Here is a 57,298-nt window from a genome sequence, read left to right on the forward strand (position 1 = left end):
CCTGCGTTCCGCGTAATTCGGCTGGTCTAGAGGGTCCGATGTGGTGAAGTGCCTGGTCAGCTGGTCCGGTGATGCCACACGGCCTGGAGCTTCCTAGAGAAACGCATCCGATCTGAGAGTCATTGACTGCATGGCTCAGGCGTGTATGGTCTAGAGCGATGTATGTGAAGACGACGAGTCGGAAGACCAAGAGCGGTACTGTCCGCTACCTGCACCTGGCCCACAACACCTGGGACGCAGCGGCCGGGCGGTCGGTGCCGAAGCTGCTGTACGGCTTCGGCCGTGAGGATCAGCTGGACACCGACGCGGTGCGCCGCCTGGTCGGCTCGCTGTCCAAGCTCCTCGATCCGGCTGCCGCGCTGGCGGCCACCGCCGAGGCGAACACGGAGCTGGACTTCGTCGAGTCCCGTCCCTTCGGCGGCGCGTATCTCCTGGACCAGCTGTGGCACCGGCTGGAACTCCCGGGCATCGTGGCCGCGTTGGGCACCCGTGGCCGGGGCCGTCCACGCAACGTCAAGGCCACCGAACGTGCCCTGTTCGCGCTGGTCGCCAACCGCGCGCTGGCCCCGTCCTCGAAGCTGGCGGCCGCCGAGTGGGTCAACCACGACGTGCACATCGACAGCCTGGACCGCATCGACGACGACGCCTGCTACCGGGCGATGGACTGGCTTCACCAGATACGCGAGAAGCTGGAACGGCAGGTCTTCGACTCCGCCGCCCACCTGCTCAACCTCGAAGTCGACCTGCTGTTCTTCGACACCACCAGCACCTACTTCGAACTCGAGGACGCCGACCTGCCCGTCGCCCGCGACGAACACGGCGTCCCCCTCCCCGAAACCGGCGACGGCGACGGCGACGGCGACGGCGACGGCGCGAGCATGCGCGGGTTTCGGACCTGGGGGAAGTCGAAGGACTCCCGCGACGACCTGCCGCAGATCGTGATCGGGATGGCGGTGACCCGTGACGGGATCCCGGTGCGGGTGTGGTGCTGGCCGGGCAACACCGGCGACTCCGCGTTGATCCGCCAGGTCAAGGACGAGATGCGGGACTGGACCCTGTCCAAGATCGTGTGGGTCGCCGACCGGGGCTTCGCCTCCGCGGCCAACCGCCGCTACCTCCGCTCCGGCGACCACCACTACATCATCGGCGAGAAACTCCGCTCCAACTCACCCGAGATCAAGGCCGCACTCTCGCGGCAGGGCCGCTACCAGGACATCGCGCACAACATGCGTGTCAAGGAGGTGAAGGTCTCCGAGTCCGAACGCTTCGTGATCTGCCACAACCCCGAAGGCGCCACCCGGGACGCGGCGATCCGCACCCAGCTGATCGCGCAGCTGAGCGAACTGATCGAAGACAGCGACGCCCTGTCGGACTACAAACGCGGCGAACTGCGCGGGAAGATCACCGCCAAACCCGGCCTGAACCGCTACCTGCGGACCACCCCGGCCGGCAAGCTCCGCATCGACGCCACCAAGGCCAAGGCCGAGGCGAACCTCGACGGCAAGTACCTCCTGCGCTGCAGCGACCCGAAACTCTCGGCCGAGGACATCGCGCTGGGCTACAAGCAACTCCTCGAAGTCGAGCGCGGCTGGCGGGACATGAAGCAGATCCTCGACCTCCGCCCGGTCTACCACCGCCTCGAAGAACGCATCCGCGCCCACGTCATCCTGTGCTGGCTCGCCCTGCTGCTGATCCGCATCGCCGAGACCACCACCGGGACGACCTGGCCCACCATCCGCCGCGAACTCGACCGGCTCCACCTGGGCACCTTCACCGGCCCCGCCGGCACCTTCCGCCAGCTCACCGAGCTCACCCGCACCCAGCGCGACCTGCTGGGCAAGCTCGACATCCCCGCACCCAAGAAGATCGTCGAACTCACCCCCGAAACCCGCTGACCAGCCACAACCCCCACGCCTAGAGACACGCCCCCACGGCGTATCCAGCCGCATTTCCCCAGGCCACAGCACGAATCAATGCTCTAGGCGCCGCGAATTATGCGGAACGCAGGAGTGGCAGCGCCCGGCACGGGAATGCTGAACTGGTATGGCAACGGGTCGCCTGGGCCGGAGGTTTGGTCTCGACAGCCGCGCTCCTACCAAGAGGCCCGTTCCTCTACGCCCACCGACCGGCCGGCGCGACCCGTTCGAGATTTCCTCAGAGAACTGATCTCTCGGAGCAGTCTGTCGCGGTGGACACCATCACACCCCTGGCGGGATGGCGAACGGGTCGTACTCCTCGGGCATGAAGCAGCCGTAGTCCTGGAGTGGCTGCGGATCGTTCAGCACGATGTGCTTGCGCTCGCCGGCAGGTGAGAGTCCGTCTGGGCGGTCCAGAATCCGTTGGCCGGGGAGTCCGGTGGACGCTGGTGCGTCGGCTGCGAGTCGACCGAAGCGGTCCAGCAGGGCCCACACAGCATCGTAGACATCGCGGATGTCCTCGGCCGCTCTCTCCTCGGTGATTTCAGGGGAGGCTTCGCGGTACGCCGCACGGGCCGAAGCGACGAAACGCTCCGGATCGACGATCACTACGTCCTGACGCATCCGAACGCTGATCGTCATACCCGCCGTCGGGACTGGCATCTCATCCACCGGCCCACGGTACTGCGTTGGAAGCGCGACCGACCGGGGCACTCACAACCCGACCCCACCGAACACCACCCGGTCACCACCACGCTCTCAACCAGATCGCCCCTGCTAACAGATGACTCGGCCCTCCCTGCCGGCGTTCTCGCCCTTCCCTCCAAGATCATTCACGGAGTCCGGGCAGAGCCTTGAATACGGTTCTGGCCGCACTTCCGTGAATGATCTTCAGGTAGGCCGCGAGGGCTGTGGTCAGCTCGTTCGGGCGCTCTTGTGCAGCGCGGCGCTCGCGCGGAAGCGGATACGGCCGCAGCGGTCCTTCACCTCCTCGGTCGCGTCATTCGGGCAGCAGCAGTGCCGGGCCGGCCAGGCCAGATCGCCAGGATCCAGCCAGAGTGCCACGCGCCCACGGTGACTGCGGCGTCGGGCAGGTGGTGGCCGGTGCGCTCGGCTGCAGCCAGCCAGTTCAGGAACTCGCCCCATCGCGGCCAGTCCGCCGCCGGCAGCGCAGGCAGCAGCTCGGCGTCGACCTCGGCCTCAGGCGGCGGGAGTCTCCTACGCCTCGTCGTCCTGCTGCTCGGCCTCGTGCCGGGCGTCGATGTAGTCGAGCATCTGCCAGCGGGCGGTGTCGTAGCCGGGCTCCTGGTGCCAGGGCAGCACGGTCTGCGCGACCACGTTCCAGGCGTTGAACAGGTCGCGCTCGCACTGCTGGCGCTCCCGGGCGTCGGCGAACTGGTCCCGGGCCAGCTCCTTCAGGCGTAGGCGGGCGCAGCGGGCAGCCCACACCACCAGCCGCCCCAGTGAGACCGCCATCCGGAACCGGGCGGAGCCGGCTTCGTAGCCCTCGTGGGTCTGCGCCTCCAGATGGGGAGCGATGAACAGGAGGGCCGCATCGACGTCGGCGAGCGTGATGTCGACGGCGTACCGTGGCTCGGCGGACGTGCGGGCCTCGGTCACAGGTTCCCCTCAGGTCGGGCGGCCGGTCGGACGGGTCGTCATGTCTGTTTCTTCGCACGGGATATCGGGATCTTATCCGATGATTCCGTGAACGATTATGGCCTGGTGAGGATTCGAGTCCGTAGCAGCCGGAAGCCGGCTCGGCCGTATATGGCCCTCTTGATCGTTTTCACGCGATTGACATGGCCTTCGACCTTGCCGGAGCTCCATTCGTGGGTGAGCCTGGCGGTGACGGCGTCGAAGTCCTGGCGGAGGAATGCGGCGAACTTGGCGACCGGGAGGACGTCGGACTGTTCGGCTCGACGGATCCAGGCGGGCAATAGTTGGCCTCGGCGGTTGCGGACGAGGTCCGTGAAGGCTCGGGCGAGGTCGCAGGCTCGGGCGATGTCCGGGCAGGCAAGGCGGGCCCGGTCGAGGTGCTCGACCTCTTGGTTGCTGAGGTGCTCGCGGTTGCGCATGATCCAGGAGGTGATTTTGCGTGGGCTCGGGATTTCCGCTGGTGCGGCTGGGGCTGTGCCAGCTTTCAGGGTTCGGAGGTAGGGGGTGAGCGTCGAGTAGCCGCCGCGGAATCCGCGTTCGCTGATCTGCTGAAACAGCGTGCGGCCGTTGGTGATGCCTGCGGCGTACTGCTGCTGCAGGAATGGCTTGAAGATATCCAACTTCTCGGGGCGGTCGCGGGCACTGTCGAGGAGGTGGTCGAGGCTGGTGTCGCGGTAGCGGCGGACCGTCTTGCGGTCGAGGCCGAGGCGGCGGGCGATGTCACTGAGCGGGTGGCCAGCCGCGACCATGCGCGTGACCTCGGCGTGGTGCTGGAGAACGCGCTGCACGATGCGTGTGGGCGGCAGCGCGTCCACCAGCGGCATCTGGATCGGGCGGTCGCCTCCCCGTTCGGCGTGCTTCTTCAGGCATGCGCGGTGCTGGTGGCAGGTCTTCTCGACCGCGCGGGAGAGGTTCTGGAGCAGGTGCCAGCGGTCCGCGATCTCCATGGCGTCCGGCGCGGCTTCCTTGATCGCCTTCGTGTAGGCGCTGGCTCGGTCGCGGCAGATGATCTACGCTCCGGGGTGCGCGGTGAGCCAGGCCGCGAAGGTCTCCGAGGTGCGGTCGGGCAGGACGTCGACGACCCGCCCTGCCTCGATGTCGACCAGGATGGTCCCGTACCGGCGCCCGCGGCGGAAGGCGAACTCGTCCACGCCCAGCACCCGAGGGGCCCGCTCCGGCACGACCGGCGCCTCCAGCAGTTTCAGCAGACGGGTCCGGCCCGCCGTCAGGCTCAGCTTGCGGCACGGCCGCTCGCCGGCCCGACCGCCGAGCTCGACGGCCACCGTCGTCAGCCACTCCTTCAGCCCGAGGCTGGAACGTCGGTAATGCTCCGTCAGTCGGCCGACCTGCTCGACGAACGTCTTGCGAACGCACGATTTCCGATCGCAGAAGAAGCGCCGGACCCGCAGGCGTACGACCAACTTCAGCCCGCCCAAGGGTCGTTCGGATAGGTTGCGGCGGTAGGTCGAGTGCACTCTTCGTCCCCGCCATCGGCAGCTCGGACAAGACGGTGGTCGTCCGCAGGCCGCAGCGTCGACGAACAGCATCGCGGCGGTGACGCTTACGCCCTCCATCCGCACATCGATCCCGGGAAAAAGCACGTCTTCGATCGAGGAGGCCCCCATGATCGATTGCTGCCCCGAGTGAACATTCCTGCATTCACCCCCCCTGACCTGCGTCTTTCACGGAATCGCGGTCAGAACCTTGAATGGCTCTGGCGCGAGTTCCGTGAAAGGCCAGGGTCGGCCCCGCGAGGGCGCTGGCTGGCCGAACCGGCCTCTGTAGGAGCGTGACTGCGCTAGAACGCGACAGCCGACAGGTCGGTAGCGACTTCGACGGCCTGGTAGCCGTAGGTATCCGCCGCGTCGACGCGCAGCATGAGACAGAATCGATCGAGGGACTCGACCTCCCTGGCGAGGCGCTTGTAGTCGCGCTTGAGCAGGTGCACCGCCGCGCGGTTGGCGATCGCCGACTGCCCCATGATCATGAGGACCGGCTGTGCCGACTGGGGAGGGGTGAATTTCGCGACCAGTGCATGGTCCGTTCGTCCCTGCTTGTGGAGGAAGCGCTGACCATCGGCCGTGAAGTCGCCACGCTGGTTGACCTTCACACCAGGCAGGTGCCTCGCCAAGTACTCGACGTTGCGTCGGTTCGAACCCAGGCCACCGATGCTGAGCTCGGTGCGATCCCCGTTCAGCTCAGGTGCTTCTGCCGCAACGAGGGAGAATCCGCACCCTGACTCCTCGGCGAGCATCGCAAGTTCGATGATCGCGTAGACGTCACCGTGCTCGGTGACGGTGGGCATCTGCCAGTGGCTGTTCAGGATGATGACGCACGGTACTCCGGGCCGCAGGCCGAGCAGCGCCTGCTTCCGGTGCAGGATGCGAGCGGTGCTCACACGCTTCCAGGCCCATACGGACCCGCCGCTGACGACGCTCGTGATCAGCCCGATCACGACATTCAGCACTGCATCCGACACGGAGCCCCCGCCCTCGCCGTGGCAACACGATCTGATGGTCGGTGAGCCAGCCTACTGATCAACGCCCCGTGGGGCGTAGTGATTCGGCGGCTCTCGCCGGGGAATGTCAACGAGGCCTATCAGTGGCGGTCGGCCGACGGATCGCGTCCGAGTATGAGAGAGCCGCCAGTGGAGATCATCAGGACGCGAGGAGTATGCGCTTGCGCAGGAGGTCGAGCTTGGCGCGTCCGAACATCTGCCTCTCGAGCATCTTGATCCGGTTGACGTGATCCTCGACCGGACCTGAGTTCCAGCGCAGCGTGAGGCCGGCCATGACCGCGTCGCAGTCCTTGCGCAAGCCGGTGGCGAAGCCTCGCAGCTCGGGCATGGTGCTCGCCTGAGCGTCTGCGGTCCACTGTTCGAGTTCTTCCTGGCCGCGCCGGTTCACGAGGTTCGAGGCGAACCGGGAGACGAGGTCACACGCGTCGCCCAACTCCACGCAGTGGAGACGTAGTTCCTTCAGGAGGACCTGCTGTTCCTCGGACCGGTGGTCGGGGTGGGTGAGGATCAGCCCGGTCACCTCGCGGACTTTGGAGACCGGCGGGCGGGTGGTCGGCTTGGCGTTCTCGCGCAGCCTGTGCACGAAGCGTCCTATCGTGCGCTCGCTGACGGCCAGGCCGCGCTCGGTGAGTTCACGATGGAGCCGAAGTGCGCTGTGGCAGCCCTAGTTGAACCGGGCGATCAGGTAGGCGGTGTGGCCCTGCAAACTGGTCTGCCGCCCGCCCGAGGGCCCCGCGCCGATCAGCTCCTCCGCAGTGGCGGCCCCCATGGACTTCCGTACCGTCTTCGGGTCCAGGTGCAGTTTGGCGACGATCTGGCTGTGCCCCATGCCCCTGTCCATCAGCGCGTGGACGGCGGCTCACCCGTGTGGAGGCCACCAGCCGACCATGACGTGGTCCGCCTCAGTAGAGGTGGCGGCGGCCCGTAGGCCGGCGATCGCGGGGTCTTGTACGACCAGCTTCATCGTGGTGTCGGTAGTGAGCCGGCGGACCAGGTCCGGCCATGTGGTGTCGGTCAAGATCGCGGACTGCGGCACCCGCGCCTCGAACGTCAACGGCTGCGTGGCCGAGACTACGAGCGGTGCGCCCGGCTCCGGTGCGGTGACCTCGGCGCCGAAGGCCACCGCGAGCAGGCCTTCCGGGCCGGTGAACTCCAGCACGGGGCCCTGCGGCCCGAGCGGAGGCGCCAGTCGGATGGGCGCCGCCGTACTGCTGCCCAGCGCGACAGACGCCCTGACCACGAGGTCCCCGCCGGATTGTCCGTTCACGCCCAGCACCGTGAGCTGCGGGCCCTCGGGCCGCGGCAGGCTCTCGGGCGCCGACGGCCGAATGTTGGCCTCGTGCGCCAACGCCCAGCTGGGGCGCGTCCCGGTCAGGTTCCGTTCCTCCCACTCCTCGTTCGCCTCAAGGTGGAGCGGTCCCAGGTACTCCCAGGGGTCCAGTCCCTGATCGCGCATCGCACGCTCGGCGCGCCAGTGGATGAACCGCGAGTGCGGGGCGCCGAAGACCATCCGCTGATCGAACTCGATGTCGGCGGACTCGGCCAGCCACTTCACCAGGAGGCCGGTGATACTCAGCTCGAACTCGACGAAGGGGCGGTACCGCTGCCACACGACCACCGGCCACTGCTCGGGGACAGGCCCTGTCGTGCGCCAGTAGACCGCTCCTGTCAGGTCTCCGTTGATGTCCACCATGCGTAGGCCGCACAGCAGGGCACCGGGCGCGGGCCAGAGGGGATAGTCGGACTTCGTGTGTTCGAGACAGGCGGTCTTTTCGGGGGTCGGGGTCATCTGGCCCACGGAGGGGATCCCGGAATCGTGTTCGGCGCCGGTCGGCGGGAGAACCATCAGGCACTCGTCGATGGTGCCGACCCCGTAGTTGGCGATGAGGTCACGGAAGTCAGCCGGCAGCCGACAGCCCAGGTCCTGCTCGACGGCTTGCCAGTCGACCCGGTCCCCGTCCTCTGGCCCGGGCGGCATGAGCGCCTTGAGGCGCTCCACGTCAGGGTGCACAGTCGTTGTCCTCCACAGCCACGCGAGCATGAGCCGCTCACCCTACGACCCCGCACTCGGCCGCGCAGTGGTCCGCGACCAGAAGCCGCTGCAACGTCTTGACCTCCTCGCACCCGGCACCACACTGCAGGAGTTCCTCGACCTCCTCAACGGCCGGGTCTTCTTCTGGCTCACCCGCACCCGCCTCGATACGCTGCTCGGCGCCAAAGCCGACTGGGACCACCCCCAGGCCGACCGCCGACCTCCGCGGTTGCCACCGCGTTCACCATCTTCCGGTGACCGGCGAGGAACCCGCCGAGCTGCCTGCCGGTGGGCCAGGCCCCAGACCCCCCAGCGTTCCGTCATCACTGCAACTGACCACGACCGGGCGCTCGTTCACCACCGCGGCGGCCACGTCCGTCACGAAGCGCTCACGATCGGCGTACAGCTGCGCAACCCGCGTCCAGGACCTGCCGCAGCCGGTGGTCGAGATGGGCGCCGGTCGCCCGACAGCTGGTCGGACTTCGCTGAGAACGATCAAGCGTCGTTGAGGCTGCTCAAGGTCCACAGGTGCAGTGCGTCCCCCGCTTCGGAGACTGTGTACCAGGTGCCGTCGCCGATTGCCTCGGGGCTGCCGGATATCGGGAACGGGCCGGTGATCCGGGCTGTCACCCGCATCCGCGCCACGTCCACCAGCCAGTGCAGCTCGATGCCCTCGTTCGCGTCGGTCGTCCCGGTGATGACGGTCTGCGCATCGAGGAAGCTGCCGGTGTAGTCCCACCACACATCCTCCGGGTCCTCGTAGGACGGAGCGATGGTCTCGGCCGTCAGCTCGGCCGCGACCGAGCCGTCCGAGACCCGGTACAGAACGAGTGCGTCCTGTTCGTCGGTGACCGCCAGGATCCGGTCACCGGACGGGCTCACCGCGAGCAGGACCCGGTCGCACCTCCCGATTTCCTCGAAGGTCAGTTCTTCCCCGTTCCAGCGGCCCCACAGCAGCGGCTGACCGTCCTGGCCCATGTTCACGCCCAGCCCCATCTGCCCGGGAGACGGGTGCGACCGGTGCCGCGAATCGCTGGCCGTCGTGTGCGTGTCCACCCGTCCCAGCACCCGCCCGTCGGCGGCGTCCACCACGAGCCACTCGTCGGTCAGGTCCACCTCCTCCTCATGCGGCGCGGGGTGTCGTCGGACGTGGGCCCAGACGATCGATCCGTCGGTGGAGAACACCGCGGAGCCGCTGTAGGGGTACCTGTTGTCATGGGAGTTCGCGTACTCGTCGAACGAGGTGTGCAACACGCGGCAGCCGTACTCCCAGCAGCCATGCCCGATCTCCCACCGCACCGCCCCCGTGGGGTCCACCGCCCGCAGGGCGTGGACCCCGGCGAACACGGCGAGGTCCCGCCGCGGTGCCACCGTCGCAGTGCCGAACGGGCGCGGCCAGGGAGCGGGGAAGCGTGTCACCGCCGGCTCGCTCGCGCCGCTGATCAGCTCGTCCAGGTCGTAGGCGACCAGCGCGGTGTCGCCCCGCTGTACCAGCAGCCGCCGGTCCGGCCAGCACAGTATGGACGGGGCATCGGCCTCGGACGGGTTCAATGGCGCGGCCAGCGTGGTGATGAGGCGAGCGACGGCGGTCACGGCGTCTCCGGTGCAGGTGATGTTGCGGGCACCCTACGGCGGATGGCTGACAAAGTGTCACGGAGGGGGTGAACCTGACCGGGCTCGGTACCTGGACCGTGAGCCCGATGTCGTAGGTGTAGCCGCTGTAGCCGAACCGTTGTGCGCTCGGCGTGCGCTCGGCGTGGGCGTTGGCGTGGGCGTGGGCGTCGGTGCCGGGGACGGGGGCGGTGTTGGGCTGCTCGTGCTGGGATCGGGCGCCGCTGTGCTCGGGGGCTGCTGCTCGGGGTGGCAGTGTGGGTGCTGCCACAGCCGGCGACCGCGAGGATGGCAGCTGAAGCCGCCGCTTGCGGCGAAGGCCTTTGCGCTGAGGGCCGTCATGATGGCGCCTCGATCCTGCTGTGACTGACGCCGGCGCCGAGAGTTTCCCATACTGCGGTAGCTGACTGTCGATGTGGCATGTACGCTGCGTTCTGCTGGTGTGGCAACAGCCGGGATCCGAGCCCGCTCCGTGGGGGAGTGTGCCTATCGGACCGGTCCGCCCGGGCAGGGCCCGGCTGAGCTCGTGGGGGAGCGTCAGCCGGGCCGTCTGGGGGCTCCGGTGTCCGCCGCACGTCGGCAGGCGGCCTTCCGTGCGTCCGCGCATGGACCGTGGGGGCGGAACCAGCGGACCTGGCGAGGTGTCAGCTGAACCTGTTCGGGAACTGCTCCATGATGCCGCAGGACAGCATGTCCGCCATGCCGAGGAACTGCAGGTGAACGGCGTCGTGGTCAGCGATGGTGCTCTCCCGGGTGCTGCCGAAGACCGAGGTCGATCCGTACGCGGCAATCCGCCGTGACGCGCGCTCTGGCCCGTCGAATCGCGCTCTGCAGCGGAAGTACGCCGTTGGCCTCCTGACGGTGAAAAAGGCGCTGGATTCCGCGTGGCAGGAGCCGTGCAAGAAGCCGGCGCCCAGGGCGACTTGGATGGATCTGTTCGAGCCTTCGATCGACCGCGCCGGCACCCTGGCGGCGTTCCGCCACGGCCGCTTCGCCGTCGTCGGCCACGACGGGGTGCCCTGGTCGCCTTCCGGGGACCTGGACCACTTCGAGACCGTTGCGCGCCTGGACATCCTCGACCTCATGCCGACAACTCGAAACCGTGTGAGGTCCTGTACGACACGGCGTCCTCAACTGCCCGTTTATTCCGTGCATATCGGCGGGTATCACGATGTTCCCGGCCTCAAGCCCCACCGGTGGATGGAGTACACGTGACCACGGCAGTTCCTTCCGACAACCAAGCGATCCTGAAGTATCGGATCTCCTTCACCACAGGCCCCGACCTCACGGGAACGTTCGAGCGCATGTCGGGCACCAGCGTGGTTGGGGACAGCTACTACTGGGGGAAGCCTGAGCCCAAAGGCCCCCTCGCGGGCGAGTACATGCACGACAAGGACCCGGAGAAGCAGACCATCAACCTCCTGGCCAACGCGGTCTACGCCCGACTGGGATGCCAGGACGACAGCGACTACCTGCTCAAGATCTCGGCCCAGGTCACCGGCGGCAGCATCGAGTTGTACTCCGACAAGGGCCCCTGCCACTCCTGCCGGGCGATCCTCAAGCAGTTCCTGGAGGACTACCCGCTGATCTCCTGCGTGGTGACCTACCGCAAGACGAACGGACGGGGCGGGTCGATCCGGGCCCTCGAACCCGCCGGAGGCAACCTCTACGGCTCCTATGGCTACGAGGACGCCGTGGAGGTCAAGGGCGCCTGGTGCAAGAGCCTGCGCTGAGAAGCGATTCCCAAAGCGGACGTAGCTTCAGGCTTTCGCTGTTCAGACATGTAGTCGTCGCTGGGTAGGCAGGCTCGATCCGCTGTGTTCACGCTCGTCGTGTGCGGAGGTGGCGGATGCCGTCGGTGCTGGGACCGCTGGAGGAACGCGAACGGGCGGCGCTGGCCCGGGTAGAGGAGCTGCGCGCCGAGCTGGAGCGGGTCCAGGCGGGGGTGGCGGAGGCTGAGGAGGCCGCGCGGCGCGCGGTCGTCGCCCGCGAGGAGGTCGTCGATGCCCTGGCCGCCGCGCCGGGCGTGCCGGAGACCGGGGCGGTGGAGGTTGTGGGTGGTGTTGCGGCCAGGGTCGAAGTCCCGCCGTGGCATCAGGGGTTGGATCTTGCGGTACTGCCGGGTGACTGCGCGGCGATCGTGGCGCTGGTCGAGGACGACGCGGCCGGTGGCGGGGGTGGCGTGCGGGCCTGGCGGATGCGCGATCATCTGAGCTGGCAGGCCACTGATGCGCGCGAGCAGGCCGCTCGGTTCCGTGCCAAGCGGCTGGTGGAGCGTGGGTGGTTGAGCGAGGAGGGGTCGGGGCTGTTCAGGCCGCAGCCGGCGCGGACCGGCTGAGGCGGCGGGGTACGGGGGGTGCCTTGGCAGGCCAGTGGACGAGGCGGCGTGCGGCTCGCGGTGGCCCGCCGCACTCACGGGCCCGCCACCGGCAGCGACCGTCAGAGGGTCTTCGCGCTGCAGTCGTTCAGCACGACGCGCGGCTGCTCGTCGCCGACCGGCAGGGTGGCGTTGACGACCTCGGCGATGCGCTCGTAGCAAGTGACCGCCAGTGCCCACGTCTCGACCTTGTCACCGCTGCCCGCGTACACGGTGCGGCGCAGCGCGTTCAGGAGGGCGATGACGCTGCGGCCGGACAGGATGTTGTCGCGGGAGGCCTCCGGCGCGGGCCCGCTGGGCCGGGGCTGGTGGGACTGGGCGGGCTGGTCGAAGTGCTCGGCCTTGTCGACTTGGGTGGTGAGGAAGTCCCAGGTGTGGGGGTGGCATGAGATGGCGAGGGTGTTCACCGCGGCGGCCTTGAGCAGCGTGGAGACGTGGGTGGGCCAGGCGAGCGCTGCGGGGATGAGGTCGGTGACGCCGCCGGCCTCGGCGTCAAGGGCCCCAGTGGAGGTCTGCGCGGCGGTCGGCGACTCCTCGGCAGGAGCGGCGGGGGCGAGCTGGCCGAGCAGAGCGATCAGCTGGTCGGCCTGGTCGATGGTGAGGCTGGCCTGCGCGGGGCGGCGTTCCTCGACGGACGGGTTGTTCTCGGACACGGTGCTTTCCTTCGCGGGCGCAGGGGTGGTGGGTATCGGCTCAGCGACGGTGTCGCCGACCCGCGGCAGGGGGTCGGGCGCCTGCCACGCAACAGGGACGGTCTCGGGGCTGGGTTCACCGTTTGGTGCAGGCCCGGCGGAGTCCACCCCGGAGGCCGTGGTGGCCACGGCCTCGATGGGTCCCGCCTTCGGCTCCGACTGGGCAGCCGCGAGCCGGGCCTGGTGCAGTTCGCTACGGGCTTCGGTGAGCTGGCGCTGCAGCTCACGGTTGTCCCGGTGGGCCAGCTTCGCTTCCTGCTGCTCCCGGGTGAGCGCGGTGATGATCTCGTCGCGGTGTTCGCGCAGGCCGTCGGTGACAGCCTTGAGTAGTTCGGTGCGCAGGTTGTCGCTGCCGGAGCGGAGCTCGGTGAAGCCGTTGCCGACCTCGGTCCGCAGCAGATCGACCTGGCGGGCGGTGCCCATCAACTGCCCTCCCCTTGTGGATACGGCACGGTGGTGACCGTGTCGGGTCAAGGTTGGCGGGCGCCGTACTGGGTTGCGGGCATGTTGGAAGGCGCTGTCCCAATCCGAACGATCACTGTCCGGAATCACATCGTCACATTGTTCGACAGTGCTCCTGGTCCGTTCAGCGGCGGAGCACTTGCCCGTCCCGGTCTGCCCCGGCCCCGCCGGCCCCGCCAGCCCCGCGGATAGCGGCACGCCTGGGACGCGGAACCGCCCGAAAGCTCAGGGCCGGTCGGGTCACGGTCAGCGGATCCGGTCGGGCGGTCACGGCACACTCACGGCGGCCGGTGCGTCGGAGCTCGCCGCAGCTGATGGTGGGACGCCCGAAGAGGTGGTGGTCCTTGTCCTGCGCGGTAGCGCTCAACGCGGCCGTCGTGTCTCCGCCCTCTCCTCGGCCTCCACCGGCTCCGGTAGGTGGTGTTCGGGTCTGGCCGGCTCCGGCAGGGTGCGGACCAGTAGCCAGGCCAGGGCGGGCAGGGCGATCAGCGGAGTCAGTGCGGTCTGCAGGGAGAACGCGTCGGCGAGGCGTCCGATGATCGGACTCGCCAGGCCGCCGATGCTGATGGTCAGGCCGAGGGTGATGCCGCTGGCCGTGCCGACCCGGGTGGGCAGGTAGTCCTGCGCCAGGGTGACCTGCAGGGAGAACGGGATGTAGAGGCCGCCCGAGGCCAGGGCCACGAACAGGTAGACGGCCGGCCCGGGCACGAAAACGACACCTGCCACGGCGGCGATCGTGGCCAGGTAGGAGGCGCGCACCACGGTGACCCGGTTCCAGCGCTCGGCCAGCCTGCCGCCCACGACCGTCCCCACGGCGCCGCCTAGGTAGAACACGAACAGTGCGGCGGTCCCAGCTGCGGAGCTTCCGCCCGCGGCGCTTCCGCCCATCTGTGCCTTGATATGGAACGAGAGGAAGGTGCTCAGTCCGATGAAGACGATGGAGCGGCACACCACGGCCAGGGCCAGCCTGGCGAACGAGGCCCTGTCCTCGGTGGGCGCCATCGGCATGGCGGCGCCGGGGGATCCGCCCGTCGCCTGCCTGCGCTCCATGCGGCGCAGGACGGGCAGGTACAGCAGGCTCCCAGCGAGTGCGGGCGCCACGAGCAGCGGTGAGAAGTGCAACCCGCCTACGCCGACCACGACCCCCACCAGCAGCGGAGCAAGGGCGAAACCGAGGTTCCCGCCGAGCGAGAACCAGCCCATCGCCGAGTGGCTTCCCGCGCTCGCGAGGCGTGCGACACGGGCCGACTCGGGGTGGTAGGCGGCGACACCGACCCCCGATATCGCCACGAACAGCAGGGTCGGGGCGTAGGACCCGCTGAGGCCGCTCAGCGCGATGCCCAGGCCGGCGGTGATCGTGCTGACGGGGAGCAGCCAGGGCATCGCGTACCGGTCCGCGAGGGCCCCGAACAGCGGTTGTGCCACCGAGGACAGGAGCGACGCCGCCAGAACGATGCCGGATGCCGCAGCGTAGGTGTAGGAGCGCTCGGCAACGAAGAACGGGACGAGTGAGGCCACCGCCCCCTGGTAGACGTCGACGCAGACATGCCCCACGGACAGCAGGGTGATCACACTTTTCTTGGACACTCGGCCAGCTTCGCCACTGGCCGGGGTTCGTGCTTCCGATATTCTGCCAAGCAATGAAGGAAATCCGCCACGAGCCCCTCGCGCCGACGCGCACCCAGCGGCTGCCGTCCGGGACAGGCATCGACGCCCACCGTCACGACGATCACCAGATCGTCTATGCCGCCCGCGGGGTACTGGCCATCACCACCGACCACGGCACCTGGATCGCTCCGGCGAATCGCGCCATCTGGGTGCCGGCAGGGACGGTGCACGCGCATCGCGCCCACGGCGCCCTCGACCTGCGCCTGGTGGGCCTGCCGATCACCGACAACCCGCTCGGCCTGGACGCGCCGACGGTGCTCACCGTCGCCCCGCTGCTGCGCGAGCTGATACTCGCCTACACCTGTGCCCCGGGCAGCGACGGCCCCGAACGACTGCGCCTGCGGGCCGTGTTGCTCGACCAGTTGGCGGCTTCGCGACAGCTGCCCCTGCACATCCCCGCGCCCGTCGACCCGCGGCTCGAGCACCTCTGCGGGATCCTGCGCAACGATCCCGCCGATCAGCGCACCCTGTCCGCCCTGGGGCAGGAGGTCGGGGTGAGCGCCCGGACACTGTCCCGGCTCTTCACGTCGGACCTCGGCATGACCTTCCCACAGTGGCGCACCCAACTGCGCCTCTACCGGGCGCTGGTACTCCTGGCGGAAGACGTCCCGGTGACCGCCGTGGCGCACCGGTGCGGCTGGTCTTCTCCCAGTGCCTTCATCGACGTGTACCGCCGTGCCTTCGGGTCCACCCCTGGCGCGCGTCGGTCCGGATGACACGCAAGGGGCGGTCGTGTCCCGGCCGGAGAACACCGGCGTCCCGTACGGTCACATGGCTGGCCCGTTGTGCCGGGCTTGTGCGTGACGTTTGCCCTCGGGATTACGTGACCGTCGACACGCCCCGGCCAACCGGCGAGGTGGGATGGCCTCAGTCGGCAGTTTGCTGTCGGTGGGCGTATGCAGAATGTCTGACCATGAACCAGATGCTCAGCCTTCCCTTGACGGTGCCTACCGTGCTGGCCGACACCCACGGCCTCGACCCGGCCGTCGGAGGTTGGGTCCTCCTCCCGAAGCACGCCGTTGCCGCCCCGGACGGCGGCACCTACACGCTCTCGACCGTGTGGCGCTACTGGCGCGGCATCGGGGACCCGATGTCCGCCGCCCACTGCAACCTCAACTACCAGGCGATCACCCGCCACGCCCCCGACGGCACGCCCCTCGCCACCGCCTTGTACGGGCACCCGCGGCCGGACGGCAGCCCGTCGGTGATACCTCACGCGAACAGTGAAACGCTGGCGCTCCTCCCGGACGGGACGGTCGCCGCCAGCGGGCACCCCGGGAGCACCCACCTGTTCTCGCCCGATCTCAGCCGGGTCCTGGCCACCTGGCAAACACCCCAGGACCGCCAGAAGGAGCAGGACCCCGGTGACCCGTTCGCCTCGTCGATTGCGGTCACCCCCTCCGGCAGGCTGCTCTGCACGACGTCCGAGCACGGCCTGAGCAACTGGGCCGGCGCGCGCCTCAATGTGGTCGCGCTCTCCGAGCCCGGCAGTGCGCTCGTCCCCGGCTCCAAGGCCACGCTGCGGGCACTGGCAGCGTTGGAGACGCGGGCCGACCGGCAGACCGAGGCCGACCGGCACCCACACGTCCTGTTCGCCGGCGCTCCGCTCTGGCGGGACAACCGCCCGTCGCCCTCCCTGGTCGATCTCCTGTCCGACCTGACCGGCACCTGCGGCCCCCTGGGCGGCCACCAGGACGCCACGATGACCCGGCCCTGCGCCCTGGGTGACGACCTGTTCGTCGTCCCGGTGTTCGGCAGGATCTACCGGTCGGGCAATCGCGGCCAGCAGTTCAGCTTCGCGCTCGTCGACGACCAGGGCGAACTGCGGGGTCGGCTCGGGGGCCTCGACCTCAGGGAGGACAGCCCGTTCACCGGCTTCGACTTCACGGTCGTGGCTGATCCGCACCGGGGTCGGGCCTTCCATCTCAACCGCTACGGCTTCTACGCCTGGACGGCCGACGGGAATCTGCGGTCCCGGATCTCCACAGCAGACAAGGCGTTCAAGCCCCTGGTCCACTTCGCGCTGCTGGAGTGCACCCCGGCCGGCGAGGTCCTCCTCGTCCACCGCAAGCAGCACGTCCTGCTCCGCGTCCCAGTGCCGGAGGACCTCGACGCCCTGCCCGCCGCCGTCGCGACCGCACTCAAGGGCTACGGCTCCGGGCGCCTCGCGCTGAAGAAGCAGTACGCCCCGATCGACTGGTACTGGCTCGACACCGCCGCGCAGGTATTCCATCACTGAGCGCACACACCAGGAGTCCCGCCGCCCGGCCCCAGGACGGCGTAGACCGTTCCGCGCGAGCCTGCCACGGGTGAACAGTGCCGGCCAAGGTGCGGCAGCAGGCCGCCGACCCTCCGGACTGGGAACGCGGTCTTCGCGAGGGTGCGCTGCCGCAACGCCTCCACACTGGGGGACACCGGCGTCCACCGGATATCCCCCTGCGCTGTGGCGGGGGATCCCGCACAACGCCTGGGTATCGGGCTCGCTGGCCGTGGGCACGGCGGTCGCTGTGGGTCGGGGACGACGACCTCCTACTCGCCCGGGACAGAGCCATGGGCCGGCCGCGGCTTCGATACAGTCCTCCAGCACGTGCTGCGCGGTGAGCGCCACCGGCAGGAGGTCGCGGCCCTGGCCCAGCAGACCACCGACCTGGCCCACCGCTGTCTCGCCGGCACCGCCGCCCAGCCCCTCTACACCACCCTCGACCGCGCCGGCCTCCACACGCTCACCGGCGACGACCACCAAGCCGTCCGCGACCTCACCCACCACCTCGACCCCACCACGCTGCGCCGGGAGCTAATCGAAGAACTCCGCCTCGACCTGGCCATGCTGCACGACCCGCCGGTGCTCCGCTTCGTCCAGGACCAGCGGACCGAGCGGCCGGGCGAGGTGGAGCCGTTCCGGCGCCGGCACCTGGTCTTCACCGCTCACCTGCCCGATGGCCTGGGCGCGCAGAGCAGGAGCGGAGACGAGATCCCGACAACCTGATGCTGCGCGCCGACGGCGTGAGGTTGTCCGCTGCGCGGGGCCCGGCGGCCCCGCTTTGCGGCGCCACCGGCCGGGGGAGGGGGAGGAGGTCTGGCTGCAGGGGGTGACGCGTCGAAGGTTCAGCAGAGTACGGGGCAGGCCAAGGTTCTGCATCGCCCTGTCGATGGCGGCTCGGGCCAGACGAGGAGGATGGGGCAGGGGGGCGTGGTCTACGACGAAGCGGCTGGCAGGTGCCAGAAATCGCCGGCCGAGCCGGGTGCGGTCGCCGTCTCGGGCGAGGACGAGCAGGTCGGGTCGTAACGGCTTCGACGACGCTACCTCGAACCACCAGGTCCGATTGTGGGAGCTGGATGCGGTGCTGTCGGTCACGAAGTCCTCCCAGCCCGGCTCGGCACCTGTCGACCCGCTCGACTGCCCCTGCTGTCGGAGCGGGCGCGGGACCGGGTGACGGCCCTGTGTCAGCTGCTCGTCAGCTGCTCACTGCCCGGCCCGGGTTCATTGCGCAGCGGCGTGTTCGAGCAGTTCGACGGCGCTTGTCAGTGTGCGGGGTGTAGCGGTGCCGGCCGGTAGCCGGGCGCGGCTCCAGCCTGGTCCCGCGGCCAGTACCACCGGTCGGCCGCGCGAGCCGCGCGGACCCCACACGCTGGCGCTCACCCGGCGCAGCAGCCCTTGGTCCGCAGTGCTCCGGTCCTGGGACCAGAGCATCACGGCACCGGGGCCGACCCGCTGCACCGCGTCGAGCAGGGCACGCGGTGGGACCATCACGCCCAGCATCCGGAACGGCACGCCCCGGTCGGCCAGCGCCGCTGCCGTGGCCTCCAGCGGGAGGCTGTGCTGCTCACCGGGGGTAGCCGCCAGGACCACCGGCGGCAGCAGGGGGTAGGCGGTGCGTTGCAGGGCCGCCATGCGCAGCATGCTCGACACGTGCCAGGAGAGCAGGTGCTCGACCTCGACGTACTGCTCCCCGTCCGCGGCCCACTTGCGGCCGGCTGCCCGCAGCGCCGGCAGCATGACCTCGTCCCAGGCGTCGATGACGCCCAGTGCCTCGACCGCCTGCGTCAGGATCCTGGCCACCTGCGGTGCGTCGAGTCGTACGGCGGCCCGGGCCAGACCTCGGCACTCGGGGCGCACCGCCCCGAGCCCCAGTGCTCGGCTGCCGCCAGGACCGTGGCTCCCGCCTCCGTCCGCATCATCGCCGGCTTCGGCTTCGGCTTCCGGATGGCCGGCGCGGGACGGCCGGGGCGGGAGGTTCTCGCGCTCGGCGAGGGCGACGCGGGCCGCCTCGGCCGGGGCGACGCCGTGTGCCGTCAGGTGGCACATGGCCTCCAGCACCGCGATGTCCTGCCTGCTCCAGCGTCGGTGGTGGCCCTGCTCGCGGTTGGCGGGGCCGATGCCGTAACGGCGCTCCCAGGAGCGGACCGTGGTGGGCGACACCCCCAGGTGCCGTGCGACGTTGCCTGTCGGCAGTCCCGCCTCGCCCGCGATGGGGTCGGCCGCGTCGGACCGGTGGCCGGTGTGTGGCGCCGGATCGTGTTCGTTCGGCGCCGTCACGCGGTCACCAGCCCGCGATGCGGCCCACGGCGAAACCGATGCAACATACGACCATGATGCCGATCACCAGCAGTGGGATCCAGCTGGGCCAGGCGTCGTGCAGTTCCGGCGGCTCCGGTGTGGAGATGCCGCAGGTGGTGGACGACTCGCATTCGGGCGTCTCGGTCGGAGTGCTCAGTGGCACGGGACCGTGTGGCCGGGCGCTGCCGCGAGGCCCGGCGACCTGGTGGTGGAGAGTCATGATGTCCTCCAAGTCTCTTGTCCATCCGAAGCCCCGCCAGGAGCCCCAGCCCACGTCCTGTCTTGTCCCGTCCCGGCCGGTCCTGCCGGCGTCCGCGCACCGGCCTGCCGGGCGCTCACCACTCCCACGTCCGGGCTCCGCCCTTGTATGGGCCGCTGATCCCGGTGGTGATCCAGCCTCCGTAGAAGTCGCCTTCCTGAGGTTGAACCTGCTCGCCGTCCACGGTGCACGCGTCCACCCGCCCCGGATAGAAGGCCACATAGCCGCGCAGTTCCCGATACGCCGCAGGCGGTTCCGGGTAGCTCCATGCGGCATCCGGGGCGTGTCTGCCGGCTGCCTGCAGATCCCAGTAGTGCGCCTGTCCCTTCCACTCGCACACGCTCGTCCTTCCCGAGGCCGTGAGCAGTTCGGCGGCGACGTCCTGGGGCGGCAGGTAGTACACCGGCGGGTGGCTGGTTTCGAGGACCCGCAGCGCCTGGGTGGTCGAGGCCACGAGCCGTCCGCCGAATCGGACCTGCACAAGCCGGCCCGACGCCGACACCACGGCCGGCGGGCGAGGGTAGTCCCACACCGATTCGATCCCGTGCTTGCTGCCGCTCATCGCCTCTCCCCGGATCGCGGCACGGCCTGCGCGGCTCGCGGCACGGCCTGCGCGGCTCGACAGTCGTCCGGACCGCGATGACCGCGCCTCGGTTCCTGGTCAGTGCGCTTCGCGAGCACCGCCCTCAGACGGACCAGGCCGTCGCGGATGCGCGTCTTGACGGTCCCCAGCGGAACCCCCAGCATCGAGCCGATTTCCCGCTGGGTGTACCCGCCGTAGTAGGCGAGGACCAGGCACTCACGCTGCATCCGGCTCAACTGTGCCAGCGCAGACCTCACTTGCTGCCCTTCGAGATCCCGCTCGACCTGTTCGTCCAGTGGGTCACCGTCCGTCGACGCCTCGGCGGCGACCCGGGCCTCGCGGTCGGCCGCGGAGCGTGCCGACCGGACCCGATCCACCGCGCGATGGTGGGTGATCGTGAGGACCCACGTCATCACCGCTCCCCGCGCCGGACTGTAGGCCCCCGCCGTCCGCCACACCTCGAGCAGCACTTCCTGTGCCACCTCCTCGGCGTGGGCCGGACTGCGAAGAACGCGCAGCGCCACCGCGTACACGGGCCCCGACACCGCGCAATAGATCGATTCGAAAGCCTGCCTGTCACCAGAGGCAGTCAGCGCGACGAGGCGGCGCAGCTCCATCGCTTTCCCGTTCACCGTGCTGCTGTTGCTGCGTGGCGACGGTGGCGAGGGTGGCGGGTCCAGCGCTCTCGAGATCACGTGGAAACGGTGCGCCGACCAAGCCGATGGAGCCAATCGCACCGTTTGTGCAGCGTTTTCTCCCCGGGCACCGCCTTCGGCCTACTGCCCGCGTCCGCTCAGCGCAGGTCTGCCAGCACTTCCACGGCAGCCCGTGCCCCCGAGGCCAGCGCGCCCTGGACCGACCCGGTGGCCCGGTGGTCCCCGCACACGTACCGGCCCGGTGCCCAGCGAGTCGAGCGGCTCAGTGCAAGCGGCGCGGGCTGGGCCGGCAGCGCCTCGGCGATGCGGTAGGCCCGCACCAGCCGCCAAGCCGATGTCTCCACGCCGTACAGTTCGCCCGCGCGCAGCCTCGCCGCCGTCTCGTCGGTATCCGCGGCCGGCACCGAGGTCGACACCAGTGCCTGCCCGTCTGGCGAAGACCCTGGCAGCACCTCGGACAGCACCACCGTGTTCAGCACCCGGATCCGGGTGTCGACCACCAGCGTCGGCTCGCGCAACGGGCTGGCCGGAGCGGCGTGGTAGAAGGTTGTCACCGACCGGGTCCGCGGCACCGTCAGCCCCGGCAGCAGGTGGGCCGCCTGCGCCGGACCGGTCGCCACGACCAGCGTGCGGGCCCGCAGCCGCGACCCGTCGGTCAGTTCCACCCCGTCCGCCAGAAGCCGCCGGACCCGTGCGCCGAACACCACGCTCCCGGCCGGCAAGCGCGCCGCCAACTGCCGCGGCACCGCGCCGATGCCCTCCCGGGGCAGGCACAGGCTCCCGCGGATCAGGCTGCGCCACACCAGGTGGAACATCCGGCTCGACGTCTCCAACCGGTCCTCCAGGAACACCCCTGCCAGGAACGGGCCGAGCACCCCCGCCACGGTGGCCCGCGACAACCCGGCCGATCGCAGGGCCAGGCCGGTGCTCGTCTCCGGGAGCCTCTTGATCAGCCAGGCCGGCAGCGCCGCGTCGCACAGCCCCAGCAGTCCCAGCGCGGCCAGGTCCCGCAGCGGCACCGCCCGACCCGTCAACAGGTCACGAAGCTCGCCGGGACGCCGAGTCGGGTCTACCAGGCGTCGCCGCTGGTGCCCGTCACTCAGCACGAAGCCGGGGGTGAACGGACGCAGCCCCAGCTCAGCCAGGTCGATGCGTCGCTGCACCTGGGGATAGGACGTGTTGAAGACCTGGAAGCCGCGGTCGAGTCGGAAACCCTCCACCACGTCCGTGCGCATCCGCCCACCGACGTCATCGCCGGCTTCCAGCACCACGACCGCACGGCCGCCGGCCGCCGGCCGCAGGACCGGCAACCATCGGCGCCCCATCGCACACCGCCACCATTCCCGACGCAGCATCGGGCTCACCGACTTGTTCGACGCCGGTGTCGACAACGGATTGGACGCGGCGGCTCCGCTGAGACTGCAGCCCGTGGGAAACGGATGGCCTTCCGCGGAGGCCATCCGAAAAATCACGTGAGCACAACCGCAGGGGATATCGCGATCGCTGACAGGCGGGTCGCACGGGTAGCGTGGGTGCAATGAAGAGGCCGCGTGAATGGCGTGTCGCGGAGAACCCGGGCCTGATCGTCCAACCGACGTGCGGTCATCTGGACTCCCTCCAGGAGGTTCCCGCGAACGCTACGCTCGCCTGCGAGGACTGCCTGCGCATCGGCAGCACCTGGGTCCACCTGCGCGCCTGTCTGATCTGCGGACACGTCGGTTGTTGTGACAGCTCACCCAAGCAGCACGCCTACCATCACGCCGACGCCAATGACGGACACCACATCGCTCGGTCGATCGAGCCGGGCGAAAGCTGGGCTTGGTGCTACACGGATGAGGTCGTCCTGCGTCCCGCCTGACGGTCCTTCGCCGTGCTGCGGTGCATTCTGCGGCGGGGCGGATGGCAGCGGACACTCGGATGACCATCACCGTCCCGCGCCTCGGAGCCAGCCGACCACGCACCAGACCGGACCACGTGATCGTTGACAAGGGCTACAGCTCCCGCAAGATCCGCACCTACCTGTACCTGCGCAACCGCAAGATCAAGCACACGGTCCCCGAACGCATCGACCAGCCCACCGTCACCATCGCTTCGATCCTGCTCCGGATCTGATCTTCGAAGACTTACCCCCATGGGTCGGATCAGGCGATGAGCTGATCGGCGGGCCGGGTCCGCGTCCCGGCCGTTTCGGGACCGGGTCAGCGGTGGTGGTGCCGGTCGATGAAGTTGTGGCGGCCTTCTGGTCGCCGGAGAGGGCGGCGGCCACCGAGCGGACACGGCACGATCCACGCCAACACCGGACCCGGCGCAGTGCCATCTGGGCGGTCATGGTGACCCGCACGAAGGACAGGGCGGTAGGGGCGGAGTACCGCGGCGCGGTGTGGTGACCATCCTGTCGAGCGCGCGGGCGGCTGGGCAGGCGAAAGCGCAGGCGGCAGAGCAGTCGTCCGACTCACGCCGGAGCGCGGCCGCGGCCCGGCCACGGTGTGGGACAGAAGCCGACGACACCTGAGGAGCACGCATGACTGGGGAGCTTTCGGGCAGGACCGCCGTGGTCACCGGCGCGAGCAAGGGCATCGGCCTGGCCGTCGCCGAGGCGCTGGTCGGGGCGGGCGCCGAGGTGGTCGCGGCCGCACGCACCAGCTCTCCCCGGCTGGAAGTGCTGGTGAAGTCCGGCGCGGCGCGCTGGATCCCGGTGGACCTCACCGCCGCCGGCAGCGCCGAGCAGCTGGTGGCCGCGACGGGGGAGCGGATCGACATCCTGGTCAACAACGTGGGCTCGGCCCCCGCCAGGCCGGGCGGGTTCCTCAGCGTCACGGACGAGCAGTGGCGGCGCACGGTCGACCTGAACCTGTTCGCCGCCGTCTCGGTGACCCGTGCGGTGCTGCCGCGCATGCTGGCGGCCGGTCGCGGCGCGATCGTCACCGTCGGGTCGGTGAACGCCGAACTCCCGGACCCGACGGTCGTCGACTACAGCGCCGCCAAGGCCGCCCTGGTGAACTTCACCAAGGCCCTGTCGAAGGAGTTCGGTCCGCGCGGCATCCGGGTGAACAGCGTCAGCCCCGGGCCGGTGGAGACCGACCTGTGGCTGGGCGGCGGCGGCGTCGCCGAGACCGTCTCCGCCGCCGCCGGGCTGCGCCCGGACGAGGTGATGGCCCAGGCCGCGTCCGCCACGGTGACGGGCCGTTTCTCCCGTCCCGCGGAGATCGCCGACCTGGTGGTGTTCCTGGCGGGCGACCGGGCCGCCAACATCGCCGGCAGCGACCTGCGCATCGACGGCGGTTTCGTGCCGACCTGGTGATCCGGACGGTGCGCTGGAACCGCATCATCCTGCATGCAAGGCGGGCGGCACCCAGACCACGGTCGTGTACAGCATCGATGACGAGGGCTTCGACGCGGTGCTCAACGGCCCGAACGCCGTCACCGCCAAGCGGCGCCACCGGCGGCTGCCCTCCGACCGGAGACCACCAGCGAGCGGGCCCCGGCCGGATGACGGGGCCCGCTGTCGGAGTCGAGCAGCAGGTACTCCTCCTCGACTCCGAAAGCCCGGGGGTTTCCTCGGCTCTCGAAGGCTGGCCTGGGCCGCCCGGAGTGCCCGGGGTGCGAGGAGGTCCGCGCCGCGCAGGGCTTGGGCCCGCTGGCGCTGCCCGCGCCGTCCAAGCGGGAGCTGGTGGCCGTGCTGGTGTCTGTTTCAGAGGATCCGTGGTGGGGGGTGCTCCATGCGAGGCCCTATCCGGCGAAGGCTCGCGAGGTGTGACCTGTTGCCGCGATGGCTGTGAAGGCCGGAGTGAGCGCCGGTGCCCGCCGACCGAACGTCGGCGGGCACCGTGGCCTCCATGGAGGCGGGCACAGCCTGGCGGCGAAGTGGATGATTGCTGAGGCTTCGGCTAGCCGGTGATCATCCACTTCGCCGCTTCCCAGGCACCGGGTCATTTCCCAACCGCGGGTTGCGTCGATCAGCGCAGGGCTGGGTCGATGTAGTTCTCCGGGCAGCTCGCCGGCATCTGGCTGGACCAGAATGCGTACGACTTCGATGAGGTCATCCGCCTGTGCACCCGTCAGGCCGAGGCCGCCACCGCTGCCCGGGACGTCACCGAGAGCGCCGCCCGCCTCTTGGCCGACGAGCGCCTGGTCGTCCTCCCCGTCGAGTACGTCCCCGACGAGCCCACCGCCGCCGGAACGCCCCGCCGCCCGCCCCACGCCCTCGGCCAGAGCGACCACCAGGGCGCGCCTCCTGTGGTCGGGTAACCGGGGGCAGGTCATTGCGATCCGGCTATCCGACCACATCTCGCACGGGCTTCTGTGGGGTGGCACTACAGTTGCCGTGCGCCCCGTCAGAGCAGGACCACACCGCCGCCGATGGTCGAGTCGTTCCCGGACTCGGTGGTCTTGGCGAACACGCCCCAGATCTCCTGGTTGCAGGACAGCTCGAAGCCGTCGTATGGCTGCGAGACGTCGTTCCAGGAGAACAGCGTGAAGCGCGAGCCCTCCGCCCCCGCCTGGTCACCGCATGGCGAGGTCACCTGGAACCAGACTCGCTCGTCTGTGCTGCCCGCCCGGATGACGCTGTAGTGCATCTGCACGTCGTCCGCGTTGACCAGGTTCGCGCACACCTGGATCCGCGCACCGTAGGTGGTGTCGAGCTCTTGGCAGCCCTGCGCCGCGTGCGCCGCACCCGCGCCCAGGACCAGCCCGGCCGACGCCAGGCCCACCGCCGCACCGGTTGCGGCCAGCCGTTTGATGATGCTCACTCTGATTCCCCCTCATTCGTAGATTGGATAGCTCTGGCTCGATGCCGACCCGGTCTCCGTCGTGTAGACCTCGACCGTGTGGATCGGCCCCTGAGCGCAGTCGTAGGCGAATTCATCGGACGGCCGGCTCACGTCGCGCTAAGGAAATTCACGCAGGGCCTGACCGTCGGGGTCCTCACCGACCCGCGTCAGAGCACAGCCGACTGTGGTGGATCACGCTCATCTTGATTCCCCGACTCAGTCAGAAATGCCGTTATCGACGTGATTGCACCACGCCCGCACGCCAGCTCAAAGCTGTTCGTCGGCTGCCGAACGTCGTTGCCGGAGAAGAACGTCGCCCCGCCCTCGTTGCCACACGGCGAGGACACCATGAACCACACGCGCTCGTCTGTGCTCCCCGGGTGGATGACGCTGTAGCTCATCTGGACGTCGTCTGCGTTGATCGGAGGCCGGTGGTCTAAAGTCATCACACGGATATTGAACATGTTCAAAACTGGGGGTCTGGTGGCAACGTCGGAGAGATCGGCGCGGGCGAAGACTGGTGTCGGGCGGCTGAACAGGAGGCCGACGGAGCTGGGCTGTGGCGGGGTACTGCTGGTGTTCATCACTGCGGTTGGCATGTCACCCCTGATTCTGATCGCTGTAAGCAGTGGCCGCTCATCGTTCGTGGAGTCCGGCGAGGCCCTCCCGGGGGCCATTGCTTGGGAGCTCTACTTGTTGGTGGCGGCTCTGTGGGGGATGGCAGTCGGGGCGGCGGGCCTTGTGTTGGCCCTCCGTCCGACCGCTTCGCGGCAGGGTTCACCGGGAGCTCTATTGATCTGCTGCGACATCGGCATGCTGCTCGCGATCCTGTGGCCGGTCGAAGCGATGGTGCTGGCGCTGGGCTATGCGTTTCGTGCCCGGGGGCGTTGCAGATGGCAACGGTCTGTTGTTCTCGCGGCGGGGGTTGTCGTGCTGATCGGAGGTGGCCAATGGGGTCTCAGCAGCCAGGCGGAGCAGGAGCCACGCGGGGTGAGTGCCGATCGGGTGCTCGGGCTCCGGCTCGGCGGCATGTGGCGTGAGGTGGACGGCAAGGGCGTCCTGATATTAGGCACAGATGGGCACTTCACCCTCCACGGCGCTCCCAGTGAGCTGTGGTGGGATCTCCCACCGTCGAGCGTCGATGCAGTCGGCACTTGGACCCTCGCCACGCAGGAGGGCGAACCCACTGTCACGCTGACGATGTCGCGGGAAGCATCGAGCCCCGGGCTGCCTGCCGAGGAGAGCCTCCAGGTCTGGGAGTTCGGCTCGACGCTCGCCCTCTGTTCGGACGGCGATCCGGACGATCTCTGTGACTACGGATTCCTTCGCTGAAGACCCGGTGGACGGGTCCGTTGCTCGCAAGGCTGGTCTAGTGATTGGGATCCTCAGTCATACCCCACGTCTATGCCCTGCGACCAGCGCGTTAAGGGCCACGCCGAGGGCCACCGCCGTCTCGGCATCGCCAGCTCCAAGAAGCGCCTCGCCCACGGCCGCGTCGCGCTTCTTCGCGGCTTGGTCTCACCAGGTGCGGTCGCGCCACTCCAATCGGGCCGACCACAGACCGTGACGGACCATCAGGGGACCTGATCGACTTCACGGAATTCGTGCCTGAACCACCCGAAGCCGATAACGCCAGTTGAGGACCTTCTACAGCAGGTACAGGCCCGAGAAGGGCGACAGGATGCCCGAGAACCTGTCGCGCAATGCCGTGGCGCATCAGCTGTCGTTCGAGCATCTCAACCATGGGCACTCGATCGTGGCCGTCATGCTGCTGACGTCGCTCCTTGTCTCTCTGCACCAGGTGTACCAGGACGCCAGGCTGGATGATGTCGGCGCGACCGCCGGCTGAGGCCTCGGTCAGATGCGGCACGTGGGCCGGGTGCCCGCCCGGTTCTCGTGCCGCGGGGGAGTCCGCGGCGGCAGGGCACACCCCAAGAAGAGCTTGCGATAAAACGGCTGAACAGCAACCATCCTCCTGCCCGCGCGGCGCGGCGCCCTCCTCGCGCGTGCCCACCCACCTCAGCCACCGCGTGGTGGGTGGCTGAGGTGTAGCCGTTTTATCGCAAGCTCGCCTTGGGGAAGATGAGCTTGCACGGGCCTGAACTGCCGAACGTGTGAGCCTTTGTCGTTGAGCCCTTCGCGGAACTTCAGACTTCCACGGACCTGTTGCCGGCCTCCGTTTCGGGCCCCTGGCTGGGGACGATGTGGCCACAGGCAAAGCACAGTGGGGTGTGTGCCCCCGGAGCAGCGGCGGTCCCAGCCGCCAGCACCACGGCGTGTTTGGCGCAGCGTGGGCATGTCGCTATGCAATCCGCGACGTCGCCGGGACCCCACTCCACGCCCAAAACGATCGCAACGTAGAAGTCCGCAAAATACTCTGCATTGTCGTGCTCTTCGTCGCAGAAACCACACTGCAACGGGGCCCTGCCCACGACCATGGCCGGTTGCCCGCAGTCGGGACGGACAGTCCGCTCCGCGTGGGGGCGAGCGTAGGACCAAGGCGGTCCATCCGGGCCTTGATGACGGCTCGCATCCGGATGAGGCTGCGGCGAATGTCGAACGCGCCCGCGAACGCGTCATGGCCCTCAACGCCGCTGAGCCCAGGGATCAGGTGTTCACCGAGGAACAACAAGAGGAAGTCGAGGATGCTTGCAGCGCGCGCTTCCACTGCGCCAGCCGGAGCCACAAGCCCGTAATGCTGGAGGGCGTTTCGCCACTGAGCAAGCTGGTTGATCTCATCGACAACGCTCTTGGAGAGGTCAATGCCAAGGATATTGCGCAGCCGGGTGATCGCTTCGGCAGTGCCGCAGCTCTCGAAGTTCCCGCTTAGATGGTCCCCGGCGAGTCACTTCAGGCACTGACCAGCGAAAAAACCACCCTCAAACATCGCGTCCACCAACTGACCCGCGAGCACCGCACCCTGCAGGAACGACTCGAAGGCGCCCGCTCGAACCTCCGCTTCGCCGAGAAGCGCATCGCCGACCTCGAAGCCCAACTCCTCGAACCACTCGGCCGCCCGGCAGGCTGACCTCCTTGCCGGCCGAGGTGCTCTTCACATGAAGCGATTCGGGGTCCATGCTCGAGGCTCGGGCACGCTTGAGGGGGAACCATGTTCACACGCACCGCCCGCACTCTGGCCGCGGCAGCGCTTGCCACGGCTGGTGTCGGCCTCGGGGCCGTCGGCACCGCGCAAGCGGCTACGGCCAGTTGCGGCTACATCAACATCGGCTCGCCGGGCAACGTCAACCTGCACGGGATGTACGCCGGCCAGGTCGAGCAGGTGTACAACACCTGCAACGGCTACACCTGGGCGCACTTCCAGTGGGCCACGGCCTACCAGCAGGGGCCCTACCGGAGCGACACCGTGTTCGTGAGCATCAATTCGTTGAGCAACGGCGGCCAGGTGACTGGCCCCGTCTCGACGGCCGGCAAAGACGTCGACTCGCCGGGGATGTACATCCACGATGCCAACCCGGACACGTTCATCGCCTACGCGCAGGTCAGCTGCGCCGCCGCGTGGGGCACCTGGCATGCGTACGCGAACGGCGCGAACTGGGGTGGTCCGGCACCGTACTCCTGCTGATCAGCCGCAGGCGACCGAGCCAGGAGGCGGTGACGCCCGCACTGACGGGCCGTCACTTTCGTTCCACGGCTCGTCAGCGTCGGCGCGTTCCACGAGACGCCGATGGGTGGCTTCCGGGGACAGGCCGTCGAACGGCAACCGCGAACCGGCTCCCGAGCGCAGCCACGCCACCGTCTGTACCGCATCGGGGCGGAACTGCGCGACGAACGCCCTGTTGTCAGGTCAGCCATTGCCCAGCAGCCCAAGGTCCACCCGGCGCAGCGAGTGCTCCCACTCACCGGCCTCTGCGGCGAACCTGTTCTTGGGGTTCAGCCAAGATGCCTGCAAAAGGGGCCATGATGTGATCTTGGTGGGGTAATGAGGCCCGGTCGGGGTGCCTCAGTCGGCGGGGTGGCGTGCCGCGGCGGGCCGGGGACGGGGGATCTCTTCTGCGGGGAGGGCGGCGAAGTCGGCGTGAGCCTGCCCGACGGCTTCGGGGTACGCCTGGGCTCGTTCTTGTCCGGCGAGTGCCCGGCAGATGCTGGCCAGGCCGGGGTTCTTGCCCTTGCGCTTGCCGGTGGGGATGATCAGGTCGGGGCGGATCTGCTCGACGGACTCACCCGCTGCCCGGCGGCGGAGCACGGTGTGCGGCATGTCGTCGGTGATGACCGACGGCCGGCCGCCGTGCTTGCCCTTGCGGGCCGCCCCGTTGAGCCCTTCGAGGGTGGCTTCGTGGATGCTCTCGCGCTCGGTCTCGGCCATCGCGGCGAAGAACCCGAACAGCATCCGGCCGGGGCCGGACGGGTCGTAGATGCCAGGTTGTGGCCCGGCGAGCATCTTCAGGACCAGGCCGTGGGCGGTCAAGTGGTCGGCCAGCGCGGTGAGCTTGGCGGCGTCGCGGTCGAGCCGCTTCATCCGATCTCCTGCTCGGCGCCGACGGTCGGCAGCTGACGGCGGCGGTCTCCTGGACCTCTTGCGAGGACCGGCCCCGGCTAATCGTCCACGAAGGGATTCGGGGTGTCACGGTCGCCTTGGCCCGCACCCGGCACGCCGACGCCGATAGCGTCTGCGACGGCTGGCAGGACCGCCTCGTCACCGCCACGCTCCACGCGCCGCTCGGCGGACGCACGGTCAGCGACGCGGTCACCAAGGCCGCCATCACCCCCTTCGACGCCCGCGCCGTGCGCACGGCCCAGAACCTGCCGGCCAGGCCCCGGCCTGGACAAGCACCTACATCCGTGACCCCGACACCGGCGGTGACGCCGGCTCCGTCAGCATCACCCAGAGCGTCGGAGAACAGCCCGCCCCCTCACCCGCACCGGTCACCGTCGGAGATCACCCCGTGGCCCTCACCCTCGGCCCGGGGAACCGCTACACACTCACCTGGTCCGCCGACGGCTCCACGTTCACCCTGCACACGGCCGACCGCCTGATGAATCAGAACGACGTCCTGCACATCGCGGAACAACTGCACACCTGAGGGACCGTCGGGAGCGACCAACGCCGTGGCGGCCTCGCGCCGGCCTTCGGCGCGGGCGGTCGGTGCGGTGCGGTTGCGGTGCCTCGGTGAACTCGCCCGGCAACAGGCCGACCAGGTCGGTCACCACCTGGTCGGCCCCGCCGTCGTGGCTGGCCATGGGCTCAGCCTGGCACCGAGCGCTCTCGGGCGAGAGGGTTAGGCGGCATGCGGGGTTGGGAGCGGGCGTCGGCGTGGGGTCGCGGCAGAATCCGTAGATGAAGTAGGGCTGCCTGCGGGCATTCCCGCCTGTCGCAGCGTCGGCATCATGGCAAGGGATGGCATTCCGCACGCGGATTTGGTGATCAACTTTCCGACCGCCCCTTGTACAGTCAGGTTGGGCTGCGACGACGTGCTGGACGCACTGCTCGGCAGTAAGCGCACGCTCACGGTGCACTGGCAGGACTCAAGCGGCATCTGGCAGAGTAAGACCTACGGAGAGAGCTGACAATGAAGGCCCGCGCCGAAGCGCGATACCGCGTGGAGCACGATGAAGCTCCTGCAATACTTGCTTCGCCCGAGGAGGCCGACGCACTAATTGATGCGCTTCTGACCGGCCCAGTCCATCACAACTTGGCCCAGGTTCATTCCCTGGAGTCGCGCCCAGCCCGTCTATCACATTCAGGGCACATGACGGAGTTTCCAGACCATTCGGAAATCCCGATCGACCTTGTACGTCAGGCCATCAAGGAGTTCCTGACTTCAGGAGGGGAGCGTCCGACATGCGTGCAATGGAAGGCGCTCAATCCCTGATGATTTCCCGATAGACGTCACGCTTACTGCCACCCCACGGGAGGAATCCCAGCGGGGTGGCAGTGGTGTTTCGACAGCTCGAGTTCGGGCGGCTGACCTGAGCCACCGCGATGCAGTGCCGCGTGCTTCGCCGCGTTCCCCACCGAGCGCGATATCGACCGCCCAGCCCCGATCGGACCACCCGTTGGGGGCGCCGCAGCGTCGTTCGGGCCGCAGTGTAGGCCGACCAGGGATAGGTGTCCGGTCTGCTCTGGCCAGGCGGCTGAGCGCCTCGGCCGGCACCTGCTGTCCGGTGAGCAGAACGGGGGGAGAGGCGGTTCAGGCGGGCGGGTCGGGCAGCAGGTCGGTGGCGAATAGGGGTACGCCGACGCGGTGGGCGGCGGCACACAGTGCGTCCGGCAGTGGTATCTCGACCAGGTCCCTGCCTGCCAGAGGCCGATCCGTTGCACCGTGGGAGCGCCCTGCCCGGCCTGGTGCTGTCAGTGAAGGAAGTCGTAGGCGCGAGCCGTGCCGTGGGCGGTGGCGGCGAGGTAGAGGGGCCAGGCGAGGGCCAGGTCCTGCCAGGGCAGGCCGATGGGCGCGTACACGGTCGGCCGGTCGCCCGTGCGGGCGGGACGGGCATCGAGGAGGACGTCGGTCAGGGTCGCGTCGGCGTCGTCGGCGTGGAGCCCGGCGTTGTGCAGGACGCCGGACTGCGCGGCGAGGACGGCGTCGTCCACGACGAGGCGGGCCGCGCGCAGCAGCGCGGGGGAGAGCTCCGCCTTGCCCGGCTCGTCCGAGCCAAGGCTGGTGATGTGCAGGCCGGGGCGAAGGTCACCAGTGTCCAGGAGTGGTGTGCGCGCCCAGGTCGCCATGATGACGATGTCGGCGGCGCGGGCGGCGGCGGCCGCGCTGGGCAGCACCTCCCCGAGTTCGGCGGCGCGTGCCGGTTGCAGGTCGTAGGCGTACACCGTGTCGAGGGGGCGCAGGGTCCGCAGGGCGTGCAGCGTCATGCGGCTTTGGGCGCCTGCACCGATGACGGCGATCGTCCTCGCGTCCTGGGCCGCGAGGAGGTGGGTGCCGAGTGCGGCGGAGAGCCCGGTGCGCCAGGCGGTGAGCGAGGCCGAGTCGATCAGGGCCAGCAGTTGGCCGTCGGTCAGGGAGTGCAGGCAGACGACGCCGCGCAGTGCTGGTGAGGCCGCGGGGAACTTCGCGTTGACCTTCACCGTGTATGCGGGAATGTCCGGCAGCAGGCCGGGCAGCAGGGCGGTGGCTGTTCCGGGTCCCGGCAGGTCGGTGCGCATCCGGTGCCCGGACGGGCTGTCGGCGGTTGTGCGGAAGCCAGTGGTGAGCGCCTGGAGGGCGGTCGGCAGGTCCAGCAGTTCCTGCACGGTGGAGCTGGATAGCAGCAGTGTCACGACGGGCCCTTTCTGGGCGGCGGGTGCGGTGCCTGAGGGGAATCTTGCCGGTCCGGGCCTGCGGGTGTAACGGCGGTGTCGTGAGCGGGTGTTGTGGGGGCGGTGGCCGGTCGTTCGTCCTGGGCGGGCGGGCGGGCGCCGGCCTGGCCAGGTGAGAAAGGTGTGCCGCCGAGTACGTCGCCGAGAAGCGCGGGGGTGCCGCCCTGGTGCCCCCCTTGCGGCTGCGGGCAGCTGAGCAAGAGCCGGGGGCTTGGTGGTGGCCACCCACGATGAGCTTGGCGCTGGGCTGACGATGTTGGCTCCGCCAGTCCAGCCTGCGCATAGCTCGTTCCCCGTTGGGGGAGACCGCAGGTCAGCTGCCATAAGGCTTGTCAGCGGTCATGCAATTCCCCACGGTCTGCATGATCAGCGTCACGGATTTCCCCACCCTGGCGGTCACGATTCCCCATGGGGATGGTGGTGCTCCTCGCCGGTGTCCGGGTGCTCGGATACCTCGGACCGCCCGGACACCGGCCCGCCCGTGGGCCACTCCTGGGCTGCCTGTCAGGCCAGGCCGCGGAGCTTGTCCGGGTTGACCTGGAAGCGCAGGTTCTGGATGCGGCCGTCGGCGATGTCGTAGGTGAGTGCGCCGACCGGGTGGCCGCCCATGGTGAACAGCACGCCCTGCTCGCCGTTGATGGTGGCCGGCTGCCATGCCATGCCCTGCAGTTCGGGCTTGGCGAGGACGCCGAGCATCCAGCGGGCGACGGGGTCGGTGCCGTGCAGGGGGCGGCGGGCCGCGGTGACCTTGCCGCCGCCGTCGGACCAGGCGGTCACGTCCGGGGCGAGCAGTTCCATCATCGAGTTCAGGTCGCCGCCGGTGCAGGCGGCGAGGAAGCGGTCGGTGACGTCACGACGCTGTACCGGGTCGGTGTCGAAGCGCGGGCGCCGGGCCTGGACGTGGCCGCGGGCGCGGTGCGCGGTCTGACGGACCGTAGCCTCGGTGCGGTCGAGGATCGCGGCGATCTCGGCGTACGAGTACCCGAAGGCCTCGCGCAGTACGAAGACGGCCCGCTCGACGGGGCTGAGGCTTTCCAGCACGACGAGCATCGCGGTGGAGACGGTGTCGGCCAACTCCGCCTCCTCGGCGACGTCCGGGCTGGTGATCAGAGGCTCGGGCAGCCACGGCCCGATGTAGGACTCGCGGGTGGCCCGGGCCGAGGTGAGGCGGTTGAGCGAGAGGTTGGTGACCGTGCGCACCAGGTAGGCACGGGGATTGGCCACGCTCTCCCGCTCGGTCCGGGACCACTTGAGCCAGGCGTCCTGCAGTACGTCCTCGGCGTCGGCGACGCTGCCGAGCAGCCGGTAGGCGGTGGCGAACAGGAGCCGGCGGTGCTCGGCGAAGTCGTCCAGGGGCTTGACGGGCGCATTCGTGTTGATCACGGGGGGTCAGGCTGCCACCTCCTGGCCGGCCACGGCAAGGGACTTGAGTCCGTCCACGCTGCTCGGGTGCGTCGGCACCCAGCCGAGCTCGGCTCTGGCCTTGGCGTTGGCCAGCCGCAGGTGGGTCGACATGATGGTGTGTGCCAGCGGTGCCGGGCGCAGCAGCCACAGCGGGATGGTCATCGGGGCGGGGGCGCCGAAGGCGTCGGCGACCGCGCGCACGTGGGCACCGAAGCCGAGCGGGGTGTCGTCGGCGATGTTGTATGCCTGGCCGGCCCGGCCGGCCCCGACTGCGGCGGCCACGGCGCGGGCGGCATCGTCCGCGTCCACCCAGGACAGGGCGCGGCCCTGGTCCGCGACGACGGGCAGGGCGCGCTTGCGCAGCATCGGCAGCACCGTGGTCTCGGTGACGCCCGCGCCGTAGAACAGGCCGAAGCGAAGGCTGACCGCCTCCAGGCCGTCGGCGGTGAACGCCAGCTCCTCCTTGGCGCTCATCGCACCGACGTGCCGCTCCAGCCACGGGTTCTGCTGGGCCGGGCCGAAGGCGTCCTGGTCCTCGGTGAGCGGGCCGGTGCCGTGGTCGCCGTAGCCGTACCCGAACATCATCGACTCCACGACGATGCGGCGGGCCCCGGTCTCCCGGGCGGCGGCGATCAGGTTCGTGGTCCCGTCGGTGCGCAGCAGGTTGGTGGCGGCCATGTCCTGGTGGCGCATCATCGACTTGCCCTGCAGGGCGGTCGCCGCGTGCACGACCACGTCAAAGCAGAGCCCGTCCACCGCACGCAGCACGGCCTGACGGTCCAGCAGGTCCGCCCGGACGGTGTTGCCCTCCCCGCGGCCGAGCCCGGCGACCTCGTGTCCCTTCGCGCGCAGCTCCCGGGTGATCTTCTGACCCAGCAGACCGCTCGCCCCCGCCAGCAGCACCTTCATGACACTCTCGCTTCCCTGTAGTCGTGTTCGGCTCCGTACGGAGTCGCCCATGGGACAGGCAGGCGGCAGCGAACGTGACAACAGGACGAGTGATCTGGATCACTGCAGTCGGTCGAGGCGACACGAGCGGGTGGGGAGTTGCGTGACGTCTGCCCTGGGGAATCACGTGACCGTCGACACCCCTGACAGAATGACGTCAGGCAACCTGGTTGTGCTTGAAGATCCGTTTCAGCACCATGAGCGCCGCGCGGGAGCTGCGCCAGGAGACCGCCGACGATACGAGCGACGGCCCGTCACTGCCGAACGCAGATCGCCGTGAGGACTACATCGACGCACTCTGGGACGCCGATCTGCCCCAGAACGTCAAGGTGTTGCTGTACGAGCCGGCGTCCCGCCTCGATGTGAACGCTTCCGAGCGCACGGTCCCGGGCCTCGGACTCGCGGAGCACGAGCCCGGTCACAGCCGGGGTTGAGGTGGCTGGACCGGCTGGCCCTTGTACAGGGGATCCGAAGGATCATTGATGATCATGGTGACCCGGTCCGACGCGGCTTCGATGCTGATGCCCGCGTTCAGGAGCTCGATCATGGCCCTCTTGAAGGCTTCGGTGTTCCCGTCGGTGATCGCCCGAAGGCAGTCCTGACCCCCTTGGTAGGCGCCCACGGCGTACCGGTACCAGGAGGATTCCGCAGCCGGGTCGGGGACTTGGAAGTAGTAGGGCTCCCAGCTGGCGATGTTCCACACCCCCTGACACAGCGGCCGGATCCGGGCCATCAGGGCAGCGGTGACCTGTACCTTGTCGTCGCGCGTCGCCGAACGCAGCAGCGACGCGATCGAGTTGGTGTCACTGACCCCGTAGGAGAGGAGATAGCGACCGCCGAGCGCGTACCATGCGCGAACCTGCTGCCGGCGCATGCTCGCCGGAACCGGTAGGACCGGCAAGCCGGAATTTTGCCGGAAGTTGGCCTCCGCGGCAGCGGTCGTCAGCCGCGCCTGCGTGGCGAGTTGCGTTCCGGCGTCGCCCGCGATCAGCACCGCCGCCGTCGCGAAGGCGGCCGCGGGTACGCCGATCGCCGACAAGACCGCGCTCACGGAGGGTGCGAAGCGTGCGCTGGTGCCGGTGTGTGAGGTCGGCGGCACCGGCAGGGGCTCCGGCACGTGGCCCTTCGCCCTGATCGCCCGCCGGGCACAGCCGACCAGCACGGCCAGGGCCGTGACCACCGCCGCGGTAACCGGGGCCATGAACAGCGTGCTGTGCGCCACCAGGGCGAAGGTGTTGCCGGCCCGCAACTGGTTCCAGGCGGGTCGCCAACCGCAGCTCGTGTCGAGAACGGCCAGTGGCTGGACGCAGCCATCGGCGGACATCAGCACGGTGGCGGCCCCCAGGCCCAGCAGCGCGCTGATCCCCGCGGCCACCAGCGCCGCGACCAGCCGGAACCGGGCCGCGGCCACTGCGACCGCACTGGCCGCGGCGGTGCCGGCGACAATCGCCCACAGCGACCAGATCGCGTAGCTGAAGGCGTACATGCCGCCGCGGTGCCCCGCTCCGGCGTGCAGGCTGTGCAGCCAGGCCTGAACGCCGGCGACGCCCAGGGTCGCGACCACCGTGCCGATCAGCGCTGCCACGACCGTGCGCCGCAACGCGGGAAGCAGCCACCAGGGAGGAACCGCGTGCTCTCCCGGCTCGCCCTCCTGGCCGGCGGTGTCGGGTGCGCGCCGGAGCCGGCCGCGCCCACGCCCTTTGGCGCCCCCGGCCCACAGCGTGAGGGGCATGGCCCACGCCGCGACCGTGGCGGCCGGGGTCAACGGCTGCCACGCCGCATAGCGCAGCACCGGGACCACCTGGGCCATGACGTCGATCGCGTCCGGATGGACGGTGCCCACGCCGGGGAACCAGTGCGTGATGCTCAGGCGTATGCCCGCCTGGGCATACCAGAACCCGTTGGCGTACATCACCCCGTAGAAGTCCCACCAGACGAACCAGGCCGCCAGGATCAGCCACCCCGCGATCAGGCAGAGCGTCAGCGGCCAGCGCAGCGACCGGGCCGGCCAGGAGGCGGCGGCCAACCGGGCGCACTGCGTGCTCCAGCACGCGAACGCGACCGCGGCCGCGACGACCAGCAGCAGCGCCCACCATCGGCTGGGAAGCCACAGGTCCCCGGTGCTCTCGCCGTTGATCAGCGATCCGGCGATCAGCCCAAGGCCCAGCCACAGTCCGGCGCGCACGCCGGTGGGAGCCGGCCGGCCCAGCACCGCGGCACGGACCACCGCCCGCCACAGCACCACGGTAGCGGCCGCGGTGACGACGGCGGCCGGGACGGCGGCGAGGCCCTGCTCGACCCAGGCGCTCAGCTCGGCCATGTGCGGCTCGAAGTACTGCATCAGTTGGTAGTTCATCAAGGTGGCGATGGTGCCGGTCAAGAACATCAGCAGCGCGCTGGTCGCGAACAGCGGCGAGGGATCGTCGAGGGCATCCCGGCGGATCTCCCACCGCGGGTGGGTGCGCAGCTGGTCCAGCAGGCCGCTCGCCCACTGGTACCGGCGCCCACGCTCGGACTGTGGGGGCATCATGGCCCAGACGTGCGCCAGTGGCGCGCCCCATCGGTTGGCCGTCAGGTCGGCGTACAGCTCGCGGCTGCGCAGGACGTCGGCGCGGACGACATACATCACGACGGCGGTGACTGCGGGCAGGGCTATGAAGCGCGCGCTCACGGCGGTGGTCACGGGGCCGTTCCCGATCACGGCGTCGAACAACCACCAGATCACGTAGGGGATGCCGACCAGCACGATGAACGTCCGCCACAGGGCGACGGTGGCGTAGGTGACCGTCAGGTCCCGGTTGGCGATGTGGCCGAGTTCGTGCAGGACGACGGCGTCGAACGTCTGCGGGTCGGTGGTGCGGCAGGCGACGAGTCCGCCGTTCAGGAGCAGCCTGGGGCGGCCGTTGGTGCCGAACACGGAGGCGCTCTTGGTGCTCGCGGCCGGCGAGACGAACAGTTCGGGCATCCGGGCGACGCGGCCCGCTGCCAGCTCCTCGATGCGCGCGGCGACCTCGGGGCCGCCGGTGACGAGGTTCAGGCGGACGCAGCGGCCCCGGCGTTGCTTCCACAGCGGCAGCAGGGCCGTGGCCGCTGCCGCGACGGCCACGACGACCGAGGGCCCGACCAGGATCTGCCACCACGGCGGGGCGATGGTGTACCGGGCCACGCACGGCAGGTACGCCAGCACCTGTCCGGTCGTGCGCAGCGCCGACGGCACCTCGGAGGCATGGTTGAGATCAACGCCGGCGGCAAGCTCACACCAGGTGATGTTGCCGGGGTACAGGGCGGACAGCACCGACAGCAACATGGAACCACTGGCCGACACCAGCAGGAACAGGAGCAGGGCGAACCGGGCGTTCGTTCCCGCACCGAGGACCCGCTCGTCGAGTCCGGTGCCGCGCGGGGCGACGGCGGTCACGGCAGTTCGCTCACACCGCAGTCACCGACTGGCTCGGTCGTCGTCCTCGGCTCGGCCAGCGCCAGTCCGGCGACGACGCCGTCAGCGATCCGCTTGGCCTTCTGCGTCGACAACCCGGCCTCCGCGGCCGCGTCGAGGACCATCTGCTTGACCATCGCCTGCTGCTCGCGGGTGAGGGCGGGAATGACGTCGGGCTTCGACTTCCGCCGCAGGAGGCGCCGCCAGAGCGACGCCGAGCCGCGCGCAGCCCCGTCCACGAGCGCGTCGGCCAGCTTCTTGCGGGCACCATCCAGCGTCAACCACAGCAGTGGGGCGACCAGCGGAGCGACCTCGGCGATACCGAAGCCGAGCGGGTCGCGTCCCTGCCTGCGCCGGCGCAGCCGGGCCAGCACCTCGGCATCGCTGTAGCGCAGCAACCCCTCGACCACGACCGTCTCCTCAGGCGCGCAGTCGGCCACCACCCGGCGTACCACGTCACGTACCTGAACCCCGGCAGCCGACTCGGGCTGTTCAGTCAATTTCCCGCCCCTCATGTGGAGTTAGCCACCCCAGGAGGGGCACGTCACCATGGGCTTATGGTGCCCCACGCCGGCTGGGGCTACTCCGCACGATGTTCCTGCCGGCAGGCTCGGCCTGGTGGCCTTCCTGTGTGGTCTTTGGTGGCAGGACACACACGGGATCCAAGCGTCTGCGTTTCTTCCCCATGGTGGGTGGAACGTAGCCGCCCGTAGCACGGTTCCACCCGCAGCCGGCCACGTGCCGGGGCTGCGTCCTGGCGGGTGCCGCGCCGCATGGAGGGCTGTCGGGGTTGACACCCGCCTGCTGGGCAGCGGGGCTGCCGGGCCGCCTGACTCCTTGCCGGCCGACCCCGGCTGCCCTTGTGGCCTGTCGCTGCTCCTGTCGCGTCCGGCGCCGTCCGGGCCGGGTCGCCGTCCGGCCCGCCCTGGCGGCTCGGAGTGGTGTTCGGTTTGGTGTGGTCGTCCTGGTGATTGCTCCGAGGGCGTCTCGCTGCATCACGGGTGTTCGGGAACAGCGGGTTTGGTGTCGGCGGCGACGGCCGTAGGCCCCTTTTCGGCGTGCGTGAATTCGGTTTTCAGCTGCTGCGCCTCGAAAGGCTTTCGACTTCTCCGCCGCACTGCTGCGGGTTCGCACGTGACCTGACCTGACCGGACCACCCGCCCTGGCCGCACGACGTTGCGACTAGTCTTCTCCTGACGCAACGTCAACACTCGTGTCCGGCCAGGGCCGGGCCGGTACGGGACGGCCCAGAACGTCCCGACCCGGCGAAGAGGGGTACGCGGATGACTGGCAACGTGATCGAGCAACTCGTCCGCCTGGGCGAGTCGGTCAAGTCCGCCGGCAGTGAGCCGGAGATCACCGACCACGTGCGAAGTCTGGTCGGAGCCGATCCCCGGCTGCTCGACGAACAGCTTCTGCGGGACGCGGCCGCCCCGGGCAGGCAGGAGGCCCTCGACGCGGCGCTCGCCGTCCTGCGGGAGCTGCGCCGACAGCTGCTGCGTGATCCGCTGGACTATCCGCTGGGGGCCGGCCCGCTTGAGCGGCTCTGGGAGTCCGTGTGGAGCGGCGAGACGAGCATCGAATACGCTCTCGTGCTCGCGCCCGAGTGGTCGGGCGATCTGCTGACGGACCTGTACGCCTTGGCGGTGTCGGCCTACGCTTCCTCGGTCGCCCTGGCCGGCGCGTGGGGCCGGGCAATGCAGATCGAACAGCTGCTGCTCGCGGCAGCCTCCCAGGAGCCGTCGACCGACACCCGGGCCCGCCTCGCGTCGGCTCGGCTGGTGGCGGAGCGGGAGTGGTTGGAGGTCGCCCGCTCGATCGTCAGTCGCCTGCCGCACCCCGAGGTCTACCGCGATGCGGTGGAGCGGGGCGAACGTCTGCTGTCGGACCCGGCCGTCCCCCCGCTGGCCGGGGACGACCGCGGGCTGGTGCTGCTTCGCCTCGGAACCCTGCACCTGGACCCGTACACGGCAGACAAGTCGAGTGGCAGCTACGAGCACGGCATCCGGGCGTGGAGCCGCAGTCTCGCCGAAGAACTCGGGTCCGAGGAAGCGGCTCGGCTACTGGACAGGTACGGCCCGCTCCCGACCCCGCTGGAGGCGTTCGGCCGGGCGGCGGGCTACCTGCGTCGCGCCCTTGAGCTGCTCACCGGACCCGATCGCGGGCTGTGCGCCAGGGCCCTGTGCCAGGCGCTCCACTGGACTGCTCTGCTCGGTGGCCCGGTCGATGGACCGGAGCTCGTCGCGGTCGGCAGGGTGGCGCTCGCGGAGCTACCCGGACCCGACTTCGCCCATCTGCGGGCGTCGGTGCTGGCGATCATCGTCGACTACGACTTCGAGCTCGAAGAGCAGGTCCTGGACGACCTGCTCCCCACCTCTTTGGAGGAAGTGGTCCGCCGGAGCGGGCCGATGGCGGCGCTGGACCTGCTCATCCAGCTCATGGACCTACTGTGGCGGATTGATCCGAGCCGGGCCCTCGACCTCGCGCGGAGCGGGCAGAGCCTGGTGCGGGTCTGGGCGGACGAGGGCAGACGGCAGGAGCACTGGGTCGAGGAGATCCGGCTCATGGTCGAGGTGCACGCGGCGGACCTTCCGGACGCGAGCACCGGAGCGCTCGGCGAGCGCGCCGGCCTCCTGCGGGAACGGGCCCGCCGCGAGGGGTGGGATGTGCGGGCTCTGAGCGCGTCGCTGCTCGGTCTCGCCGCGTCGGCCGCGGACAGCAACGAGGAGCTCCTCGCACTCGAGCTGGTCCGCGAAGCCGTCGACGTGGCTCCGCTCTGGACGGCGGACTTCAGTGAGGCGATCTCCTTCTTCCGGGGCGAGCTCGCGGTGGGCGCCGGAGTCGTGGCCCGCCTCACCGGTCAGGCTGACCTGGAGGCGGCCATGCTCGGGCTGGCCCTGGCCGACTACTGCGCTCTCGACCAGGCCGAGCCGGTGGGCGACTGCCTGGACCGGCTTCTGGAACTGGTCGAGATGGGCTATCAGGACGACCGGGGGATCGTGGTGGCTCGCCTCGGCGAGTTGGCGCTCGACGCGGAGCGCCTGCTGGGTGAGTCCGGCACACATCGTCTGCAGAGCATCTACGCGGCTTCGGCCGACGCGCTGGCCGACCAGCCACCGAGTGCGCGACGCGCTGACGATCTGCTGGCCCTGGCCCAGCTCGCGAACGGGTGGCGGCTGGCCTCGGTGCTGGGCCGCGGCGGCCGGGCGCTTCCAGCGGAGGAGGACGAGGAGGGCAAGGCGCTGCTCTCAAGGATCCGGGAGGCCGAGGCCGAGGCCGAGACCCGGGCCGGTGCAGACCCGGACCCCGCGGTGCCCGACTGGGAGGTCGACGAGGAGATCCTGCTCAGCACGTACGTCCGTCCGGGGCCGGTGCACCCTGGCCAGACCGCCGCCGAGCGCTTGGTCAACCTGCGAAGCGCGTACGACGCCCAGCTCGATGGCCGACTGCTTCCCGGCGAGAGCCGGGCCCCGGCCACACTGCTGAGCGGTGTGGATCTCCGTCGGCTCGTGGATGACCGGACCGTGCTGGTCATGATCACCATCGGCGCGGACCTCGCGGCCGGTACCCGTGTCCACCTGATCGCGGCGACGGACCAGGAAGTCACGACCGCGCACGGCACCTGCTCCGTTCCTCCCGACGAGGACGGCGAGGTCGAGGACGCCTCCGCCCTCTCCTGGCTCGTCACCGAGACGCGATACGCCCTCCTTGACGACCCGGGGGCCAGGTGGGTGACCCGTCGCGGCGAACGGTTGCTCGATTGGATGGGTACTCAGCTGTTGGGCGCGATCGAGGGCGAGCTCGCCCGCTGGCGGGCCGAGGGGCGAACGAACCTCATCGTCGTGCCTCACGGTCCGCTGCAGTACCTCCCATGCCACCTGCTCCACCTGGGCGGTACGCCGCTGGCCGAGGCCTGGACAGTCAGCTACCTGCCCAATCCGGCTCTGCTGGGGGCGCTTCCGGCCCGTTCCGGGCTTCTTGGCCGGCGCATCAGCCTGGTCGGACTGGGGTTCGCCGGTACGCGTGACGCGCTCGAGAACGCCGTCGCCGAATGCGAGAAGCTCGCAGAACTGACCGGCGGTCGCGCCCTGCTCGACGCGGAGGCGACGTCGGAGCGGCTGCTCGATGCGTTCGCCTCCTCCGGCTGCGTCCATCTCGCCACACACGGTCGGCACACCGTGACTGCTCCCGCCTTCCAGTACCTGCGCACGGCCGACGGGCGCATCCATGCCCACGACGTGATCCGCCGCGACCTGCGTGGACTGGACCTGCTCACCTTGGGGGCCTGCGAGACGGGACTCGGACGGGTCGACTCGGCCGGCAACATCCGCGGACTTCCCGCCTCGTTCCTGATCGCCGGAGTGTCGACCCTGGTGGTCGCCCTCTGGCCGGTCGAGACGCACGCCAGCGGCCGGTTCTTCACCGAGTTCTACGCCCGGCTGGTGGCCGGCTCGGATCGTGCGGAGGCATTCCGGTGCGCCCAGTCGACCACCCGAACCGCCTTCCCGGACTACCGCGACTGGGGCGCCTTCGCCCTGCTCGGCAGCTACCGCTGACGTCCCACCACTCAACACTCCCAGGAGTCGTGTCCGTGATCGACCTTGACCTGCCCGAACTGGCATCGACTCCGGTCGACCTCCGGCTCGACGAACGCAGCACTCGTGCCGGTGGCCGGCAGGCGGGAACCACACCCGCACCCGTCCTCTCAGGACGGGTGGCACTGGGCGGCCCGGTCGTGGCCCCGGTGTCACCAGCCATTGTGGATGCAGACCGTGAGCTCGCGGCGTTCGTGGAGTCCGAGTCGGCGAGGGGCCGATTCCTGCTTCTGCACTCGGCGGTGACGTTCATGTCGAGCGATGACGACCCACCACTCGACCAGGCCTCAGTGGAGTTCACCATGAGCGGCGGGCCGGACCCGGCCGCCGCCCCGATCGCCTGGTCGATGGCTCCCCTGACGGTCAGTGACCCCTCCCAGGTCTCGAAGACGGTCAAGATCGGCCCTCAGTTGAAGCTCCTCGGTGTCGAGGCGGGCGGCCTGAGCATCGAGCAGAACCGGAGCCGTCAGGTCTCCGACGTGTTCCTCGAAGCGCTGCGGGAGCTGCGCCCCGATCCCGCCTGGCAGTTCAACCGCACCCGCTCGATGCCGCTGCGAGGGTCCCACCGGCTCGTCATGATCGTTCATGCGCCGGCCGGCGCTTCGGCGCAGTTGGACGTACTCGTCCGCGCGAGCGTCCGGCGGCGACGGGCACTCTCCTCCTACCGCGCCGCGCTGCCGGATCCGATCGGACTCTCCTTCGACTTTTGACGCCGTGACAGGTTTGCAGGTTGCGGAGCTGCGCCGGCGGCGTCGCGGCCGGAATCGCCGTCAGCAGCCGGACCGGATCGGCGAGTGCCTGGAGCACCGCGTGACGGCGTCCATCAGCGTGCGGCGAGGGCGTCCTGGTCGGGTCGGCGCCACCGTCCTGACCAACCCCGAAGGCAACCGCTGGGGGCGCTGACGGACGATCAAGGACCCGGACTCCCGCCCAGGAGAATCAAACCGGCACCGACGGCGGCGCCGATACCGTCCGCCGCTCCCGCCGGTATGCCCCAGGCGGGGCGCCGAAGTGCCGTTTGAAGGCCTTCGCGAACGCGAACTGCGAGGTGTAGCCGGCGTTCTCGGCCACGGCGCTCAGCGGGTCGGCCGTCTCGCGCAGCATCCGCGCGGCGATGGCCATCCGCCACGTCGTCAGATAGCTGAGCGGCGACTCGCCGACCACCGTGGTGAACCGCCGGGCGAACGCCGCGCGCGACAGCCCGGCCCGGTTCCCCAGCGATTCGATGGTCCACGGATGCGCCGGGTCGTCGTGGATCGCCTTCAGCGCCGGGGCGATCAACGGGTCGTTCAGTGCCGAGGCCCAGCCCTGCGTCTGCTCCCTGGGCAACTCGGCGTACCAGGACCGCAGGATGTAGAGAAGCAGCAGATCGACGAGCGTGGTGACCACTGAGTCCGAACCCGGCTGAGGCTGGTGGATCTCGGCGCAGAGCTGGTCGACCGCCGAGCGCAGCGCCGGATGGCGACCGGGGCTGGCCGGGAGGTGGATGACCGCCGGGAGGTCGCCGAGCAGCGGATGCGGCCGGTCGACGTCGAGGTGGTAGGCCCCGCACACCAGCACGCTGCGGGCGCCCTCGCCCTCGACGGTGAAACGCCCGATCGGCGAGGAGGTGTCGACGCGGTCGGGCTCGAAGGCGACCGGCTCGCTGGTGACCGTGTCGCAGATGGCGTGATCGGTGCCGCGCCGCAGGAACACGACGTCGCCGGGGCCCAGGGCTATCGGATCGCCGCCGACGGGGAGGAGAAAGCAGTGTCCTTCGACGACGACGTGGAATCCGGCTCCCGCGATGGGCTGGAAGCGCACACCCCACGGCGCCTGCGCGTCGGTACGGACAACGGACGGACGCCCGGTGCGCAGGGTCGCGAGCGTGTCGCTGAGTATGTCCATACGCTCAGCATAGCGGGATGATAGCGAGACGATCAGACAAAGAATCGAGACTTATGGCCATTCATTGCCTCGGTCGTGACGCGTAGCGTTCTCGCTATGGATAACACAGCAAACACCCAGCGTGTCGTCGTCATCGGTGGCACCTCCGGCATCGGATTCGCGGTCGCCCAGGCCGCAGCGACTCAGGGCTCGAACGTGGTCGTGGCCTCCAGCAACCAGGATCGGGTCGACCTGGCGGTGAAGAAGCTCGGCGGCCAGGCCGAAGGCATCGTGCTGGACGTCGCCGACGAGGCCGCACTCGCCGCCTTCTTCGAGCGGATCGGCGAGTTCGACCACCTCGTCTACACAGCGGGCGAGTCCCTGCTGCTGAAGACGCTCGCCGACCTCACCGCCGAGGAGTCCCGAGCCTTCTTCGAGCGCCGCTTCTGGGGCGCCCTGCTCGCCGCGAAGCACGCGACGCCGAAGCTGCGTCCCGGCGGCTCGATCACCTTCACCTCCGGCACTTTCGCCACCCGGCCCGCCCCCGGAGCCTCGCTCGGCGCAAGCATCACAGCCGCCGTCGAAGGCCTGACGCGATCCCTGGCCCTGGAACTCGCCCCACTGCGGGTCAACGCGGTGCGTCCCGGCGCGATCCGCACCGAGCTCTGGGACAGCACCGTGCCCGAGCCGGACGCCTTCCTCCAAGCGCAAGGCAGCGTCCTTCCCGTGCAGCGCGTCGGCAGCCCCGAGGAGGCTGCGGCGGCCTACCTCTACCTCCTGAACAACGGCTACGCGACCGGCACGGTGCTCACCCTCGACGGCGGAGCCGCACTGGCCTGACCTCGGCTGCTGTCGGGCCGACAGGGCCGGTCCGACAGCAGTCGGCGCCACCCTTGGCGTGTTCCGCCGGAGAACGGGAGCTGCACGGACAGGGGCAGAGCGGAATTCGCGAAGCCGCCCGCCAAACGATCCACACGCCAGACTGCCGCCCACCATCCGGGAACGGAGGCTCGCGGCAGCCCCATCTACGGAGAGGTCACGGCCTGACGGGGCGTCTGGGGCCAGTGCGCACAGCGTGCCGCCGGCGCCCACCCGGCGTGGGGGTTCAATACCGAGGGGGACACAGACCGTGAGCCGACGACGGTCGGGGGTAGTGGGCGAACTGGGCCTGGATAGGCCCTGACGGTCATCGACTGAGGACCACGATTCTGTGCATCAGGATGTCAGCGGGGGCAAGCGAGCCCTCCGACCGGCACCCGTCGCTCGGCCGAGCTTGCCGACGCGGAGTGGGACCGGGCCCGCTGGGACGAGCTGCGGTGCCCTGCCAGCAAGAGGGGGCCGACTGGAAACGGACCCGGCGGGGACGGGCCGAGCCTGCTGCGACGTGGCCGTCGTCCCGCGGTCACGGCGGGTTCGCAGGCGCGCTGCCTTGCCCGCGGTCGGCCAGTTCGGCCAGTTCGGCGCGGCCGGTCGCGCCCAGGGTGCGGGCTGCCCGGCCGATCAGTACGGTCACGTCCTGCGGGGTGAGCAGCAGGGCCTGGGCGATCTGCCGGTCGCTGTGGCCGGCAGCGACCAGCTCCAGCACGCGGTGCTCGGTCATCGACAGGTTGGGGGCAGGCGGTGGCACCGGGCCGGGGCGCACGCCCAGCTCGGTCAACGCGCGACGCGCCCGATCGGCGAGCAGGACGCTGTCGCATGTCTGTGCGAGGTCCAGCGCCCGGGCGAGGCTGCGCCGGGCCCGATCGGCCTCGCCGGTGCGCGCCAGGGCGGCCCCCAGCTCGTACCGGGCCCGGGCCAGTTCGAGGTGGGCCGGGGACCGCTCCAGCACGGCAACGGCTTCGCGCAGGAGGCCAGCGCCCTCGGCCCCGCCCGTCACGACGCCGAGGCAGCGCGACGCCACCCCGATGGAGCGCGCGGTGCCCCAGCGGTGCGCCAGCTCCAACTCCTCAGCGGCGAGCCGCAATGCTTCCTCCCGCCGGCCCAGCGCATGGTGCGCGAGGGCCGCCTGCGACCGCCAGGGCGCCAGAGCGAGGTTGGTGACCTGAGCCCACCGCTCCTGCGCGCCGTACTCCAGCAGCACCGCGAGCGCGACGGCCGGATTGCCCCGCTCGGCGTGCACCCGGCTGCGGACGAGGACCATCGGGCCCTGCCACGCCCAGCCCACCCGGTCGCTGTCGGCGTCCGGGGTCAGTACCCGCTCCGCCCCGGCGAGGTCGCCGCGCTCGATCAGCGACTCGCCCACCTGGGTCATCATGGCCGTCCGGACCCGCAGTTCCATGCCCTCGTCGGTCATGGCCGGGTGCCCGAAGTCCGAGGTGAGCGCGAGCTGTCGGCCCCGGTGGCGGCTGATCGACACCTGCCAGGTCAGCGCCGCCGACACCATGCGGAAGGAACCCCAGCGCCCGGCCACGTCGGCGATCTGGTCGAACCGGGCCGCCGCGTCGTCGAGCCGGTCCGTGGCCACGAAGGCCAACCCGGCCAGGCTCAGCAGCAGCTGCGATTGGTCCGCGCCCGCCAACCCGCCGCGCAGCGCCCGGTCGACGAGGTCATCGACGACGGCGGCGCCGGCATCGCCGCTGAGGGCGGAGACGGACAGCGCGGCGAGCACCGCGCACTCCCCGAGGGTGTCACCGGCAAGATCGTGCTCCCGCAGTCGCCGGGCCCGCAGTCGGGCGGCGGGGAGGGTGGACAGCTGGTCGTAGCCGATCAGCAGCATCTGGGCCTGCAGGTACCACGACACCTCGCGGGCGAGCCCGCTGCCGTCCTCCGCCTCCCGCAGGTCCTCCACCGCGCGGGCGAGCACGTCGACGGCGTCCTCGTGCTGCTGCTCCAGGAACAGTGCCTGGGCGAGCAGGTGGGCCGCGTGGGCCCGGGCGTACGGGTCGGTCAGCGCGTCCGCGGCCCGCGCCAGACGGTGCCGGGCCGCACCGAGGTCGACCTGCATCTCGTCCGCGCCCAACTCCAGTAGCAGCGGGCCGCGTTCCTTGACCGACATCGGTTCGCGCAGGGCTCGGCGCAGATAGGTCACGGTGACCTCCGGCGCCCCCCGGCCGCGGCTTGCCCTCGCCGCCTCCCGCAGGACCTCCACCCGCCAGGCCTCGCCGTTCGGTTCGGCCAGCAGCAGATGGGCCGCCACCTCGGCTTCGGGCGCCCCCTCGCGCCGGAGCAGTTCGGCCGCCTGGGCGTGCCCGTCGGCCGACTCCACCGGCCCGAAGAGGGCTTCGGCGATCGCGGCGCGGACCAGGGGATGGTCGAACCGCGCCACCTCGCCGGGGGCCAGCACGCCGATCCGCTGCAACCGGCGGCCGAGCTCCCTGGCCCTCGCCTCGCCCAACCCCGCCAGCTCGGCGGCGACCTGCCAGGTGGCGCCGTCCCCCAGCACCACCAGGGCGCGGACCACCGTGCGGACGGGCTCCGGCTCGCCCGCCAGGCGCTTGACCACGGTGCCCGCCAGGATCCGGCCCCGGAACTCCTCCACCACGCACGCCTGATCGCCGGCCGGTCTGACCCCGTTGTCGGCCAGTGTGCGCAGCAGCTCGCGCAGCAGCAGCGGATTGCCCCGGGTCGCCTCGGCGCAGGCGGCGGCGAACCGTGGATCGGCGTCCCCGCCCAGCCGTGTTCGCACCAGCGAGGCCACGCTGTCGGTGGCGAGGGCCGGCAGCTCGACGGGCCGGCAGTGCGGCTGGGCGGCGATCTGCTCCAGCAGCGGCTCGACCTGCGTCCCGCTGTCCGGGCGCGCGGCCAGCACCAGCAGCAGCGGCAGACCGCGCACCCGCCGGGCCAGGTACTCCAGCCACCGCACCGACGGCGCGTCCGCCCAGTGCGCGTCGTCGACCACCAGCGCGAGCGGCCCGTCGTCGACGACGTGCACCATCAGCCAGTACAGGCTGTGCAGAACACCCAGCGACGCCTCCGGCGACAGCGCCTCCCCGTCGGTACCGACCACCCGCAAGGCGTACGAGGCCAACTGCGCCGGGCCCGACAGCATGCGTTCCCGCCCGGCAGGATCGGCCCGGGCCAGCAGTGGTTCGATCAGCTGCCGCAGCACCGAGAAGGCGAAGTCCTGCTCCAGCTCGCCGGCGTCGGCCCGCTCCACCCGCATCCCGCGGGCCTGTTCGGCGGACACCCAGGCGTTCAGCAGCGAGGTCTTGCCCATCCCCGCGCCTGCCCGCACCAGCACCACCGCACCCCGGCCCGCCCGTGCCTGCGCGGCCGCGCGCTCCACCGCGGCGAGCTGTTCGGTCCGGTCGAGCAGCACGGTCCCGTCCCGGCCCCGGTCGACCGGTGGCTCCACCGGTGGCCCGCCGCGTCCGGCCGCCACCAGGGCGGCGGCGCCGGTCCCCACCAGACCCAGTGCCGACACCAGTTGCTCCACCGTGCGGCGCTGCGGGCGCCCGCGTCGGCCGCGCTCCAGTTCCCTGACCGACCGGGCAGACAGGCCGGCCGCCTCGGCGAGCTCCTCCTGGGTCAGCCCGGCCGCCCGGCGGCACTCCCGCAGCATCTCGCCGAACTCCCTCAACGATCCACCGCCGGACTCGTCCGGAGCGGACTCCGTTGTTCGACCAACACACCCTCCCCTGGTGTCCGGACACCACAACAAGTCCCGCGCCCGGAGGGGCAGGAGTGTTGAGCCCCCGAACCCTACCGCTCAGTAGGGCGGTGGGCGACCCGACAGCTGAGGCGGCGTCAACTCCGGGTTCGTCCGGTCGGACGACCGGGTTCGTCCGGTGGTTCGTCCCGTCCTTCTTCCTGGTGCCCCGACCAGCCCGATGATCTGCTCTTCATCAGCCGAACCGGCCGGACGCGAAGGTCTGTCAACGAGGGCGAGGTCTCCCCCCGCGCACTCCGACTCGCCGCCCGCCCGGCGTACCCGACACCGACAAAGGAGTCCCTGTGTCAGCCACTCGAATGCGAAAACTCCTCGGCGCGCTCGCCGCCACGGCCCTCGCCCTGACCGCCGCCGCCGGTCTGACCACCACCGCCGCGGCAGCCACAGCGACCGCGGCTACCGCGCCCCACGCCGCCGTCACGACCGGTTCGGCCCCGGCCAAGGCCCAGGCGCTCGCTGCCCCCGTCCTGAACGGCACTCACACCCTGCTCGCCGGCGGCATGGCCCTCGACGACCCCAACGGCACCAACGTTGACGGCACCCAGCTGATCACCTGGGGCGTGAACGGCGGCACCAACCAGAACTGGGAGTTCCTCCCGCAGTCCGACGGCTCCTACGTTCTCGCCAACGACGCTTCGAAGTTGTGCGTCGAGGTCAACCAAGGGTCCCTCGACGCGGGCGCCGTGGTGGACCAGCGGGGTTGTGCCCCCAGTGCCAACACGCACTGGCTCCTCACGCCGCTGTCGAACGGCTCCTACCTCATCACCTCGATGAGCAGCGGGTTGGCGCTCACCACCGCTTCGACCGCCAACGGCGCCACGCTCACGCAGGAGGTGAACACCAACTCGCCGCTGCAGCAGTGGACGGTCGGCTCGGCCAGCCCCGTCCTGAGCGGCTACCACACCCTGATCACCGGCGGCCTGGCCCTCAACGACGCCGGCGGCGGCACTGTCACCGCCTCGTCCGCGAACGGCAGTTCCTACCAGAACTGGCAGTTCGTCCAGCAGCCCGACGGCACCTACGAAATCATCAGCGCCTCCACTGGCTACTGCCTTGTGGACGCCAACGGCACGGCGGGCGACGGTCAATGTGTCGGCCAGTTCTTCGACTACTGGACCATCACGACGCAGGCGAACGGCTCCTTCATCCTCACCTCGTGGGCCGGCAAGGTGCTCGCTTCGAACGGCAACGGCGCCTCGGCGGTGACGCAGTCGAACAGCAACTCGTCGCAGCAGCAGTGGACCACCAACTGGGTCAACCCCACCCTGAGCGGCACCCACACCCTGCTCACCGGCGGCCTGGCCCTCGAAGTCCCCGGCAGCAGCCACAACGCCGGCACCCGGCTCGACCTCTGGGCTGTTGTGGCCAACAGCGCCAACGAGAACTGGCAGCTCGTCCAGCAGGGCAATGCCTACCAACTCGTCAACGGCTCCTCGACCTTGTGCGCCGAGGTCAACGGTGGGTCCACCAACGCCGGCTCCGTGGTGGACCAGTGGGGGTGCGGCCTCAGTACCAACGAGCTCTGGGTCCTCACGCCGCTGGCGAACGGCTCCTACCTCGTCTCCTCGGCGCGCAGCGGGTTGCTGCTCACCGCCGCTTCGGCCGCCAGCAGCGCCACGATCACGCAGCAGGTGAACACCGGCTCGCCGCAGCAGCAGTGGACGATCAGCTGACCCGCGTTCGCGCGCGAGCACGGACCTGACCGGCGGGTCCCCGGGGACGCCCCCCGGGGACCCGCCCCGCCGCTGCTCCCGCGGTCACCCGTCGTCTGGCGCATCCTCAACGAATACCTCCGCGGGCGGGGCATCTTCGCGATCGCCGAAGGACTGACCCGCAACGGAATCCTCCCGCCCTCGGCCCACGACATGATCCATACCTACATGCCGCCGCTGCGCGGGGAACTGCCCTGGCCTACTAACCGGCCTGATACCTGCCCGTGTCCCGGTCACGGTAGATCGCGCTCGACTTGCGCAGCTGCTCCGGGTCCCGCCGCACAGTGCGCGGGTCGGGCACGACCACGTAGCTCGCGCAGGCGCGCACCCAGTCCCAGGCACTGCCGCCCTGCCGCAGTGCCTGAAAGAGCTGGTTGCGTCTTTCGACGGCCGAGGTCGGTGCGCCGGCGGTGTTCTCGTTCACGGGCCTCCCAGGACCGGCGACTGCTGGGCGGCGCTCTGATCGTGGTCGTGCTGGTCGCGGTGGCCGCCCTGCACGTTGCCGGGTTCCGGAAGCCGGCCGCGCGCCGGGACCGGAGGACGCCGTGAGCCGCCCCTGTGACGGCTGCGGCCACGCGGGCTGCGGCCGCCCTGACAGCCCAACCGCGCCACCAGCTCCATCCCGCAACCGATCACCGCCCTGACCGGAGCCACCGAACCCGACGCTTGCCCGACCTCTGGCACCCGGTGGTACCCAACCGTGCCCCTCTGGCCCCTTCGGAGGCTCAGAGCACCGGCGCAGAGGAAACGGTCTGTGATGCCGCCGAGTTGACCGACCGCCATGAGGTGCTCAGCGCGGAGGCTGAGGGTGAGACCTTCGAGAGGCACGACTCTCCGACCAGCGCTACGGGTTTGACCGGTGCCGACCAGCGAACCGTTGCGCCGGAAGTGACCACCGAACTGCCGGGCGACGCCGCGGAATCGGAGAACCAGAAGGACTCGCTTCTCGCGGTCCTCGACCTCGTGGATGCCGAGGAGGACGCCTCGGCCGCCGTCGATTCCGCAGCCGCAGCGGAGCCGCACACGACGCGGCCCTATGACGAGCCGATCACCCGGGTCAGCACCGACGTTGACGTACCGCCGCAGAGTGATGCGCCACGGGTGCACGACAGCGGGCCGAGCGATTCCGACCCTGCTGTTTCACCGCCGGGCCAGGGCCTCGTCCGACGAACACGGTGGGTCCGTAACGCTGGAGCGCCCGGTATCAGGCAGGAACCGGACGAGGTCAGTGTGGCTGGGGGCGCGCGACGAGTGGTGCCCCGAAGGTCCGGGAACGGAGGCTCGCGGCAGCCCCATCTACGGGGAGGCCACGGCCTGATGGGACGCCTGGGGCCGGTGCGTGCAGTGCGCCGCCGGCGCCCGCCCGGCGTGGGGGTTCAATACCGAGGCCCGAGTTGAACCATACACACATGCCGGTGTGGCGTGGGGAACTGGAGCTGTCGTAGGCCGGTTCGTTCGGGGGGCGTATCGGGCCCCGCTGTGGTGAAGGCGGGGGTCGGCTGCGCCTTCTCGCAAGGCTCGGCTGGCTCTGCCCGCTGAGATCAGCCGCCGCGGATGGTTGTGGTGCCTTCTCGACGACGGGTGAAAACTGAAAACTGACCGCTGAACGGCGGATCAACGGTGACCCACCTCGCGATCGTCTGATCATCCTGATCTTCATTGAGGGTCAGGAGGAGAGGGTGATTTCCGTGGAGGACTGGGCTGAGATCCGTCGACTGCACCGGGCCGAGCAGATGCCGATCCGGGCGATCGCCCGGCACCTGGGCATCTCGAAGAACACGGTCAAGCGGGCCCGGACACCGACCGGCCTCTGGTCTACCAGCGCCCGCTGAAGGGCTCGGCGGTCGACGCGGTCGAACCTGCGATCCGTGAGCTGCTCAAGGCGACTCCCACGATGCCCGCCACCGTCATCGCCGAGCGGATCGGCTGGGAACGCGGGATGACGATCCTCAAAGAGCGGGTCCGCGAGCTGCGGCCGGCCTATCTGCCGGTCGATCCGGTCTCGCGGACGGTCTACCAGCCCGGCGAGCTCGCCCAGTGCGACCGCTCGCAGAGACCGCTCGACCCTTCGACCTGCCCACCGACCGTGACAGTGCCGAGCAGGTCATCGAGAGGCTGTTCACCGCGATGGAGCGCATCGGACAGGGCGATCCCTTCGCCAAGGGCATGGGGATCGCGGCACCGCAGATCGGCATCGGTCGGGCCGCCGCGATCGTCCAGCCAACCGAGCCCGGAGCGCCAGCGATCGTCCTGCTGAATCCCTGCATCACCGACGGCGCCAGCGAGACGGACGAGCAGTTCGAAGGCTGCCTGTCCTTCTTCGACGTCCGCGGCATGGTCCCGCGCCCACTGCGAATCAGCGTGGAAACCACCGCGCTGGACGGCCCGCTGGTCACCACCACATTAGAACGCGGACTCGCCCGCGTGATCCACTACCAGATCGACCACCTCGACAGCCTGCTCTATCCCACCTGAATGCGGCCCAGGATCGCCCCCATCCCCGTCGAGCAATACCGGCAGACAGGGAAGGCGTGGGCCTACTGGTAGTAGTCCATCACGGTCGGCTCCGGAGCCGTTCCCAGGCGGACTGTTTCCAGCAGAGCCTGGCCACTCTGGCGGCGTTCGGGCTAGATTTCACTGAGACGCAGAGTCATGACCCCGGAGGGGACTGCATGTCAACCGAGTTGGTGCAGCTGGTTGAACAGGCTGGGCCCTATGTCAGTGCTGCGGTCACCGCCTACGGGGCCGCTGTGCTCACACGGGCGCAGGATGCGGCCGTGGACGCGACGGCGAATCTCGGACAGCGCATCCTCCAGACCGTGTGGCGCCGGAGGCGACGCTCGGACCAGGCCGCCCTGACCGTTGCCGTGGCGGAGGCCGCCGCCGAGCCGGAAAACCCCGAGGCCGCCGCAGACCTGCGGCGACAGATCGAGCGCGCCCTGCGTGAGGACGACCGGCTCCGCGAGGACGTGGCCGCGATGTTGCCGCACTCCCCGCAGATCGTGATCACCGCCTCGGGTGAACGGGGTATCGCCGCCCAGCACATCGGCATCGTCGTCAACGGTGACAACACCACGGTTCAGCGGTGACGCTGCCCGACGAGCCGCCCGCCCGGTACTGGATCATTTCCAAGGGCCACCGCGGCCTGGCCGCACAGCACATCGGCATGGTCGTGAACGGCGACTTGGTCCTGACCCCGGCCGAGACCGATGCCGGGGAGACACCGCTGCCCGCCGACGGCGAGCCCGAGCAGCAAGGGCCTTCCGCCGGCATCGGCCCGAGGTACTCGAATGCACCACAGCAGAATCCATCGTTCACCGGCCGAGCCGGTGTCCTGGCCCAGCTGCACGCGAGGCTGGCCGAGGGCACCGCGGCCCTGGTGGGCGCGCCGCCCCAGACCCTGCAGGGGCTCGGTGGGGTCGGCAAAACACAGCTGGCAGTGGAGTACGCGCACCGCTACAAGGCGTACTACGACCTGATCTGGTGGATCAACGCCGAACAGAGCGAGCTGATCGCGCCTTCCCTGGCCCAACTGGCCGAGCGGATACTCCTGCCCGTCGGCGATGACGTCGAAAAGGCGGTGGAGGCGGCCCGGGATGCATTGCGCCGGGGCGTGCCGACCTCCCGATGGCTACTGATCTTCGACAATGCCGATGCCCCCGCTGATGTTCGCCGCTTCTTCACCAACGGCCCCGGCCACACCCTGATCACTTCTCGAAACCCGAACTGGTCCGGGCTGGCTCGGGTGCTGCCGGTAGACGTGTTCGACCGCTCGGAGAGCATCAAGCATTTATGCAACCGGGTCCCCGGCCTGTCCGAGGAGGACGCGGCCCGGGTTGCCCACGAGGTCGGCGACCTGCCGCTGGCCGTCGAGGTCGCCGCCGCCTGGCTGGAGACTACCGGGACCCCGGTGGACGCCTATGTCACCCAACTGAAGGCCGCCGTCCCCAGGGCCCTCGCCGCCGGCGAGCCCCCACTGGACTACCCGGCCCCGGTCGGTCAGACCTGGAGCGTCTCGATCGCCAAGCTGCGCGAGCAGTCGCCGGCCGCCGTCCGACTGCTGGAACTGTTCGCCTTCTTCGGACCCGAGCCGATCTCGCTCAGGCACTTCTTCTACTCCGAGCCGATGCGGCTGGCCCTGGAACCGTACAACCCGGAACTGGCCGAGGGCTCTATGCTCGGCAAGGTCCTGCGCGCGGTCAGCCGCTACGGGCTCGCCAGGGTCGACGTGGCAAACGACAGTGTCCAGGTGCACCGCCTGGTGCAGGCCGTGATCCGCTCCGAGATGACTCCGGAGGAGCAGACCGACACCGTCCACGAGGTGCATCGGATCCTGGTCGGTGCCCGGCCGGTCCGCGGCGGCGCCGACGACCCGGCCAACTGGCCGGCCTTCGAGGAGATCTGGCCGCATCTGTCGCCGTCCCGGGCGCACGACTGCGACGAGCCGGATACCCGCCAGCTGATGATCGACCGGGTGCGCTACCTGTGGAGGCGCGGCGAGTTCGCGCAGGCCCGCCGGATGGGCCACCTTCTGGACGAGGCGTGGACCGCCAAGCTCGGTGAGGACGACCCGCAGACCCTGCTGCTGCGTTTCCAGCTCGCCAACGTGCTGCGCACCCAGGGCAATTACGCCGAAGCGCTGGCGCTGGACGAGGACACCCTGGACCGGCAGCGCCGGGTGCTGGGCGACCAGCACCCGTACACCTTGATGACGGCTGGCTCGCTGGGCGCCGACCGGCGGGCGCTGGGGGAGTTCCGCAAGGCGCTGGAGCTGGATCGGGAGACGCTGGACCGGTTCCGCGAGCAGTTCGGCGAGGACAATCCGCGGACCCTGTCACTCGCCAACAACCTGGCCATCGACTACGTGCTGGTGGGCAACAGCCGGGCCGCCCAAGAGCTGGACCAGGACACCCTGGACCGCCGCCGCGCGGTGCTGGGTCCCAAGCACCTCTACACCCTGTCGGTGAAATCCAACCTGGCCCGAGACCTGCGCGAACAGGGCGACTACGAGGGCTCGGTGGTGCTCGCCCAGGAGGTCGGCCAGGCGTACTCCGAGGTGCTGGACATCGACGCGCCAGAGATTTTGCGCAACGCCAAGTCGCTGGCCGTATCGCTGCGCAAGGCGGGCCGGCTGGGCGAGGCGCGCCGGCTCACCAAGGAGACCTACGAGCGCTACCTGGAGCGCTACGGCGAGAACGCTGCGGACACGCTGGCCTGCGCGCTGAACCTGGCGGCCGACTACAGTGCGGGTGGGGACAAGGACGCGGCTCGGGACCTGGCCCGCCAGGTCTACGTCGGCTACCAGCAGCTCTTCGGCGCGGAACACCCGTTCACCCTGGCCTGCGCCAACAACCTGGTGATCTACCTGCGCGGCAGCGGTGAGGTGGAGGAGGCGGTGGAGCTCGGTCGGCGGACGGTGGGCACGCTGCAGCGGGTGCTGGACCCCGACCATCCGTTCACCTTGAACGGGATGATCAACCTGGCCAACGTCTACGGGGACCTGGGCGAGTACACCGAGGCCGAACGGCTGGAGCTGGCTGCCTACCGCGGCCTCTGTAAGCGTCACAGCCCGCGCCACCCCGACGCGGTGTGCTGCCAGGCCAACCTGGCGGTCACCCTGCGGGCGCTGGGCCGGGTGGCCCAGGCCGCCGAGCTGCAGGCCCGGGCGGTGGCGGAGTTCATCCGCCAGCTGGGTGAG

Annotated in this window: 51 protein-coding genes and 6 pseudogenes (1 of these 57 cut by a window edge); 28 read left to right on the top strand and 29 right to left on the bottom strand. The window is 70.0% G+C overall.

The window, feature by feature from the left end; genetic code table 11:
- Positions 1-158: 158 nt before the first annotated feature.
- A complete protein-coding gene (locus AC060L_RS32620; RefSeq protein WP_483799747.1) occupies positions 159-1,895 on the top strand; it encodes an IS1634 family transposase in 1,737 nt (578 codons plus the stop codon).
- A gap of 303 nt (positions 1,896-2,198) precedes the next feature.
- Here AC060L_RS32620 and AC060L_RS32625 read toward each other — a convergent pair whose 3' ends face one another.
- From AC060L_RS32625 to AC060L_RS32665, 9 genes and pseudogenes are all read right to left on the bottom strand, one after another.
- A complete protein-coding gene (locus AC060L_RS32625; RefSeq protein ID WP_483802594.1) occupies positions 2,199-2,588 on the bottom strand; it encodes a hypothetical protein in 390 nt (129 codons plus the stop codon).
- A gap of 243 nt (positions 2,589-2,831) precedes the next feature.
- Positions 2,832-2,981, bottom strand: coding sequence for a hypothetical protein (locus tag AC060L_RS32630; RefSeq protein WP_483802595.1), 150 nt, complete (start codon positions 2,979-2,981; stop codon positions 2,832-2,834).
- A 153-nt stretch (positions 2,982-3,134) separates the two neighbouring features.
- Complete coding sequence (locus tag AC060L_RS32635; protein ID WP_483802596.1) at positions 3,135-3,536, bottom strand: hypothetical protein; 402 nt, start codon at positions 3,534-3,536, stop codon at positions 3,135-3,137.
- A 95-nt stretch (positions 3,537-3,631) separates the two neighbouring features.
- Positions 3,632-4,399 carry an ISL3 family transposase gene (locus tag AC060L_RS32640; protein ID WP_483802646.1) on the bottom strand — a complete coding sequence of 256 codons (768 nt, stop codon included), beginning with the start codon at positions 4,397-4,399 and terminating at the stop codon, positions 3,632-3,634.
- A 36-nt stretch (positions 4,400-4,435) separates the two neighbouring features.
- A pseudogene (locus AC060L_RS32645) lies at positions 4,436-5,200 on the bottom strand (ISL3 family transposase); the annotation flags it as partial.
- A 173-nt stretch (positions 5,201-5,373) separates the two neighbouring features.
- Positions 5,374-6,054, bottom strand: coding sequence for a hypothetical protein (locus tag AC060L_RS32650; protein ID WP_483802597.1), 681 nt, complete (start codon positions 6,052-6,054; stop codon positions 5,374-5,376).
- Between the two features lie 178 nt (positions 6,055-6,232).
- Positions 6,233-6,676 (bottom strand): ISL3 family transposase, encoded by a 444-nt coding sequence (locus AC060L_RS32655; RefSeq protein ID WP_483802598.1) that lies wholly within the window; start codon positions 6,674-6,676, stop codon positions 6,233-6,235.
- A gap of 81 nt (positions 6,677-6,757) precedes the next feature.
- Positions 6,758-6,922, bottom strand: a complete 165-nt coding sequence (locus tag AC060L_RS32660; protein ID WP_483802599.1) for a hypothetical protein — start codon at positions 6,920-6,922, stop codon at positions 6,758-6,760.
- A 30-nt stretch (positions 6,923-6,952) separates the two neighbouring features.
- On the bottom strand, positions 6,953-8,104 hold the full coding sequence (locus AC060L_RS32665; protein WP_483802600.1) for an SMI1/KNR4 family protein: 1,152 nt from the start codon (positions 8,102-8,104) through the stop codon (positions 6,953-6,955).
- A 28-nt stretch (positions 8,105-8,132) separates the two neighbouring features.
- On the opposite strand from AC060L_RS32665, the pseudogene AC060L_RS32670 reads away from it, so the two are divergent.
- Positions 8,133-8,321 (top strand): annotated as a pseudogene (locus AC060L_RS32670) (DUF7002 family protein); the annotation flags it as partial.
- Between the two features lie 299 nt (positions 8,322-8,620).
- On the opposite strand, the gene AC060L_RS32675 reads toward AC060L_RS32670, so the two are convergent.
- On the bottom strand, positions 8,621-9,718 hold the full coding sequence (locus AC060L_RS32675; RefSeq protein WP_483802601.1) for a hypothetical protein: 1,098 nt from the start codon (positions 9,716-9,718) through the stop codon (positions 8,621-8,623).
- Positions 9,719-10,489: 771 nt separating this feature from the next.
- Between AC060L_RS32675 and AC060L_RS32680 the strand changes: the two genes are divergently transcribed.
- From AC060L_RS32680 to AC060L_RS32690, 3 genes are all read left to right on the top strand, one after another.
- Complete coding sequence (locus AC060L_RS32680; RefSeq protein ID WP_483802602.1) at positions 10,490-10,951, top strand: hypothetical protein; 462 nt, start codon at positions 10,490-10,492, stop codon at positions 10,949-10,951.
- An 89-nt stretch (positions 10,952-11,040) separates the two neighbouring features.
- Entirely contained in the window at positions 11,041-11,469 is a 429-nt protein-coding gene (locus AC060L_RS32685) for a deaminase domain-containing protein (protein WP_483802603.1), read from the top strand.
- A 116-nt stretch (positions 11,470-11,585) separates the two neighbouring features.
- Positions 11,586-12,074 carry a hypothetical protein gene (locus AC060L_RS32690; protein WP_483802604.1) on the top strand — a complete coding sequence of 163 codons (489 nt, stop codon included), beginning with the start codon at positions 11,586-11,588 and terminating at the stop codon, positions 12,072-12,074.
- Between the two features lie 101 nt (positions 12,075-12,175).
- Here AC060L_RS32690 and AC060L_RS32695 read toward each other — a convergent pair whose 3' ends face one another.
- Positions 12,176-13,228, bottom strand: a complete 1,053-nt coding sequence (locus AC060L_RS32695; protein ID WP_483802605.1) for a hypothetical protein — start codon at positions 13,226-13,228, stop codon at positions 12,176-12,178.
- 402 nt (positions 13,229-13,630) lie between these two features.
- Entirely contained in the window at positions 13,631-14,854 is a 1,224-nt protein-coding gene (locus AC060L_RS32700; protein WP_483802606.1) for an MFS transporter, read from the bottom strand.
- Between the two features lie 53 nt (positions 14,855-14,907).
- Between AC060L_RS32700 and AC060L_RS32705 the strand changes: the two genes are divergently transcribed.
- The 3 genes from AC060L_RS32705 (at position 14,908) to AC060L_RS32715 (ending at position 17,921) form a co-directional block, all read left to right on the top strand.
- Complete coding sequence (locus AC060L_RS32705; RefSeq protein ID WP_483802607.1) at positions 14,908-15,651, top strand: AraC family transcriptional regulator; 744 nt, start codon at positions 14,908-14,910, stop codon at positions 15,649-15,651.
- 197 nt (positions 15,652-15,848) lie between these two features.
- Positions 15,849-17,174, top strand: coding sequence for a hypothetical protein (locus tag AC060L_RS32710; protein WP_483802608.1), 1,326 nt, complete (start codon positions 15,849-15,851; stop codon positions 17,172-17,174).
- 348 nt (positions 17,175-17,522) lie between these two features.
- Complete coding sequence (locus AC060L_RS32715) at positions 17,523-17,921, top strand: hypothetical protein (protein ID WP_483802609.1); 399 nt, start codon at positions 17,523-17,525, stop codon at positions 17,919-17,921.
- A 170-nt stretch (positions 17,922-18,091) separates the two neighbouring features.
- Here the strand turns inward: AC060L_RS32715 and AC060L_RS32720 are convergent.
- The 6 genes and pseudogenes from AC060L_RS32720 to AC060L_RS32745 form a co-directional block, all read right to left on the bottom strand.
- Positions 18,092-18,212, bottom strand: a pseudogene (locus AC060L_RS32720) (universal stress protein); the annotation flags it as partial.
- A 204-nt stretch (positions 18,213-18,416) separates the two neighbouring features.
- Entirely contained in the window at positions 18,417-19,472 is a 1,056-nt protein-coding gene (locus AC060L_RS32725; protein WP_483802610.1) for a MerR family transcriptional regulator, read from the bottom strand.
- A gap of 4 nt (positions 19,473-19,476) precedes the next feature.
- Complete coding sequence (locus tag AC060L_RS32730; RefSeq protein ID WP_483802611.1) at positions 19,477-19,725, bottom strand: DUF6480 family protein; 249 nt, start codon at positions 19,723-19,725, stop codon at positions 19,477-19,479.
- Positions 19,726-19,828: 103 nt separating this feature from the next.
- Positions 19,829-20,314, bottom strand: a complete 486-nt coding sequence (locus tag AC060L_RS32735) for a DUF427 domain-containing protein (protein ID WP_483802612.1) — start codon at positions 20,312-20,314, stop codon at positions 19,829-19,831.
- A gap of 113 nt (positions 20,315-20,427) precedes the next feature.
- Positions 20,428-20,952 (bottom strand): annotated as a pseudogene (locus AC060L_RS32740) (sigma-70 family RNA polymerase sigma factor); the annotation flags it as partial.
- Between the two features lie 176 nt (positions 20,953-21,128).
- Positions 21,129-22,451 (bottom strand): NAD(P)/FAD-dependent oxidoreductase, encoded by a 1,323-nt coding sequence (locus AC060L_RS32745; RefSeq protein WP_483802613.1) that lies wholly within the window; start codon positions 22,449-22,451, stop codon positions 21,129-21,131.
- 77 nt (positions 22,452-22,528) lie between these two features.
- Between AC060L_RS32745 and AC060L_RS32750 the strand changes: the two genes are divergently transcribed.
- From AC060L_RS32750 to AC060L_RS32760, 3 genes and pseudogenes are all read left to right on the top strand, one after another.
- Positions 22,529-22,849, top strand: coding sequence for a UBP-type zinc finger domain-containing protein (locus tag AC060L_RS32750; protein ID WP_483802614.1), 321 nt, complete (start codon positions 22,529-22,531; stop codon positions 22,847-22,849).
- Positions 22,850-22,914: 65 nt separating this feature from the next.
- Positions 22,915-23,064 (top strand): annotated as a pseudogene (locus tag AC060L_RS32755) (IS5/IS1182 family transposase); the annotation flags it as partial.
- Between the two features lie 448 nt (positions 23,065-23,512).
- Positions 23,513-24,292 carry an SDR family NAD(P)-dependent oxidoreductase gene (locus tag AC060L_RS32760; protein ID WP_483802615.1) on the top strand — a complete coding sequence of 260 codons (780 nt, stop codon included), beginning with the start codon at positions 23,513-23,515 and terminating at the stop codon, positions 24,290-24,292.
- Positions 24,293-25,325: 1,033 nt separating this feature from the next.
- Here the strand turns inward: AC060L_RS32760 and AC060L_RS32765 are convergent.
- Positions 25,326-25,742 (bottom strand): hypothetical protein, encoded by a 417-nt coding sequence (locus AC060L_RS32765; RefSeq protein ID WP_483802616.1) that lies wholly within the window; start codon positions 25,740-25,742, stop codon positions 25,326-25,328.
- Positions 25,743-25,930: 188 nt separating this feature from the next.
- A complete protein-coding gene (locus AC060L_RS32770) occupies positions 25,931-26,362 on the bottom strand; it encodes a hypothetical protein (protein WP_483802617.1) in 432 nt (143 codons plus the stop codon).
- Positions 26,363-26,576: 214 nt separating this feature from the next.
- Between AC060L_RS32770 and AC060L_RS32775 the strand changes: the two genes are divergently transcribed.
- The 5 genes from AC060L_RS32775 to AC060L_RS32795 all read left to right on the top strand — a co-directional run bounded on the left by AC060L_RS32775 (position 26,577) and on the right by AC060L_RS32795 (position 29,346).
- Positions 26,577-27,095, top strand: coding sequence for a hypothetical protein (locus AC060L_RS32775; protein ID WP_483802618.1), 519 nt, complete (start codon positions 26,577-26,579; stop codon positions 27,093-27,095).
- A gap of 349 nt (positions 27,096-27,444) precedes the next feature.
- Complete coding sequence (locus tag AC060L_RS32780; protein WP_483802619.1) at positions 27,445-27,612, top strand: hypothetical protein; 168 nt, start codon at positions 27,445-27,447, stop codon at positions 27,610-27,612.
- Positions 27,613-28,341: 729 nt separating this feature from the next.
- The gene (locus AC060L_RS32785) at positions 28,342-28,593 is read left to right on the top strand and encodes a hypothetical protein (protein ID WP_483802620.1); all 252 of its coding nucleotides are present in this window, start codon (positions 28,342-28,344) and stop codon (positions 28,591-28,593) included.
- Positions 28,594-28,791, top strand: a complete 198-nt coding sequence (locus AC060L_RS32790) for a hypothetical protein (protein ID WP_483802621.1) — start codon at positions 28,594-28,596, stop codon at positions 28,789-28,791.
- An 81-nt stretch (positions 28,792-28,872) separates the two neighbouring features.
- A complete protein-coding gene (locus AC060L_RS32795) occupies positions 28,873-29,346 on the top strand; it encodes a hypothetical protein (RefSeq protein ID WP_483802622.1) in 474 nt (157 codons plus the stop codon).
- A 378-nt stretch (positions 29,347-29,724) separates the two neighbouring features.
- On the opposite strand, the gene AC060L_RS32800 is transcribed toward AC060L_RS32795, so the two are convergent.
- Positions 29,725-30,240: a recombinase family protein gene (locus AC060L_RS32800; RefSeq protein ID WP_483802623.1), complete on the bottom strand. Its 516-nt coding sequence runs from the start codon at positions 30,238-30,240 to the stop codon at positions 29,725-29,727.
- Positions 30,241-30,667: 427 nt separating this feature from the next.
- Between AC060L_RS32800 and AC060L_RS32805 the strand changes: the two genes are divergently transcribed.
- The 3 genes from AC060L_RS32805 to AC060L_RS32815 all read left to right on the top strand — a co-directional run bounded on the left by AC060L_RS32805 (position 30,668) and on the right by AC060L_RS32815 (position 31,594).
- Positions 30,668-30,805 carry a hypothetical protein gene (locus AC060L_RS32805; RefSeq protein WP_483802624.1) on the top strand — a complete coding sequence of 46 codons (138 nt, stop codon included), beginning with the start codon at positions 30,668-30,670 and terminating at the stop codon, positions 30,803-30,805.
- Positions 30,806-31,109: 304 nt separating this feature from the next.
- Positions 31,110-31,289 carry a DddA-like double-stranded DNA deaminase toxin gene (locus AC060L_RS32810; RefSeq protein ID WP_483802625.1) on the top strand — a complete coding sequence of 60 codons (180 nt, stop codon included), beginning with the start codon at positions 31,110-31,112 and terminating at the stop codon, positions 31,287-31,289.
- Between the two features lie 182 nt (positions 31,290-31,471).
- Positions 31,472-31,594: an Imm1 family immunity protein gene (locus AC060L_RS32815; protein ID WP_483802647.1), complete on the top strand. Its 123-nt coding sequence runs from the start codon at positions 31,472-31,474 to the stop codon at positions 31,592-31,594.
- A gap of 479 nt (positions 31,595-32,073) precedes the next feature.
- On the opposite strand, the gene AC060L_RS32820 is transcribed toward AC060L_RS32815, so the two are convergent.
- The 3 genes from AC060L_RS32820 to AC060L_RS32830 all read right to left on the bottom strand — a co-directional run bounded on the left by AC060L_RS32820 (position 32,074) and on the right by AC060L_RS32830 (position 35,343).
- Positions 32,074-32,991, bottom strand: coding sequence for an ornithine cyclodeaminase family protein (locus AC060L_RS32820; RefSeq protein ID WP_483802626.1), 918 nt, complete (start codon positions 32,989-32,991; stop codon positions 32,074-32,076).
- Between the two features lie 543 nt (positions 32,992-33,534).
- Positions 33,535-34,413 (bottom strand): RNA polymerase sigma-70 factor, encoded by an 879-nt coding sequence (locus AC060L_RS32825; RefSeq protein WP_483802627.1) that lies wholly within the window; start codon positions 34,411-34,413, stop codon positions 33,535-33,537.
- A 6-nt stretch (positions 34,414-34,419) separates the two neighbouring features.
- Positions 34,420-35,343, bottom strand: a complete 924-nt coding sequence (locus AC060L_RS32830; protein WP_483802628.1) for an NAD-dependent epimerase/dehydratase family protein — start codon at positions 35,341-35,343, stop codon at positions 34,420-34,422.
- Between the two features lie 215 nt (positions 35,344-35,558).
- On the opposite strand from AC060L_RS32830, the gene AC060L_RS32835 reads away from it, so the two are divergent.
- Positions 35,559-35,816: a hypothetical protein gene (locus AC060L_RS32835; protein WP_483802629.1), complete on the top strand. Its 258-nt coding sequence runs from the start codon at positions 35,559-35,561 to the stop codon at positions 35,814-35,816.
- Here AC060L_RS32835 and AC060L_RS32840 read toward each other — a convergent pair.
- Together AC060L_RS32840 and AC060L_RS32845 are read right to left on the bottom strand one after the other, a co-directional pair.
- The gene (locus tag AC060L_RS32840) at positions 35,801-38,800 is read right to left on the bottom strand and encodes a M48 family metalloprotease (protein WP_483802630.1); all 3,000 of its coding nucleotides are present in this window, start codon (positions 38,798-38,800) and stop codon (positions 35,801-35,803) included. The genes AC060L_RS32835 and AC060L_RS32840 overlap by 16 nt on opposite strands.
- On the bottom strand, positions 38,797-39,318 hold the full coding sequence (locus AC060L_RS32845) for a hypothetical protein (RefSeq protein ID WP_483802631.1): 522 nt from the start codon (positions 39,316-39,318) through the stop codon (positions 38,797-38,799). The genes AC060L_RS32840 and AC060L_RS32845 overlap by 4 nt, the downstream gene beginning before the upstream one ends.
- A 783-nt stretch (positions 39,319-40,101) precedes the next feature.
- Here AC060L_RS32845 and AC060L_RS32850 point away from each other — a divergent pair.
- Positions 40,102-43,374 (top strand): CHAT domain-containing protein, encoded by a 3,273-nt coding sequence (locus tag AC060L_RS32850; RefSeq protein WP_483802632.1) that lies wholly within the window; start codon positions 40,102-40,104, stop codon positions 43,372-43,374.
- A gap of 290 nt (positions 43,375-43,664) precedes the next feature.
- A complete protein-coding gene (locus AC060L_RS32855; protein ID WP_483802633.1) occupies positions 43,665-44,123 on the top strand; it encodes a hypothetical protein in 459 nt (152 codons plus the stop codon).
- Positions 44,124-44,352: 229 nt separating this feature from the next.
- Here the strand turns inward: AC060L_RS32855 and AC060L_RS32860 are convergent, their stop codons facing one another.
- Positions 44,353-45,300, bottom strand: a complete 948-nt coding sequence (locus AC060L_RS32860) for an AraC family transcriptional regulator (protein ID WP_483802634.1) — start codon at positions 45,298-45,300, stop codon at positions 44,353-44,355.
- Between the two features lie 96 nt (positions 45,301-45,396).
- Here AC060L_RS32860 and AC060L_RS32865 point away from each other — a divergent pair, with 96 nt between their 5' ends.
- The gene (locus AC060L_RS32865; protein WP_483802635.1) at positions 45,397-46,119 is read left to right on the top strand and encodes an SDR family oxidoreductase; all 723 of its coding nucleotides are present in this window, start codon (positions 45,397-45,399) and stop codon (positions 46,117-46,119) included.
- A gap of 562 nt (positions 46,120-46,681) precedes the next feature.
- Here AC060L_RS32865 and AC060L_RS32870 read toward each other — a convergent pair.
- Positions 46,682-49,798, bottom strand: coding sequence for an ATP-binding protein (locus tag AC060L_RS32870; protein WP_483802636.1), 3,117 nt, complete (start codon positions 49,796-49,798; stop codon positions 46,682-46,684).
- A gap of 374 nt (positions 49,799-50,172) precedes the next feature.
- On the opposite strand from AC060L_RS32870, the gene AC060L_RS32875 reads away from it, so the two are divergent.
- Positions 50,173-51,561 (top strand): RICIN domain-containing protein, encoded by a 1,389-nt coding sequence (locus AC060L_RS32875; protein ID WP_483802637.1) that lies wholly within the window; start codon positions 50,173-50,175, stop codon positions 51,559-51,561.
- Positions 51,562-51,802: 241 nt separating this feature from the next.
- Here the strand turns inward: AC060L_RS32875 and AC060L_RS32880 are convergent, their stop codons facing one another.
- Positions 51,803-52,024: a hypothetical protein gene (locus tag AC060L_RS32880; RefSeq protein ID WP_483802638.1), complete on the bottom strand. Its 222-nt coding sequence runs from the start codon at positions 52,022-52,024 to the stop codon at positions 51,803-51,805.
- Between the two features lie 1,255 nt (positions 52,025-53,279).
- Between AC060L_RS32880 and AC060L_RS32885 the strand changes: the two are divergent.
- The 4 genes and pseudogenes from AC060L_RS32885 to fxsT form a co-directional block, all read left to right on the top strand.
- Positions 53,280-53,644, top strand: a pseudogene (locus AC060L_RS32885) (helix-turn-helix domain-containing protein); the annotation flags it as partial.
- Entirely contained in the window at positions 53,638-54,075 is a 438-nt protein-coding gene (locus tag AC060L_RS32890; protein WP_483802639.1) for a peptide deformylase, read from the top strand. The pseudogene AC060L_RS32885 and the gene AC060L_RS32890, both read left to right, overlap by 7 nt.
- A 197-nt stretch (positions 54,076-54,272) precedes the next feature.
- Complete coding sequence (locus AC060L_RS32895; RefSeq protein ID WP_483802640.1) at positions 54,273-54,689, top strand: hypothetical protein; 417 nt, start codon at positions 54,273-54,275, stop codon at positions 54,687-54,689.
- A protein-coding gene (gene fxsT / locus AC060L_RS32900) for an FxSxx-COOH system tetratricopeptide repeat protein (RefSeq protein WP_483802641.1) crosses the window boundary here: on the top strand, positions 54,686-57,298 show its 5' portion. Its footprint extends 72 nt past the window's final position; only the first 2,613 of its 2,685 coding nucleotides appear in the window; the start codon lies at positions 54,686-54,688; the stop codon falls past the right edge of the window. The genes AC060L_RS32895 and fxsT overlap by 4 nt, the downstream gene beginning before the upstream one ends.

Source organism: Kitasatospora sp. NEAU-69 (assembly GCF_057158765.1).

Excerpts from the sequence above, each read along its gene's own strand:
- AC060L_RS32620 (WP_483799747.1), top strand. The coding sequence starts at position 159 with ATGTATGTGAAGACGACGAGTCGGAAGACCAAGAGCGGTACTGTCCGC.
- AC060L_RS32640 (WP_483802646.1), bottom strand. The coding sequence starts at position 4,399 with ATGCCGCTGGTGGACGCGCTGCCGCCCACACGCATCGTGCAGCGCGTT.
- AC060L_RS32660 (WP_483802599.1), bottom strand. The coding sequence starts at position 6,922 with ATGGGGCACAGCCAGATCGTCGCCAAACTGCACCTGGACCCGAAGACG.
- AC060L_RS32685 (WP_483802603.1), top strand. The coding sequence starts at position 11,041 with ATGTCGGGCACCAGCGTGGTTGGGGACAGCTACTACTGGGGGAAGCCT.
- AC060L_RS32690 (WP_483802604.1), top strand. The coding sequence starts at position 11,586 with ATGCCGTCGGTGCTGGGACCGCTGGAGGAACGCGAACGGGCGGCGCTG.
- AC060L_RS32695 (WP_483802605.1), bottom strand. The coding sequence starts at position 13,228 with ATGGGCACCGCCCGCCAGGTCGATCTGCTGCGGACCGAGGTCGGCAAC.
- AC060L_RS32705 (WP_483802607.1), top strand. The coding sequence starts at position 14,908 with ATGAAGGAAATCCGCCACGAGCCCCTCGCGCCGACGCGCACCCAGCGG.
- AC060L_RS32710 (WP_483802608.1), top strand. The coding sequence starts at position 15,849 with ATGAACCAGATGCTCAGCCTTCCCTTGACGGTGCCTACCGTGCTGGCC.
- AC060L_RS32735 (WP_483802612.1), bottom strand. The coding sequence starts at position 20,314 with ATGAGCGGCAGCAAGCACGGGATCGAATCGGTGTGGGACTACCCTCGC.
- AC060L_RS32745 (WP_483802613.1), bottom strand. The coding sequence starts at position 22,451 with ATGGCCTCCGCGGAAGGCCATCCGTTTCCCACGGGCTGCAGTCTCAGC.
- AC060L_RS32750 (WP_483802614.1), top strand. The coding sequence starts at position 22,529 with ATGAAGAGGCCGCGTGAATGGCGTGTCGCGGAGAACCCGGGCCTGATC.
- AC060L_RS32760 (WP_483802615.1), top strand. The coding sequence starts at position 23,513 with ATGACTGGGGAGCTTTCGGGCAGGACCGCCGTGGTCACCGGCGCGAGC.
- AC060L_RS32770 (WP_483802617.1), bottom strand. The coding sequence starts at position 26,362 with ATGCCAACCGCAGTGATGAACACCAGCAGTACCCCGCCACAGCCCAGC.
- AC060L_RS32775 (WP_483802618.1), top strand. The coding sequence starts at position 26,577 with ATGCTGCTCGCGATCCTGTGGCCGGTCGAAGCGATGGTGCTGGCGCTG.
- AC060L_RS32780 (WP_483802619.1), top strand. The coding sequence starts at position 27,445 with ATGCCCGAGAACCTGTCGCGCAATGCCGTGGCGCATCAGCTGTCGTTC.
- AC060L_RS32785 (WP_483802620.1), top strand. The coding sequence starts at position 28,342 with ATGGCCCTCAACGCCGCTGAGCCCAGGGATCAGGTGTTCACCGAGGAA.
- AC060L_RS32790 (WP_483802621.1), top strand. The coding sequence starts at position 28,594 with ATGGTCCCCGGCGAGTCACTTCAGGCACTGACCAGCGAAAAAACCACC.
- AC060L_RS32795 (WP_483802622.1), top strand. The coding sequence starts at position 28,873 with ATGTTCACACGCACCGCCCGCACTCTGGCCGCGGCAGCGCTTGCCACG.
- AC060L_RS32800 (WP_483802623.1), bottom strand. The coding sequence starts at position 30,240 with ATGAAGCGGCTCGACCGCGACGCCGCCAAGCTCACCGCGCTGGCCGAC.
- AC060L_RS32810 (WP_483802625.1), top strand. The coding sequence starts at position 31,110 with ATGGCAAGGGATGGCATTCCGCACGCGGATTTGGTGATCAACTTTCCG.
- AC060L_RS32815 (WP_483802647.1), top strand. The coding sequence starts at position 31,472 with ATGACGGAGTTTCCAGACCATTCGGAAATCCCGATCGACCTTGTACGT.
- AC060L_RS32830 (WP_483802628.1), bottom strand. The coding sequence starts at position 35,343 with ATGAAGGTGCTGCTGGCGGGGGCGAGCGGTCTGCTGGGTCAGAAGATC.
- AC060L_RS32850 (WP_483802632.1), top strand. The coding sequence starts at position 40,102 with ATGACTGGCAACGTGATCGAGCAACTCGTCCGCCTGGGCGAGTCGGTC.
- AC060L_RS32855 (WP_483802633.1), top strand. The coding sequence starts at position 43,665 with ATGTCGAGCGATGACGACCCACCACTCGACCAGGCCTCAGTGGAGTTC.
- AC060L_RS32860 (WP_483802634.1), bottom strand. The coding sequence starts at position 45,300 with ATGGACATACTCAGCGACACGCTCGCGACCCTGCGCACCGGGCGTCCG.
- AC060L_RS32865 (WP_483802635.1), top strand. The coding sequence starts at position 45,397 with ATGGATAACACAGCAAACACCCAGCGTGTCGTCGTCATCGGTGGCACC.
- AC060L_RS32895 (WP_483802640.1), top strand. The coding sequence starts at position 54,273 with ATGTCAACCGAGTTGGTGCAGCTGGTTGAACAGGCTGGGCCCTATGTC.